Source organism: Actinokineospora globicatena (assembly GCF_024171945.1).
In the GTDB taxonomy this organism is placed as follows: Bacteria; Actinomycetota; Actinomycetes; order Mycobacteriales; family Pseudonocardiaceae; genus Actinokineospora; species Actinokineospora globicatena.
The window spans coordinates 115,343-173,013 of the sequence record NZ_JAMTCR010000007.1; the positions used below are offsets into that span (position 1 = coordinate 115,343).

The window sequence follows — 57,671 nt, forward strand, 5'->3', positions numbered from 1 at the left end:
CCGGTTGATCCACCGCGGCCGCCCGCCATGCTCCCAGAGGTGCAACGGGTCGACCTCGACGAACGCCCCAATCAGGTACGCGGCGAACGACGCCACGACGAGGAGCCCGCCCTTGCCAACATAGGCACCCAAGTCCCATAGAGCCGCTAGAACCGCCTGTGAGGGCTTCGACTTCGGCAAGTCCTTACCGACAACCAGCCATGCCACAAGCAACCAGACGAAACCCACTGTCAGTGGTGTGCGTACCTCGCGCACGCCGGGCAATGTCGACGCCAGCACACAACGATCATCGCGACTGGTGGCGAAGGCGCTACACCGCTCGTTGACAGGGCTGGTTGTCCGGATGAGCATGTGCGGTGTGGAGGAGCGATTGCTTGGGGGGAACAACGCGGAGGAGGTTGTTCGCGTTGGGGATGAGGTGCGGAGGTCGCGGGGGCCGGGGTTCGCGGGGGATGTGTTGCGGTATCTGGAGTCTGTGGGGTTCGGGTACGCGCCCCGGTATCTTGGGGTTGATGATCGGGGGCGGGATGTCCTGAGTTACATACCGGGGCGGACGACGGATCATCCTGCGCAGCGGGCGGCGGGGGCTTACGCGCGTGCGGGGAAGATGCTGCGGGAGCTCCACGACACCACGGCCGGGCATCCGCTCGCGGGCGGCCACGAGTGCGTAGTGCACGGTGACGCTGGCCCGTTCAACACCATCTTCCAGGAGGGTCTGCCGGTCGCGTTCATCGACTGGGCCGGATGTCATCCCGGTGCGGCATTGGACGATCTGGGCTACATGGCGTGGACCTGGTGCATCCAGACCCTAGGCAACGTCCCCATAGAGGACCAAGCGGCGCACCTACGGGAACTGCGCGACGCCTACGGAAACGTCTCGCCGAAGTCGCTCTTAGATGCGATGGTCGAGCAGCAGACTCGCATCGTGGAGCTGGAGACCGCGAACCTGACCAACCCCACGCTCAGCCCTACCCGCCTCGCCCACGCGCGTCGGGCCATCGCCTGGGCCGAGTCCGATCGGGCGCTGGTCCACGAGCACCGTGTGATGCTGCTGAAATAGCCTCGCGGTGTCGGTGGTGCCGGCTACGATCCCGCCCGTGACGTTTGATGCGCCCTTGCCTGGGGATCTTGCGAGTCTGTTCGTCGACGGGGCGGCCGCGGGCCGGTCGTTGGCGGTGGCCCTGCCGCCTGGGCGGGTTGTGGTGCCCGAGGGCGGCGGGAGGCCCGCGTTCTGGCTCAGCGATGGACCCGTTCCGGCAGGCCTATGGGCGAGGTTGCGTGCCGAGCACGGGCGGTCCGGGTTGTGGCCGCTGTTGCTCGACTCGCAGGATGACGACGACGCCGCGTACCCGCCGTGGGGGAACGGTGAGGTGGTGGTCGGGGAACTGCAGCCTGGGGAGCGGGACGCGGAAGCGTTCCTCGCGCGGTCGTGGGACGACTACACCGGCCACAGCGACGACGACCCTCTTACCCCAGCCGAGCGTCTTGCCGTCACCAGCCCGTATGGACGCCAGTGGCCTGGTCGCGCACCCGCGCCCGTTAGCACTACCGACCCAGATCGCACCGCCGACGGTCTTGCCGAGCAGTTGCTCGCGGGCCACCAGTCGATGCGACTTGGCCTGGTCGCGGCGGAGCGGGGAGCCGACTCGCTGACCGTCGCCGGGTGGACCGGGCCCACCAACTACATCCCGGACACCGCCGACCTCTCCGCTGTCCTCCGCGACTGGGAAGACCGCTTCGGCGCACGCGTGGTGGGCGTCGGCTTCGACACCCTCCTGCTCAGCGTCACCGCGCCGCCCGCGACCCACGCCGAGGCGTTAGCCGTCGCCGTCGAGCACTTCGCGCTGTGCCCGGACAACGTGTGGCAGTTCGACGGCGCCCACCCCCTGTTCACCTACGCCGAGCGACTCGTCGGCGACCACTCCTGGACGTTCTGGTGGGACTAGACCCGGTCGTTCGGCTGTGGGACGCCGGTGCCGTGCCCGGTCGGACCGGGCTCTACCGGGTCGACGGTCCCGCACGGGCGCTGTCGATCGGCGGCACGGCCCTGTCGCGGTTCGAGCTCGGCGAGGACTTGGCCGGGGTTGACGACGAGATCGGGGTCGACATCCACCCCGACGCTGACGTGCCGATCCCGGGCGGCTTCCTGGTGGGCGGCGAAGGGGGGCTCGGGCACGAGGGGTTCTTCGCGCGGCTCGACCAGGACCGTCGACCGGTGTGGGTGGTCGCGCTGGAGGACGGCAACCCGATCGTCGCGATCGAGGTCACCGACCGGCGCGCCCGGTTCACCAACAACCTCGGCAACGCGGTCACCGTCGACCTGGACAGCCCGGAGTTCGGCCCGTAGGCGTCCATTCGGGTGATCGCCGGTGTCGCGCACATGGGGTGTCGGGCCGACGGTGGACCATCGCGGGGTGCGCAAGTGGCTGAAGCTGATCACGGGCGGCGGCGCGGTGCGTCAACAAGCCGAGTCAAAGCCCACGAACACGACGAGGGCTGACCCAGGCGAGGTGGCGAACACCATCGAGGGTGGGATCTCGGGGTCAAACCTTGTGCAGGCCGGGACCATCGGCGGGGATGTGGTGCCCGGGCAGAAGGTGACCGGAGCGAACGCGCTGGTGGTCGGCCAGGTAGTGCTACCTGCTCCAGTAGTACCGGCGATGGAGTCGGTGTCGGCGCCACGGTCGGCTGGTTCGGTTCCCGCAGCCGGGTTGTTCGTGGGCCGGTCGACCGAGTTGGCGCGGCTGGACGCGGTCGTGGGGCAGTCGCGTCGGGCTGTGGTGGTCGCGGTGCACGGCTTGGGCGGGGTCGGGAAGTCGACCCTGGCAGCGCGGTTCGCTGAGGTTCGGGCGGATCAGTACTCGTTCGTGTGGTGGGTCGTGGCGGACTCCCCGACGGCGTTGGACGCGGGCTTGGCACAGGTGTCGGCGGCGGTAGCGCCGGAGACCTGGGCGTTGCCGGTCGAGGAGCGCGTCGAGCTGGGACTGCGGTGGTTGGCGTCGCACGAGGACTGGCTGCTGGTGCTCGACAACCTCACCGGACCCGCCGACGTGGCCAGCCTCTTAGAGCGGGTGCGGTCGGGGACCATCGTGATCACCTCGCGTCGTAGCGGTGGCTGGCAGGGCATCGCCGAGACAGTCGCCGTGGACGTGCTGCCCGAGGACGATGCCATCGAGCTACTGACGCGGATCGTCCAAGCGGAGTGGCCGGACGCCGACCTCACCAATGCCAAAGCGCTATGCGCCGAGCTGGGCTGGCTCCCCATAGCGGTCGAACAGGCCGCCGCCTACCTGGGCCAAACCAAGATCACCCCCACCGCGTACCTGGACCTCCTAGCCCGCTACCCCGCGCGCATGTTCGCCACCACCGCCGAGGGCGCAGACGCCACCCGCACCATGGCCCGCGTTTGGCACCTCACCCTGGACCGCCTGTCCGACACCCCTCTCGCCATCGCGATCCTGCAGGTACTCGCCTGGTGGGCCCCCGAATCAATCCCCCGCGACTTCCTCCCGACCACGGCCGACGCCCCCGACATCAACGACGCCCTGGGCAGGCTGTCCGCCTACAGCATGATCACCCTCACCGCCACCACCATCGACATCCACCGCCTGGTCCAAGCCGTCACCCGCACCCCCGACCCGACAGACCCCCACCGCGCTCCCGACGACATCGCCACCGCCCGCGACCTCGCCACCACCATCCTCGCGAACGCGGTGCGCGGGCTTGACCCTCGACTACCGCCAGACTGGCCCAGCTACCAGGCAGTGCTTCCCCATGCGCAGGCGCTCCTTGAGCACACCACCGCTGCGGATGACACCGTCCCCACGTGCCACCTTCTCGCGCACGTCGGCAATTACCTCGGCGGTCAAGGCGATACGACAAGCGCGATTGCCCACCACACCCGGGACGCCCACAGCAGCAATCGCATCCTCGGGCCCGACCACCCAGACACCCTCACCTCACGCAACAACCTCGCCAGCGCCTACCAAACCGCAGGCCAACTCAACCGCGCCATCCCCCTCTACGAACAGACCCTCACCGACCGCCAACGCATCCTCGGACCCGACCACCCAGACACCCTCACCTCACGCAACAACCTCGCCAGCGCCTACCGCGCCGCAGGCCAACTCAAGCGCGCCATCCCGCTCTACGAACAGACCCTCACCGACCGCCAACGCATCCTCGGACCCGACCACCCAGACACCCTCATCTCACGCAACAACCTCGCCTACGCCTACCACGCCGCAGGCCAACTCAAGCACGCCATTGCCCTCCTTGAGGAGGCCCTCGCCACCAGCGAACGCATCCTCGGAGTTGATCACCCCATCACCAGGCTGATCCGGGACAACCTGGCCACTGCGCATCAAGGCGACTAGAGCACCTGCGGCACACGTCCTGGCAAGAAGTCCCCGGCCGACGGGAGGCCAGCCGCGGATGGGGACGGACGGAGCGGGGAGTGGCGGGGTGTTGCGGCGGGTGGGATCGGTCAAGATAGGGGTTTTCCCCCATGTTCGGCGGGGGCCGGCTGCCTAGGGTCCAGCTGGGTCGGTCGCTGGGATGTGAGGGGTGTTGGCCATGGCGGTGCGTCAGTCGGTGGTGGCCACGCTGCCGGTGCGGTTCAGGGGGGCGCGGGGTGGGAGCGGGCCGGTGACGCTCGGGCAGCGCAACGTCCTGCGGTGGCTCGGGACCGATGGGGACCGGTCGGACGTGTTGCCGGTGTTCGTCGAGTTGGCGCCCGAGCACACCGTGGCGGAGGTGGTCGGGGCGCTGGGGGTGTTGGTCGCGCGGCACGAGGCGTTGCGGACGACGTTCGTGCTCGAGGACGAGCCGACGCAGCGGGTGTTGGTGGAGGGGGAGGTCGAGCTGCAGGTGCACGAGGCGGCGGGTGAGGACCTGGTGCCGTTCATCGGGGCGCTGGTCTACCAGCAGCTGGGTGTGCCGTTCGACGTGGTGAACGGGTTGCCGCTGCGGGTGCTGGTGATCACCCAGGGCGATGTGCCCGCCGTGGTCGTACTGCTGTTCTGCCACGTCGCGGTGGACGCGGCGGGGGCGGCGATCGTGGGTGAGCAGTTGCGGGCGCTGCTGGCCGGGCGCGACGACCTGGCCGAGGAGCGCGGGCACCAGCCGCTGGACCAGGCCGAGTGGGAGCAGTCGGAGGTGGGCAGGCGGCGCACCCGGTCGGCCCTGAAGTACTGGGACACCCGGTTGCGGCAGGTCCCGCAGGCGATGTGCGCGCTGCCCCCGCACCCGGCCGGGCACCCGGGCAACCTCGAGCGCCGGATGGTGTCGACGGCGGCCGCGTCGGCGCTGCGGACCATCGTGGGGCGCACGGGCGCCAGTCACTCCAGTGTGGTCCTGGCCGCGTCCGCCGCGCTGCTCGGTGTGCGGACCGCGACCCCGGACGGCGTGATCGTGTCCATCTGCGGCAACCGGTTCCGGTCGGCTTGGCGTGAGTACGTGGGTCCGCTCGCGCAGGACGCGTTGGTCCCGTTCACGCTCGACGAGAACGCCACCTTCGACGACGTGGTCCGCCAGGTGCAGACGACGACCATCAACGCTTACCGCTACGCACAGTTCGACTCGGTAGAGCTGTGGGAGGTCATCGACGCGGTCAGCCGTGAGCGTGGCACTTACTTCCACCGCGACGCGGTCTTCAACGACCTCGGTGCGACGACAGCGTCAGCGGCGGTCAACGCGCCAGAGGACCCGGTGGCGGCTCTTGCGGACACGACCATAGAGCCCATGCCGGACCGCACGCTCCCTACGGCGTTCCTGTTGACTCTAGGTGGTGTGAGCGACACCGCCGCCGACATCCGGCTGCATGTAGACACCTCCCGCTTCCCTGCCGACGAGGTCGACTCGGTGCTCTTGTCGCTAGAGCGGCTGTTGGTGACCGCGGCGACCGGTCAGGTGAGGGTGCGTGACATCGGCGCGGTGACCGGGGTGGCGCCGGTGGTGCGCGACGAGCCGTGGCAGCGCGTCGACTCGTCCTGGGTGGACCCGCGCGAGGTCATCGCCGCCGTGGCCGAGGCGGCCGGGGGTGCGCCGGTGGAGGTGGAGGTCGAGGACGACCGGATCACCGCGCGGGTGGCTGATCCGGACGCGTCGCCCGACGCGCTGCACGCCGCGGTGCTGGCCGGGTTGGCCAGTCGTCCGGGGGCGATGGCCCCGCACGACTATGTGATCCACGACATCCAGGGGCACGTTCTGCGGGTCGGTTCGGGCCGTCCGACCGGTGCGGACGATTAACCCGGTAACCTAAGATCGACAATCGACACGGCGATTCCGCCTTTCGATTAGCGATTCTGGGGGTGGCGGATGGGCGGACCCGCTCGCGAGCCCCTCGCCGGTCGCGAGCAGGAACTTTCCGCACTCCAGCGGTCACTCGACGCGCTGGTCACCGGGCAGTCACTGGTGGTGGCGGTGCACGGCGAGCCGGGAATCGGCAAAACCCGGCTGCTCGCCGAACTGGCCGCCGACGCCGATTCCGCCGGGATCGGGGTGCGATTCGCCGAGGTGTCTCGATCCCCGAGCGAACGGATCTCCGAGCATTGTCCGTCGGTGCTGGTGATTGACGACGCGCATGCCCTGAATGGGGCGGAATGGCTGGAGTCGCTGCTCCGGGTGCCGCCGTCCGGCCCGGTGCTGGTGGCCCTGGCCTACCGGGACGGCTGCCAGTGGCTGCCCGCCGCGCTGGCCCGGTCGCCGTGGCAGGTGACGCGGTTGTCCCCCGGACCGTTGGACACCTCCGCCGTCGCCGCGCTGATGCCCGGTACGCCTAGGCACGTGTGTAGCCAGCTAGTCGCGGCCAGCGGGGGTAACCCTCTCTACTTGTCGGCGCTGTCAGGCGTATCGCCGGAGGTAGTGCTGTCCGCGATAGACCCACGTGGACTCGGGGAGACTCCCCTGCCGGACGCGGTGCTCGCCGTCGCCGCGAGCGAGGTGCTCGCTCTGAACGAGATCCAGCGAGAGGTCGCGTACGCGGTCGCGGCGTCAGGGGCTCCTGCGGATCTCGACGTCGTGGTCCGAACGTCAGGCCTACCGGAGCCAGCTGTGCTGCGCGCTCTCGACGACCTTGTGGCTACCGGGCTTGTGCGCGCGCATGGCTCGCGTATCGCGTTCCGGCACCCACTGGTCCGGGCCGCCGCGTACCAGTCAGCGGGTGTCACGTGGCGGACCGCCGCGCACCGGCGGGCGGGTGAGTACCTCCGCGCCAAGGGTGGACCACTCCCCCTCCAGGCCTTCCACGCGGCCCGCGCCGCCACCTACGGTGACGTCGCCGCGGCATCGACCCTCGCTAGCGCGGCCGAGGTGGTACTCGACTCCGCGCCCGGCACCGCCGCGAAGTGGGTGGATCGCGCGATCCAGCTACTGCCGCACGGCGCCGGCAAGCGTCTCGTGCCACTGCTGGGTCGCGCGCTAGGACTCGGCGGCGATCTCACCCGCGCGCGGGACGTACTGCACCAAGCGTTAGCCGCAACGGACGAGCCGGAGGTAGTCCTAGCCTGCGCCCGCACGGAACGCCTGTTGGGCCGGTACACCGAGGCAGAGGCTCTACTGGCTAGGACCAGCGCGCCAGGGGCCGCCGCCGAACGTGCCGCGATCGCTGCGCTGCTCAGTGACACAACCTGCGTAGACCATGCGAAGCAGGCCATCGCCGAGGGCGACGAGGTGGCTGGGCACGTGCTGCTGGCGCTGGGGTCGGTGCGCGCGGGTCAGTCGAACGTGGACGGGGGCACGCACTGGCCCGCGGTCCGGTTGGTGGACGGTCTGCCGGACGCCGTGGTCGGCGATCACTTGGCGGCACTGGCCTGGGTGGAGCTGGCGCTGGACCGGTCCGCCGAGGCCGCCCGGCACGTGCGGCGGGGCTTGGACATCGCGCGCGGGACCGGACGACGGTCGAGCGTACCGGAGCTGTTGGCTGTGGACGCGGCGCTGGCGCTGCGATCCGGGCATCTGGACCGGGTCCGCACCAGCTGCGAGGAGGCGCGCGCGGTCGCGACGGCCATGGGCAGCGCGGAGTTGGCGGCGTTGGCCTCGGCGGTAGAGCTGTCAGCGGTGTTGTGGCAGAGCGGCCCGGAGGAGGCTCTAGCGTCGGTTCCCGCGCCCCGGTCACCGTGGTGGTCCGAGATCGCGGGTCTTGCGGTCGCAGAGGCCTACCTGGCGGCGGGTGACTTCGCGGCGTGCGCGCGGCACATCGCGGACACGGTTGGTGCGGACCTGAGTCGGGCGAGCGGCTGGGATCAGGGCACTTGGGCGGCCCACCTCGCGGTCGCGCTCGTCGGACTTGACCGGGTAGATGAAGCGGCCGGGTTCGCTGAGGAGGCAGTGGCGCGAGAGAGCGCTATCGGGCACTTCGCCCGGTCGCACGTGTTCGCCGCGATGGGCCGGTCTTCAGCGGCCCGCGACGAGGCTGCGCGCGCGATCACCGGTGGGCCGGTCCGACAGGCGCGGGCACGTGAGCTGCTGGCCGAGCATCTAGCCGCAGGAGGCGATCTGGCCACCGCGCGTATCGAGCTGGGCAGGGCCAAGGAGGGCTACCTCGCTTGTGGGGCGACATGGCTGTCGACGCGAGTCAGGCTTACCGAGACCAGGTTGGGCGCACGGGCGCCGCGCTCTCGGAGTCCACACGGGACCGTTGAGGCACTCTCCGGCCGCGAGTTGGAGATCGCCGAGTTGGTGGCGTCCGGTCTGACCAACCGTGAGGTGGCGACCCAGCTGTTCCTGAGCCGGAAGACCGTGGAGGGGCACCTCGCGCGCGTGTTCACCAAGCTGGGTGTGAAGTCGCGGATGGGTGTCGCGCAGCGTCTCGCCGCGCGCTCGTCCTGACTTCTTCAGAGGTCCCGTCGCTCTAAGAGACTGTGTCGCCCTAAGGGACTGTAAGGTTGCCGCGCGACGCCTTGTCGACCGATGACTACTCCCCGCACTGTGGTCCCGATCACTGATCCACGGGAGGGGACATGGCAGTCACGGAGCGGGCCGCGGACCGGCGGGTGGTGTCGAACATCGCCAAGGGGTCCATCGGCAATCTGATCGAGTGGTACGACTGGTACGCCTACACCGCGTTCTCGATCTACTTCGCGTCGACGTTCTTCCCCAAGGGCGACCAGACGGCGCAGTGGCTGAACACGGCGGCGGTGTTCGCGGTCGGGTTCCTGATGCGGCCGATCGGGGGATGGCTGCTGGGGCGGTTCGCGGATCGGTTCGGGCGGCGGTTGGCGCTAACGACGTCGGTGACGCTGATGGCGCTGGGGTCGCTGATGATCGCGCTGACCCCCGGGTACGCCACGATCGGGGTGGCCGCACCGATCCTCTTGGTGTTGGCGCGGCTGTTGCAGGGGTTGTCCGTGGGCGGCGAGTACGCCACCTCCGCGACCTACCTGTCGGAGATGGCCTCTAGCGGCCGTCGGGGGTTCTTCTCGAGCTTCCAGTACGTGACGCTCACGGCCGGTCAGCTCACCGCGCTCGGGTTGCAGATCGTGCTCCAGAACGTGTTGACGCCCGCGCAGATGGACTCCTGGGGCTGGCGCATCGCGTTCGCTGTGGGAGCGCTCGGGGCTCTAGTGGTCATGTGGCTGCGGCGGACGATGGACGAGTCACCGAGTTTCGAGGCCGAGCGCGGCAACGAGACCCGCGGAACCCTCAAGGCCCTCTTGCGCCATCCGAAGTCGTGTCTGCTGGTGGTGGGTCTTACCCTCGGCGGCACGGTCGCCTTCTATACGTACACGACATACCTGCAGAAGTTCATGGTGAACACCAGCCACATCAACAAGGGCACCGTGGCGTGGATCAACTTCCTGGCTCTAGTCGTGTTCGTAGTGCTGCAACCGTTCGCGGGGGCTCTCTCGGACCGGATCGGGCGCAGGCCGTTGCTCCTAGGGTTCGGCGTTCTCGGAACGCTCTGCACGGTGCCCTTGCTGACCGCGCTCGCTGGGACCAGTCAGCCGGTCTACGCGTTCCTGCTCATGCTGGGCGCGCTCGTCATCGTCACCGGGTACACCTCCATCAACGCGGTGGTGAAGGCGGAGTTGTTCCCTACGAACATCCGTGCGCTCGGTGTCGGGTTGCCCTATGCGCTCACGGTGGCCATCTTCGGCGGCACGGCCGAGTACGTCGCGCTGTGGCTCAAGCAGGCCGGGCACGAGTCGGTGTTCTTCTACTACGTGGCGGGCTGTGTGCTGGTCTCGCTCGTGGTCTACTCGGTGATGGGGGAAACCTCGGCCGATTCGCCGCTAGAGGACCGGGACTGACGATGCGCGTGCTGCTGGTCGAGGACGACGACGGGGTGGCCGCTGCGGTCTACGACGTGCTGACCGCGCACGGCCACCCGGTCGAGCGGGTCACCCGGGGCGCCGACGCCCTGATCCGGCACCGCGACGCCGACGTGGTGCTGCTCGACCTGGGGCTCCCCGACATCCACGGGCTGGAGGTGCTGCGCAAGCTCCGCAGGCTCGCCACGACCCCGGTGGTGGTGATGACCGCGCACGGCGACGAGCGGACCGTCGTGCGCGGCCTGCGCCTCGGCGCCGACGACTACCTGGTCAAGCCGGTCCGGCTGATCGAACTGCTGGCCAGGATCGAGGCGGTGACCAGGCGCGCGCTGGCGGCGGAGGGCACCCGCCCCGGTCTGGTGGAGGTCGATGACGTGGTGGTGGACCTGGACGCGCGGCGGGTGTCGGTGGCGGGCGAGGTGGTGGCGCTGACGAACCTGGAGTTCGAGGTCCTGGCCGTGCTGGTCCGCCACGCCGGGATCGCGGTGAGCAGGCAGCAGCTGCTCGACGAGGTGTGGGGCGACGCCTACCTGGCGGTGTCGCGGTCGCTGGACGTGCACCTGGCGGCGCTGCGGGCGAAGCTGGGGCGGCCCGACCTGGTGCGCACGATCCGCGGTTTCGGCTACCGACTGGGCACCTGAGGTGCGCAGGCGCCTGCTGCTGGCGTTGCTCGGGATGGCGCTCGCGGCGCTGGCCGGGTTCGCCGGTCCGCTGCTGCACAGCACCTCCGCCGAGCGCACCCAGCGGTTCGTGCTCGGTCGCACCGCGGACCTGGACAGGTTCGCGGAGCTGGCGGCGGCCGGGGGTGACCGGTTGATCGCCGAGGTCCGCGCGCACGTCGACCTCTATGGCGACGCGGTGGTGGTGATCGATGCGCGCCGCACGCCGGTACTGGACTCGGGCATGCGTGCCGACGAGCCCGCGGTGAAGGCAGCGCTAGATGCCGCGTTACGTAACCAGCCCGCGTCAGTGCCACCGGACGTGTTGCCTTGGTCGTCCGGGCCGGTGTTGTTCGCGCGACCGGTTGGCAGTGGCACACGTGTGACTGGAGCGGTCGCGTTGCGATCCACTGTGGATCGTGCGGCCGCCGATGTGGGGGCCTCGTGGGGCATTGTGTTGACGGGACTTGTAGGTGCGGCTCTTGCGTTTGTGGCGTTGGCGTTGCTCTTAGCCCGCTGGGTGTTGCGACCGGTGGCGGAGCTAGAGCGCGGTGTGCGGGCGGTCGGTGGGGGTTCGCCGGGGGCGCACGTGTCGCCCGCGTCGGGTCCGCCGGAGTTGCGCGGGTTGGCGGCGTCGTTCAACCGGATGTCGGACGCGGTGGCGGAGTCGGCGCACCGACAGCGCGCGCTGGTGGCGGACACGTCGCACCAGTTGCGCAACCCGCTGGCGGCGTTGCGGCTGCGGATGGACTCGCTGGCCGGGCGGATGTCGGCGGAGGCGGTGCCCGCGTACTCGTCGATGGTCGCAGAACTGGACCGGTTGGAGTCGCTGCTGGACTCGATGCTCTTGTTGGCATCGGCGGACACAGCGGCAACTGAGCTAGCGGCAGGTGTCGACGCTAGATGCGACGCGGGGACAGTAGCGAAAGACAGGGTCGACTCGTGGTTGCCTGCTGCTGAGCGTGCGGGGGTGACGGTGGTGGAGGAGATCTCGTGTGTCCCGGTGGCGTGCTCGGAGTCGGACCTGGCGCAGGTGCTGGATGTGTTGCTGGACAACGCCATCAAGTACGCGCCGGGTGGGACTGTTCGCGTGTCAGTGCTACCGGGGGTCGTTAGGGTTACCGACGATGGTCCTGGGGTCAGCTCAGAGGACTTGCCTAGGCTTACCGACCGCTTCTGGCGTGCGTCCGGTTCGGCTCCTGGGTCGGGTCTTGGGCTAGCGATCGCTCACCGATTGGTCACTGCTTACGGTGGTGAGTTGCGGATCAACCACGCGGAGCCTCGCGGGTTGGCGGTGACGGTAGAACTTCCGGGAGGGGCGTGATGCTGTCTCGACGCGGGTTCCTTCTTGGAGCGCTAGGGGCGGTCGGGTGCTCTTACACCGGACCTAGCGGGCGGGTCCGGATCGCCGCTGGGGAGGCGGGCGGGTTCTATGTCGAGTTCGCCCGGCTGCTGGCTGGGGAGATGAACGCGGTAGAGCCGGAGCTACGGGTCGAGGTGGTGGAGACGTTGGGGAGCGTCATGAACATCTCTCGGATCGCGGCCGGTGAGGCGGAGTTGGCCTTGGTGCTGGCGGACACCCTGGCCGCGGCGCGCTCCGGGACCGCGCCGTTCACGTCGCCTCTAGAGCTGACCGCGCTCGGGCGGGTCTACGAGAACTACATGCAACTCGTCGTCCGCGCCGATAGCCCTATCCGCACGCTGTCAGACCTATCTGGCCAGCACGTGTCTCTAGGCGCCTCTGGCTCCGGGGCCGCCCTCTTCGGCTCGCGCTTGGTCACGTCCGCCGCGGTACCGGTTGTCGCTGACCATCACCCCTTGGCCGAGGCAACCTCCGCCCTAGGCACCGGCCGCGTCCAAGCCCTCTTGTGGTCCGGCGGCCTACCCACTCCCGCCCTGACCGACCTCGATACCGATATCGGCATCCGCCTACTGGACCTGGCCTCTTACATCCCCATGCTGCGTACCCTCTATGGCCCCGTCTATGACCAAGTGACCATCCCCGGCGGCACCTACCGCGACCCCAACCCCGTCACCACCATCGGCGTCCCCAACCTCTTAGTCCCCGCTCCTTCCCTCCCCACCCCCACTATCCGCACAACCGTCCAAGTCCTAGTCGACCGAGCCACCCACCTAGTCCCCCAACAAGCCCTAGGCACCCAATACCTCGACGCCCGCTCCCTCATCGACACCGTCCCCGCCCCTCTACACCCCGCCGCGGCCGCCACCTACCGCACCCTCCACGGCTAACCGCTACCTGCGACGCCACCAAGGCCGTTTTGCCGGAGGGACAGGAGGAGTAGGGGGAGGTGGGGGGCGGGTGGCGTGCCAGGTGGTGACGGTCTCGTCCTCGTCCACCAGCGGGACGATGAAGTGGGTGTCTTGGCCGTTGCGCATCCAGGTTCGGATGCGGGTGTTGAGGTCGGCTACCGCTTCGCGGACTACGCGTTCGGTGGGGGCGGTGCGGAGGGTGTCGGGGAGGCGTTCTATTTCGCGGCGGAGGCGGAGGGGTTCGGGGAGGAGGGCTTCGGTTTCGAGGCCTTCGCGGCGGAGGTAGGCGGTGAGCCAGGCTTGGGGGTCGTGGAGGTTCGGGAGGGGTTTGCCCGCGCCGGGGAGGTTGTCGAAGTCGCCGCGGTTGGCGGCTTCGGTGATCTGGGCCTCGACCCACGACTCCGGGCTGACGCCTGGGGGTTTGCGCCTGGTCACGTGCGGGGGCGCGCTAGGGCCCTGTCGATGAGGGCGTCGGTGGCGCCGAGGTAGGCGGCCGGGTCCAGGAGGGCGTCGACGTCGACGGAGGCGAGTTCGGGGGCGGCGCGGAGGGCGGCGGAGAAGTCCGCGGAGCGGGAGAGGCGGGCCAGCAGCTTCTTGGCCTCGACCTTGCCCAGGACCGGCGCGAGGGCGACGTTCAACCGCTCGGACACGATGGTCCCGCCGGTCAGCGCCAGGTTCTCGCGCAGCCGGGCCGGGAAGACCTCCAGCCCCTCCGCCAGTTCCGCGGCGGTCGCGGCGGCCCCGCCCAGGCACCGGAGCAGCTCACGCAGCGGCTGCCACTCCGCGTGCCACGCGCCCGGAGCGCGCTCGTCCTCGGCGATCATCGACTGGGCCAGCACCGTCGCGTACAGCGGGACCTGCCGGGCGGCGGCCATCACCAGCGTCGCCAGCACCGGGTTGCGCTTCTGCGGCATCGCCGACGAGACGCCCCGGCCCTCGGCGGACGGTTCGACGACCTCGCCGACCTCCGTGCGGGACATGCCCTGCACGTCCAGCGCGAACTTCCCCAGCGCACCGGTGACCACTGTGGCCGCCGAGCCGATGTCCACGAACGGCGTGCGCAGCGCGTGCCACGGCACAACCGCCTCCGGTAGCCCTAGCACCGACGCGAACTCGGCGCTCAGTACCACCCCGTGCCCCGGATCCCCCGCGTACTCCACATAGGACGCGAGCGTCCCCGCCGCTCCACCAAGCTGAGCAGGTAGCACTACCGCGCGCACCCGGTCCAGCCCGTCTAGAACCGACGACAGCCACCCTGCCGCCTTGAGCCCGAACGTCACCGGCACCGCGTGCTGCGTCAGCGTCCTCCCGGCCATCACCGTGCCGCGGTGCTCGTCGGCGAGCCGGGCCAGTGCCTCCGCGACGCGCAACAGGTCGCGCTGCACCACGGCGAACACGCGCCGGGTGATCAGCATGGCCGCCGTGTCCAAGATGTCCTGGCTGGTGCTGCCGCGGTGGACGTACTCGCGGGCGTCCTCGGGCACGCACGCAGTGAACGCCGTGACAAAAGCCACGATCGGGTTAGCGCCGCCCCGGGAGCGCACGGCCAGGTCGACCACGTCGATGTCGGCGACGGCACCCGCGATGGCGTCGGCCGCTGCCTCCGGGATCACCCCGAACGTGGCCTGCGCGCGGGCCAGGGCCACCTCGACCTCGACCATCGCGGCGACCCACGCCTCGTCGGTCACCAGGTCGGCCGCCTCGGCCCCCGCCCACACCGGGGCGAGCAGGCCGCTGTCGGTACCGGTCACGCAGCTCCTCAGGCCGGACGCGCGACCCGGGGTCGCGCGGCGCTGGTCTCCGCCAACGCCGCCCGGGCGATGGCGTCCGCGTCGGCCAGGATCACCGAGTTCACCCCAGGGCGGATCCCCGCCGCGGTGACCCAGTGCACCGACTCGGTAGGGACACCGTATCCGAACCGGGCCGGGTGGGACGTGCCGTCCGCGCGCAACAGCCGGTACGGGCGGGGTGTCACGGCAAGCCCGCCGGTCTCGACTGCCCCGCACGGATCCGGTATGTGGTAGGGCACGCAGTCGCCGCGCTCGAGCATGGACGCGATAAGAGGGTCGGTCGTCAACCGGATGTCGACCTCCGGTAGCCGTGCCTCCACCAGCGTCGTGCACAGCACACCGGACCCGCCGACCCGAGGTGAGCTCACCAGGAACCCCCGGTCAGCTAGGTCTACCCGCATCCCCGGCCCCACGACGCGCACGACGTCGGCCTCGATCAACGCGACAAGCTCGGCCACGCGGTGAGCGGGCGGCCCGATGGACAGGTACGCGTTAAGCGGGGTGTACCAGCTGTCGAGGTCGTTGCGGTAAGAGGAGCCGGTGATGCCGCCGTGGTCGACCGCGAGTCGGATCTCGTTGCGCATGTCCCGCAACACGTCCAGCGCGGCCTTGACCGGGTCCGTCACGTTCCCGCCCGGCACGTCGGCCCGCAGCAGGTCCACCAACCACGCCGAGAACTCCGCTGGGGACGCGAACCGCCGACCACCGTCCGGGTTCGCGATCGCCGCCCAGTCCCACGGCTCGACCCCGGACTCCTCCACCAGCCCCGGCTCCCCCGCGAGGAACCGCGCGGCGAACTCCTCCCCCGCCTGGGTCCGGTAGTACACAAGCTCGACTTCGCGCGCGACCAACGGCCAGATGTCGTCCCGGAACGACACGGCGGGCCTCGAGCGCAACTCGGCGATCACGTCCACGGTCAGGAACACCGGCTCATGCCGTCCGAACGCGCCCTTCTCGTTCTCCCCGCGCGCGTGATACGGCACACCACGCCGGGACCCGGTGATGATGACCGGCTCTTGCCCCGACGGCACATAGGCCAACGATCCGTCCGCGCGCTCCTTGAACTGGCCGCCTCGGTCGCCGGTAAGCAGGGCCAGGTAGTCGAAGAACGCCAGCCCCATCCCGCGCACCCCGACGACCTCGCCAGGCATGATCGCGGATAGGTCTACCTCGGACGGGTTGGACGGTGGCACATACCCGAGCCCACGGGAGTCCGCGAAATCAGCCAACCGCGACTCGACCGCGCCAAGAGGCATGTCCACGTGCCCTTGCGCCAACACCACAGCCGACAGCCCCGTCACCACGCTGCCGTCGGACAGGGTCACGCACTGCCCATCGGGAAAGTCGTCGACGGCCACAGCGGTAAGGCGGTGCAACCGGACCTCGACGCACGGTGGCGCCGACTGCCGGACGTGGTCGAGGAACCAGTCCAGGTAGTGCCCATAGAACGCCCGCGTGGGGTAGGAGTTCGGAGTCAGCAGGGCGGCCTCGTCCGCGGGTGCCAACCCGCTGACCGCCCACTCATAGAGGCTCGGTCCAGGCCGGATAGGCCCAGCGCAGTCGACCGTGGCGTCGGTGAACATCGAGACCTGGCACGCGATGGTGTTCATCAGCAGCGACGCGGGCTGGCTCGTGGACCACACCCGGCCGCCCCGGCCGACGTGCGGATCAACGACGTGCACGACCAGCGGCCGCACGGCGTTGGCGCACAACCGCTCGACGACGCTGAGGCCGCGCGGGCCCGCGCCGATGACGCAGACCTGCCGAGCCGGGCCAAACCTGTGCATGCGAGCTTCCCGGGGTACGTGGGTGCGGGGGCGGGTCCACCAACGGCCCGCCCCCGCACCGGGGCGTTCAGCGAGCGCGGGTCAGTTCCCGCGCTAGCGCGCGATTCACTTGATCTCGATCATCCGGCACCTCCCTCGCCAGTGTCCGCCCCGACCGCGACGGCGGCCGGGAGCCTGTGCTCGCCCCGCACGCCGGTGGGCGTGTCCGGGGCGAGGGCGGTGCGCACCGCCACCGACTCGATGCCGCGCACGACGGCCTCGGTCTGGGTGGCGGTGAAGTAGCGGGTGTCCACCGACATGGTGAACTCGATCGCGGGCGGCTCGTCGGCGTCGTCGATGTGCAGGTACAGCTTCTGCCTCGGCATCCCCGGCTCGTCCTCCCAGTGCGCCGACGACCGCGACAGCGCCGAGGCCAGTGCCTCCGCCGTCGGGTCCGGCCCAGCCGTCGGCGCCCGGTCGGCGTCGCGGCGGTCGTTGAAGAAGCAGGAGAAGTCGATCGGCTCGCCCCGGTCGGCGACCACCCGGTCGACCACCTCGTCCTGGGCGTCCGGGTCGTAGTAGGCGTGCTTGTAGGCGTTCATCGTGCTGCGGGCCGCCCGGCCGACGGCGTCACCGAGGGTGATGTCGGCGACGTCGATCAGGTAGGGGCTGATCTGCACGATCGTGCTGACCGACTCGGCGAACCCCGGCCGGAACCGGTTGCTCACCATCAGCATCGCCAGCACCGGGTTGCTCGCCCCGGCCCTGGCCAGGGCGACCGCGAAGCAGGCCAGCAGCACCGGCGAGGTGCTGACCCCGGCCCGCCTGGCGATCGCGTCCACGGCCAGCCGGGTGGCGGGCGAGCGGTAGCGGATCATCCGGAAGGTCGGGTCGCGGTGCTCGGTGGGTTCACCGAAGCGCAGCGGCGACACCGTCCGCAGCACGTGTTCGAGGTAGCGCAACGACGCCGCGGACTGGCGCAACGCCGAAGGCCGCCGCTGGGACCGGGCCTGGTCCAGCGGCTGGACGGCGGTGACCGGCGGCAGTGACGCCGGGTCGGCGCTCAACTCCCGGATCAGCACCTCCAGCCCACCGGCGTCCATCGCCAGGTGCAGGTAGACGGCCACCATGTGGGTGATCGCCCCGTCGGCGCGGACGACGGCCATCCGGACCGGGAACTCGTGCTCGTAGTCGAACGGGACGCTCGCGTAGCGCTCCTGCACGGCGGCGGCCACGGCGCCCGGGTCGGACCCGGTCGCGTCGACGACCTCCAGCACGACCTCGCCGGAGTCGACCAGGCTCTGCCGGGGTCGCCCGTCGGTGAACACCAGCCGGGTGCGCAGCGCCTGGTGCCTGCCGACGACCGACGCCAGCGTGGCGGCGACCTGCTCGACGGTGACCCCGGGCGGCAGCGGCGTGAGCCCGCCCATGGTCCTGGACTCGCCGGAGCGGGCGATGGCCTGCCAGATACCGATCTGACCCCAGGTCAGCTCGGCCTCACCGCTGCCATCGCCGCGGAACGGAACGGGGACGCGTTCCACTCGCATGATCACCAACCCGTGCTCTTGAGCACCGTGCGCACGGCCTCGGCCAGCTGGGCCTTGGTGGGCTGCAGCACGACGTCCAGCTCGGGGACCGCGCCGACGATCGCGCCGTCGGGCCTGGTCACGCGCTTGGGCGGGGCCACCAGCCGCATCTCCTCGGCCGCCGTGGCCAGGATCTCGGCGCCCATGCCGCACGCGCGGTTGGAGTCGTCGAACACCACGAGCCTGCCGGTGCGCGCGACCGACTCGGCCAGCCCGGCCCAGTCGAACGGGTACACCGAACGCGGGTCCCACACCTCGATGGAGGCCTCGTCCGCCAGCTCCTCGGCCACCGCGAGCGCCTCGTGCACCAGGTGCCCCAGGGCGACCACGGTGACGTCGGTGCCGGACCGGTGGACGCGGCCGCTGCCGAGCGGGATCGGCGCCAGGTCGGCGTACTCGACGATCTCGCGCACCCCGAGCGAGGCGAGCGGCCCGAAGAACACGACCGGGTCGTCGTCGCGGATCGCGGTGGTGAGCAGGCCGTAGGCGTCGGTCGGGGTCGCGGGCAGGACGGTCTTGACGCCCATGTGCGCGAACATGCTGTAGGGCTGGTCGGAGTGCTGCGCGCCCCACCCGGCCCGCCACCCGGCGGCGGGCATCAGGTAGGTGACCGGCACGCTGCGCTGGCCGCCGCTCATCATCAGGAACTTGTTGGCCTGGTTGGTGATCTGCTCGAACACCAGCAGCAGCAGGAACGGGATCTGGAACTCGATCACCGGTCGGCGCCCGGCCATCGCGGCACCGGTGGCGAAGTTGGTGAACCCCTGCTCGGTGAGCGGGACCTCGACCACCCGGTCCGGGCCGTAGCGCTTGAGGAACCCCGCGGTGATGTTGGTGAGCGCGAAGTTCACGTCCTCGCCGAGGACGAAGACCGACTCGTCGCGGTCCATCTCGTCGCCGAGCGCGCGGTTGAGGGCCTTGAGGTAGGACAGCTTCGGCATGGCGTACCCCTTTCCCTACAGCGAGACGCCTGGTCTCGGTCGGAACCCGTCGGCGTGGTAGTGGTCGGTGGCGTCGACCGGGTCCGGCCGTGGACTGTCCACAGCGAACCGGACGACCTCGTCCAGGTCGAGCTCGACCTCCGCGTCGATGCGCGTGCGGTCGACCTCGGCGACCCTGGCGGCCTGGATGTCGAGCGGGTCGCGTTCCTTCCAGCTGTCGATCTCGGCCTGCTCGCGGTAGCGCAGGCGGACCAGCATCTCGAAGGTGTGGTGACCGTGGTAGCGGTAGGTCCGCATCTCCAGCAGGGACGGTCCGCCGCCGCGGCGGGCCCGCTCGACCGCCTCCGCGACCGCCGCGTGCACCACCTCGGCGTCCTGACCGTCCACAACGGAGGACGGGATGCCGAACGCCTCGCCGCGGCCGGTGATCGTCCCGGCCACCGCCGCCTCCACCGGAAGCGTTGTGGCGTAACGGTTGTTCTCACAAATGTACACCACCGGGAGCTGCCACAGGGCCGCGAGGTTGAATCCCTCCAACAACGCGCCCTGGGTGACAGCGCCATCGCCGAAGAAGCTCAGCACGACCTTCGGGTCGCCCGCTTTCACCGCGGCCCAGGCGATCCCGGCGGCGATGCCCGCGCCGTGCCCGACCGTCCCGGTCGAGTTGTACACGCCTGCGGTGAAGTCCGACGGGTGGAACGAACCGCCGCGCCCCTTGTCGATCCCGGTGACCTTGCCCGCCATCTCCGCCATCAGGCGGCTCGGGTCGGTCCCCTTCGCCAACAGGTGTCCGTGGCCGCGGTGGCTCGACAAGACGATGTCACCCGGGTCGAGCGCCGCGCAAGCACCGGCCGCGACAGCTTCCTGACCGATGCACGGGTGGATGCCGCTGAAGATCTCCCCGGCGCGCACCAGCTCGATGGCGCGCTCCTCGAACCGGCGGATGTAGCGCATGGTCCGGTACAGCTCGACGGAATCAGCGACCGCGACGGGAACCGAGACCGTGCTCGGCACCGCAGCTATCCCGGCGACCTCCAGACCGTCGGCGACCTTGGCGGGAGCGACGACACCCTCAGGCACGGCGACCACCGCCCAACGCGGCCAGCACGTCGGCGGGCCACCGCGTGGAGTCCTCGCCGTGCCGGGCGATCAACGCCATGGCCAGGCGCTCCAGTCCGAACGCGACACACGAGGTGTTGGCCGGTTCGCCGCCCGCGGTGATGCCGAAGGTCTCGCCGAAGTGCTCCTTGTGGTAGTTGGCCGAGGCGACCGCCTGCACGGTGCCGTCGGCGACCGGGACGCGCAGCTCCCACTTGAGCTCCTGCATCCGTTGCGCCGCTTGGTAGACCTTGCGGCCCGGGCCGAAGAACGGGTCGTCGGCGACCTCCACCGACACCGCCAGGCCCAGCTCGGTGAACCAGCCCTCGACCTGCTCCAGGCGCGCCGCCCGCCACTTCAGGCAGTGCTCGTCGGTGGCGACGGTGACCAGCTCCAGCATCCGGAACGACCGCATCCGCCCCGGTTCGCTGGTCGCCTCCTGCCGGAAGCAGGACGCCTCGACGGTCACCTTCGCGGGTTCGTCGAGCGTGCGGCCCTCCAGGGTCGCGTAGACCGGGTAGCACGCGGCGGGCAACAGGACAAGGTCGCCGATCTGCTGCTGGGCGTGCCACTCGCCGCCCGACTCCACCAGCGGTTTGAGCCTGGCCCACCCGCTTGGCGTGCCGCCGTAGCCGTGCACGGTGCCCAGCAGGTTCGGGAACGCCGCGACGTAACCAGCGCGTTCGATGGTGGCGCGGGAGATGACCGGTGGGATGACCAGCCGGTGGAACGGCTCGTCGGCGGCCAGCGCGGCGATCCCGTCGCGCAGCAGGCCGATGACCCGCTCGAACCCCGGCGGCGACAAGAACACACCGGGCACCCCGGTCTCCAGCGGTAGACCCGCTCCCAGTCCCGAACTCATGGCGCCACTCCCTGTCCTGCCCAGAGGTGCTCTCGCACCAGGTAGTCGTCCTCGCCCGCCAACGCGACCGCCGCCACGTACCCGCTCGGCGCGAGCAGGTCCCGCACCCGGTAGGGCCCATCCGCCTGGTGGACCACACCGCGCTCGTGCACCGGTAACCGCAACCCGGGGAACAGCCGCCCGCCTGCGGCCTTGACGCAGGCCTCCTTGCGGGCGAGGAGGCCGGTGAACCGCGCCGGTCGCCGCGGTGGTGGGCACTCGGCCACGAACCTGGCCTCGTGCACCGGGTAGTACCTGGCCGCCGCCCGCGCCACGTCGAGACCGTCGTCGACCCACTGCAGGTCGACCCCGACCGCGCGCCGCGGGGTGTGGGCGACCATCGCCATGCCCGCGGAGCGCGACAGGCTCACCCGCACACCGTCGACCTCCGGCTTGCCGTGCCGCCCGATCCGCCACCGCACCTGTCGCGGCGCGATCCCGAGCGCCTGGCCCGCCAGCAGCCTGGCCACCCCGTGCGCGGCGACGAACTCCCGCCGCTGCTCCGGGTGCGCCCGCCGCTCCCGGTCCAGCTCGCCGTCGTCGAGGTACCCGCGGAGTTCGTCGAGAACACCTTGCGGGAGAACGGAATCGACCAACCAGACGTCGACCGTGTCCATCATGCCACCGCGACAGCGGCCGAGTCCACAGCGGAGTGATCATTGCCCGAAAAGTCCACAGTGGAGGTGCAGAGCAGCCCGAGGGACGGCTCGTAGTCGGCCACCAGGACCACCCCCTCGTACCCGCCATCGGCCAGCTCGCACCAGATCCCGGTGTAGGGCTGCCCCGCGTCGGCCACCACGTCCGCCACCCCTGGCGCGGCCTCGGCGAGCCTGGCGGAGGCGACGACGGTCGCCTGCCGCCCGAGCCGGGCCACGTCGTGGCGCAGCAGCTGGGTGACGCGCTGGGCGTCGACACCGGTGTGCTGCCCGACCGCGACCGGACTGCCGGTGCGTTCCAGCCGCAGGACGACGCCGGTGTGCCGGTCCGGGATCGGCGCGGGCTCACCGGGTTCGTAGTGCAGCGCGGACTGCTCGACCACGACCACCAGCGCCCGCTCGCACGCCCCAGAACCCAGGTACGACTCGGTGAGCCGCAACGCGGTGAACGCCGCGCCGCTGCCCTGGTCGCACACCGCGAACGCCATCGGCGCGCCGGGGCACTGGTCGCTGAGGTAGCACGCGGTCGCCCGACCCAGCCGCAGGTCGTGCATGGCGAACGCGAGCACCAGCAGGTCCACCGGCTCGTCAGGACCCACGACGGTGGGCAACATCGCCTCGGCCATCTCGCCGAACGAGTGTCCGACGCCCTCGGTGAGCAGGTCTTCCCGCAAAGCGTTGCCGTACGGGCGAACCAGGTCGGCGAGGAACGGCCGCAGCGCCGGGTCCAACGCGGTCGGCGAGGTCTCCGCGAACACCCTGGCGTGCGCGGCGACCAGTCGAGCCGGTCGATCCGATGCGCTGGGTGGGCCTGCGGTGAACATCACTCGTCCGCGACGGTGTGGGCGGCGATGTACGCCGCGAGGGTGCCGACGGTCTCCAAGTCGGCCTGGTCGATCTCCTCGACGTCGATCTGGATCTCCAGCTCGTCCTCCAGCTCCAGCAGCAGCTCCAGGGTGCTGGCGGAGCTGAGCCCGAGCTCGGTGAACAGCTTGGTGTCGGCGCCCAGCCCGGTGACCTCCCGCTTGAGCACCCTGGGCAGCAGCTCGGCCATGCTGTCGGTGACCCGGCCGAGCAGCTCGGTGTCCTGAGTGGGGTGAACGACCTCAACAGAGCCCACGGGGCCCTCCCATCACACTAGTGCTCGAAGACCATCGCGGAGAACGTGGCGCCCAACCCGGCCGCGCCGACCAGGTACCGCTCCCCCGGCCGCAACCTGCCCCGGTCGAGGGCGGTGCGGTAGTTGAGGAACGGGTCGGCGGCGAAGCTGTGGCCGGTGACCGGCACGTTGTCGAGCAGCACCTGCTCGACGGGGTAGCCGATCCGCTTGGCGACCCGCCGCCACGACACGGAGTTCACGTTGTGCGGCAACACCACCGCGATGTCGTCCAGGGTGAGCCCGGCGCGGTCGACCGCGGCCAGTAGCACCTCGGACAGCAGTCGGGGGTACTCGTACTGGAACCGGGCCGCCAGCTCCGGGTCGATGATCAGCCTACCGTCGAAGTCGCCGCGCACGCTCGTGGCGATGGACAACACCCGGTCGTTCGGACCGTCGGCGGCGACCAGCGCGGCAGCGGCGCCCTCACCGAACACCGCCGTCTCCGGTACCAGCATCGCGTCCGGGGTGAAGGTCTTCTCCCCCGACACCACCAGTGCCAACGCTTCCGGGTCCGGATCCGAGGCCAGCAGCCTTCCAGCCACGTCCAGGGCCAGCAGCCCGGTCGCGCACGCCTGGTGGGTCACGGTGAACGACAACGCGTGGTCCAGGCCGAGCTTGGCGCACAGGTCGCGCAACGGGTTGTTCGGGTACGGCACGGCGACCGGCATCCCCCGCGCGTACAGCACGTACTTGACGCGGTGTTCGTTGCCGCGCAACGTCTCCAGGCCATCGGTGGCGGCCACCAGCAGGTCGAACAAGGTCCCGTCGTTGTCCAGGCAGACCTGGTCGAGCCCGTGGAACCGGCGGAACAGCCGCACCTGGCGCTCGGTCAACCCGAAGCGCGGCGCCAACTCCTCCAGCGACACCCGGTCCGGCGGCAGGTGCGCGGCGACCTCGACGAGCGCGGTCACGACCGCACCCCGGTACCCGCGCCCGGGTCGAGCGCGGCGTCGACCAGGACGGACTCGATCTCGGTCAGCAGCCACAGCATCGACTTGGGCGAGAGCCTGGTCGTGTCGCCGGTCAGCGTGAACACCAGGGTGTCGGGCTCGGCGTCGACGTCCAGGTACAGCAGCGGACTGTCCACATCGGTCCACGCGACCCACTCGTGGCTGGTGCGCTCGCGCGCGGCCAGGATGTCGGCGGCCGGTGGCGCGGTGATGTCGCGCTCGTCGCGCCCGGGTGGGCGGCGGTCGTTGAAGTAGGTGTCCATCTCGACCCGGCCGCCGAGCTCCTCGGCCACGCGGTCGACCATGGCGGCGCGCCGGTCCGGGTCGTAGTAGGCGTACTTGTAGGTGACCATGGTGGCCTGCCTGGCCCGGTGCACCGCCTCGTCGAAGGTGGCGTCGGCGAGGTCGACCATGAGCGGGCAGGTCTGGGCCATGGTGCTGACCGACCCGACCAGCGACTGGCGGAACCGGTTGTTCACCGCGATCTGCACCGCGACCGGGTTGTTGCCCACGGTCCTGGCCAGCGCGCTGGCGTACCCGGCGAGCAGGATCGGCGAGGTGTCGGTGCGCAACCGGGCCGCGATCGCCTTGGTCGCCAGCCACGACGCCTCCGACCGCAGCGCCAGGTCGCCCCAGCGCGGGCTGCGGTGGTCGTCGGACTCGCCCTCGACCCGCTTGGGCGAGACCGTGCGCAGCACCCGCTCCCAGTACTTCAGCGCGGCGTCGCTGTTGCGCAGCACGTTGGGCTTGCGCTGCTGCTCGGCCAGCCGCAGCGGCTGCGTCGCCTCGAGCGGCACCGTGGGCTCACCGGTCGTCCAGTCCATCGTGGACAGATCGGTGACCAGCGCGTCCAGCCCGTGCGCGTCGATGGCCAGGTGGCTGTACACCGCGACCGAGTGCGTCGGCACCCCGGCCTCGGTGATCACCGCCATCCGCACCGGCCACTCGCCGGCGTAGTCGAAGTCGGTGTCCTCGTACTCCGACCGGACCCGCTCGGCGACCACCGCCGGGTCCTCGCCGTCGGCGTCGATCACCGACAGCGCGACCTGGCCGGACTCGTGGACCTGTTGGCGCGGCCCGCCGTCGGGCCCGTCGAACACCAGCCGGGTGCGCAGCGACTCGTGCCGGGCCATGACGTAGCGCAGCACCAGCACCGACTGCTCCACCGTGGACCCCGGCGGCAGCGCCGTGACCCCGCCCATCGTCTCCGAGCGACCGGTCTTCACCACGGTCCGCCACACCGTGCGCTGGCCCCAGGTGAGGTCGCCGACCCCGGCGCCGGTCCCCTGGAAATCGACGAGGATCTTCTCCGTCATCCTGCTTTACTCCCCGCCGCGTCGTGCTTCTAGCGGCATTGTTGGGAGCCACTCGGAAAGTGTCAATACTCCACATGCCGAGCATTCACCCGGGCGCAGATAGTTCGTGACGAGTTCTGCGCGGTGCGGTACCTTGACGCCGCAAGCGGGCAGTGTTTGGAGGGCGCGGGTGGCGCTATTCGAAGAAGTCGCCGGAATACTCCGAGAGGTCGTCGGACCGTGCGGCGGATGCCCGCCACCCATTACGCCGAACGCCACGCTCGAAGGCGACCTGCGGTTCGACAGCATCGACCTGGTCCGGGTGGACGCGGCGCTGGCCGCCCACCTGGGCACCCGGGTCGGGCTGGCCGAGCACGTGCGCGGCCTGGAGCTGGACGCGATCAGCGGCTTCACCGTCAGCGATCTCGTTGACCACGTCCACCACGTCCACCACCCAGACCGGACCGGGAACGGAGCAGCGTGAGCCGCTTCCTGTTCGTCGTGCCCCCGCTCGCGGGCCACGTGAACCCCACCATCGGGCTCGGCGCGGCACTGGCGGCGCGGGGCCACGACGTCGCCTGGTGCGGCCCTGAGCTGCACATCCGCCCGTTGCTGGGCCCGGACGCGGTGGTCCACCCGACCGGCACCCGGCTGCACCGGCCGCAGGCTGGCCACGGGCTGGCCGCGATCCGCTCGGTGTGGGACCGGTTCATCGTGCCGTTCGCCCGCTTCAGCCTCCCGGCCGTGGAGAAGGCGGTGCTGGACGCGCGGCCCGACGTCGTGGTCGTCGACCAACATTCCCCCGCGGGGGCGATAGCGGCGCACCGCCTCGGCGTCCCGTGGGCGACCCTGGCCGCGTCGACGATGGAGCTCGGCGAGCCGCTGGCGGACATGCCCCGGGTGCTGGCCTGGCTGCACGGCCGGATGCGGCACCTGTGGGACAAGGCCGGGATGCCCGCCGACGAGTACTTCGACCTCCGCTCGTCCCCCTACCTGCGGCTGGCCTGCACGACCAAGGCGCTGACCGGCGCGCTGCCGGACGACTTCGTCGGCGTCGGCCCGATCCTCGCCGCGCGCCCCGGGCAGCCCGACTTCCCGTGGGACTGGCTGGACCAGGGCAAACAGCACGTCCTGGTGTCCGTCGGCACGCTCGCCGACGACGTCTCCGAGCGGTTCCTGCGGGAAGTAGCCGCAGCGCTGACGCCCCTGGGTGATCAGCTGCAGGCGGTGTTCGTCGCCCCGCCCGAGGTCCTGCCCGACCTGCCCGCGCACCTGGTCGCGCTGCCCAGGGTGCCGATGCTGGCGCTGCTGCCGCGCGTCGACCTGGTCGTCTCGCACGGCGGCCTCAACACCGTCTGCGAGTCGCTCGCCCACGGCGTCCCGCTGGTCGTCGCGCCCATCCGGCACGACCAGCCGATCAACGCCAACGGTGTGGTCGCCGCGGGTGCGGGCCTGCGGGTCGGCTTCGCCAGGGCGGACGCTGAGCAGCTGCGCGCCGCCGTCACCACAGTCCTCGGCGACCCGGCCCACCGGGTCGCCGCCGCCCAGGTCCGCCAGTCGTTCGCCTCGGCGGGCGGTGCCGACGCCGCCGCGGCGGCGCTGGTGGACCTGGCCACCCGGTCGCCGGCAGCAGCCGGCATGAGCAGGAGCACGTCATGATCGAGGTCAAGGGACTGCGCAAGTCCTTCACGCTGGGCAAACGGCGCAAGACCCGCACCGTCGAGGCCGTGCGCGGCGTCGACCTGTCGGTCGCGGAGGGCGAGATCTTCGGCTTCCTCGGCCCCAACGGCGCGGGCAAGACGACCACCGCCCGCATCCTGTGCACGCTGCTCGAGCCCGACGGCGGTGAAGCGGTCATCGCGGGCGCTGACCTGCGCAAGGACCCGGGCGCGGTGCGGACCAAGGTCGGCTACGTCCCGCAGGGCGGCACCACGACCGACGAGGTCACCGCCCGCGAGGAGCTGGTGCTGCAGGCCAGGATGTACGGGATCGGCAAGGCGGAGGCGATCGAGCGGGCCGAGAAGGCGCTGGCCGCCTTCGAGCTCACCGAGTTCGCCGACCGGGCCTGCCGCACATACTCCGGTGGTCAGCGCCGCCGGGTGGACATCGCGATGGGCATCATCCACGAGCCCAAGGTGCTGTTCCTCGACGAGCCGACCACCGGCCTGGACCCGCAGTCGCGGGCGCACCTGTGGGACGAGGTCCGCAGGCTGCGCGACACCGGCATGACGGTCTTCCTCACCACGCACTACCTGGAGGAGGCCGACGCGCTGTGCGACCGGATCGCGATCATCGACCACGGTGAGATCGTCGCGCTGGGCACCCCCACCGAGCTCAAGCACGGGGTGGCGGGCGATGTGGTCACCGTCGGCCTCAACGGCAGCGGACCGCGCGCGGCCGAGCTGCTCGACGGGCACGACTACGTGCGCAAGCTCGAACTCGGCGACGACGGCCTGCGGCTCTACGTCGACGACGGCACCACCGCGATGGCGCAGATCATGCGGGTGCTCGACGCGGGCGACATCCACTTCGACACCGTGGAGCTGCACCGGCCCAGCCTCGACGACGTGTTCCTGATCAAGACCGGCCGCTCGCTGCGGGACAAGTAGGAGTTGGACATGAAGTTCCTCCGTGACACCTGGCTGATCTTCACCCGCCAGATGCTGCTGGTGTGGCGCACCCCGGCCCGCCTGGTGATCGGGTTCGTGCAGCCCATCGCGTACCTGGTGCTGTTCGCCCCGCTGCTCAAGACCGCGCTGGCCCCGACCGGCGCGCAGACCTACGCCGACGCCTACCGGGTGTACGTGCCCGGCCTGCTGGTGGTGCTGGTGCTGCTCAGCGGCTTCTTCGCCGGGTTCCAGCTGCTCGGCGAGCTGCGCTCGGGGGTGATCGAGCGCTCCAGGGTGACCCCGGTCAGCCGCACCGCGCTCATCCTCGGCCGGGCGTTCTCCGAGGTGGTGACCCTGATGGGCCAGGCGGTGGTGATCACCGTGGTCGCGCTGCCGTTCGGCCTGACGGTGCACCTGGGCTGGCTGATGCTGGCCTACCTGATGCTGGCCCTCATGGCCCTGATGGCCTGCGCCCTGTCCTACGCGATGGCCATGCTCATCCCGTCCCCCGCGGCGCTCGGCCCGCTGATCAACAGCATCTCCCAGCCGCTGTCGCTGCTCTCCGGCGTCCTGCTGCCGCTGTCGCTGGCCCCGGGCTGGCTGGTCGCCATCGCCGAGTGGAACCCGATCTACTGGACCACCAACGGCACCCGCTCCCTGTTCACCGGCAACCCCGGCGACGTGTCGGTCTGGGCCGGGATGCTGATCGTCATCGCCCTGGCGGCCCTGACCGTCACCTGGGCCACCCGCATGTTCGCCCGCCAGGTCCGCTGACACCGACTGTCGGAGGAAAAGGCCCCGGGGTCACCCCCGGGGCCTTTTCCTTGGTCCGAGAACAGTCGATTTCCGGGCAGCGGAAATAGCCCGGAGGTGACCTTCCGGGCTATTTCCACCAGGGCCGAACCGCTATTCGCGCCAGAGGGTCGGGCAGTAGGTGGGGTCGGTGTAGTCGGGCATTCCCTCGGCGTTGCGGCGGACCAGGACGTCGTGGTTGTAGAACACGGGGGTGCCGTCGGGCTTGAGGTAGGGGCGGAACCGGTTGGCGCCGTCCTGCAGGTGCAGGGAGATGGCCCGGCGGGGCAGGTCGGCGAGGTTGGCGCCGCTGCCGTGGTAGGTGCGGCAGTGGTGGAAGCTGACGTGTCCCTTGGGGATGATCATCGGGATCTTGCGCACCTCGGCGCCGTTGTGCGCGGCGTTGGCGTGCAGCAGGTCCTCGAGCTCGGAGCGGTCGCGGTGGGCGAAGTGCCTGGTCGAGTCGTCGCCGGGGATCTCCGCCCAGGTGTTGCTGCCGTCGACCATGGTGATGGTGCCCATGCGCTCGTCGCAGTCGTGGAACGGGATGAACGCGGTGAGCATCCGCTCGGAGGTGCAGGTCTGCCAGTAGTGCCGGTCCATGTGCCACGGGACCTGGTTGGACTGCTCGTCGGGGCGCGGCGGCTTGAGGATCAGGGTGCTCTGCCAGACCCGGATCTCCTCGGCCTGCGCCAGCCGGGCCGCGACCGCGCCGAGCAGCGGCTTGCGCAGGATCGCGGCGACCTCGTCGCTCTCGTAGTGGACGTAGTCGTTGTGCCGCTGGACATCGCCCTTCTCCGGGGTCCAGTAGGCCAGGTTCGGCGGGCGCAGCGGGAGGCGGCGGTCGGTGTGCCCGGCGTAGAACCGCTCGGTTGCCTCGACCATGGTGTCCATCTCGGCGTCGCTGAACAGCTTGCGCGAGAGGTACCAGCCGCGTCTGCCGTACTCGGCGACCTCGTCGTCGGTGGGCAGCAGCGCCCGCTCGGCGTCGGTCAGCGCGAAGGCGTGGGTGAGTTCGGCGGTCACTGGGCTGCTCCTCGGTCGTGCTCCCCGGTGCGCTCGCGCTCGACGGCCTCGTAGAGCGCCTTGATGTTGGCGCTGCCGAAGGTGAGCGCGCCGAGGCGCTCGATGACCTCGAAGAACAGCGTGCGCCGGGGGTGGGTGGTCTGGGTGAAGATCTGGAACAGCTCGCCCTCGTTGTCCTGGTCGACCAGGATGTTGAGCTCGCGCAGCTGCTCCACCGGCACGGCGACGTGGTCGAAGCGCTCGGCCAGCGCGTCGTAGTAGCTGCCGGGGGTGGTCAGGAAGCCGACGCCGCGCTCGCGCAGGGTGCGCACGGCGGTCGCGATGTCGGCGGTGCGGAAGGCCAGGTGCTGCACGCCGGGGCCGTGGTGGGCGGCGAGGAAGTCGTCGATCTGGCCCGGGTTCGCGGTGGTGTCGGGTTCGAGCAGGGTCAGCGTGACCTCCTTGGACACGCTCTGCACGACCTTGGAGTTCATCGCCTGGCCGCCGACCTCGATGTGCTCCTCGAAGATCTGCTTGAAGCCGAGCACCCGCTCGTAGTACTCGACGGTCGGGTCCAGCTCGCCCGGCGCCACGCAGGCCGCGATGTGGTCGACGGCGTCGAGCAGCTCCAGCGCGTCCTCGTCCGACTCGGTCGAGGCCTCCACTGTGGACAGGAGTTCACCCGGTCGGACGAACACGTGGCCGACGTCGCCGAAGCCGGTGACGCGGGTGCCGGTCGCGGTGGCGCCCCTGGCCAACGCCTCGGCCAGCGCGGCGTCCGGGTCGTCGGTCGACAGCGCGACCGTGGCGAGGCCGTCGCCGTGCGCGGCGACGTAGGCCGACGCGGGGTGGTCGGCAGTGCGCGCGCTGGTGAGCAGCACCAGGATGCCGCCTTGGCGCAGCAGGACCGAGTGGTGGTCGGGCCGGTCGCGTACCCAGCCGTGCACCCGGAAGCCGTACTGGGCGCGCAACGCGGCGGCGACCTCGTCGGCGTCACCGACGTAGAACTCGACGTGGTCTATGTCTTGTACGTGCATGTTGGACCTCTTGGCCGGAGGGCTGGGGTTAGCGCGCGTGGTGGGTGGGGGTGCGGGTCAGTCGGGTGGCGGGCCGCCCGAGCAGCAGGCTGACGTTGTGCCCGCCGAAGGCGAACGAGTTCGACAGCGCGGCGTCGACCCGGCCGTGCCGAGCGGAGCCGCGCACGTGGTCGAGCGCGCACTCCGGGTCGGGGTCGTCGAGGTTGTGGGTCGGGGGGAGGGTGGAGTTCGACACCGCCAGCGCGGTGATCGCGGCCTCCACCGCGCCGGAACCGCCGAGCATGTGCCCGGTGAGCGCCTTGATGGAGCTGACCGCCGGGCTCTCGGTGCCGAACACCGCGTGGATGGCGGCTGCCTCTGCCGCGTCACCGAGCGGGGTCGATGTGCCGTGCGCGTTGATGTAGTCCACATCAGACGGTGTGAGGCCCGCGTCAGCGACGGCGCGCCGCATGACCGAAGCGGCCCCCGAGCCGTCCGGGCGCGGGGTGGTCGGGTGGTGGGCGTCGGTGCTGACGGCCCAGCCGAGCAGGCCCGCGTACGCGGACGCGCCCCGGGCGTCGGCGAAGTCGGCGCGTTCGACGACCAGGACACCGGCGCCCTCACCGAGGACGAACCCGTTGCGGCGCTTGTCGAACGGCCTGCTCGCGGCGGTCGGGTCCGCGCCCCAGCCGCGCGCGAGCGCCCAGGCGTTGGCGAACGCCGACGCGACCGTCGGGTGCAGCGCCGTGTCGCTCCCGCCGCACACCACGACATCGGCCTCACCGCCGCGGATGAGTCGCAGCGCCTCGGCGATGGACTGGGCGCCCGCCGCGCAGGCCGTCGCGATGCACGAGCTGTAGCCGCGGATGCCGTGCTTGATCGCGATCCGGGCGGCCGCCATGTTCGGCAGCATCCCGGGCAGCAGGTACGGGCTCACCTTGGCGCGGCCGCGTTCCCGCCGCTGCGCGGCGAAGTGCTCGTAGGTCTCCAGGCCCGCGCCGCCGGTCGACACGACGACGGCGACTCGTTCCGGGTCGACGTCCGTGCCGACGGTGATCCTGGCGTCGGCGAGCGCGTCGTCGGCGGCCGCCATCGCCTGGAGCACGAACCGGTCGACGGCCTTGGCGGACTTGGCGTCCATCACCTCGGTCGGGTCGATGTCGGGCGCGATGCCCGCGGCGTCGAGCAGTCCGGCGAGCGGGTGGCCCTCGGGTGGGGTCACGACGCCGGACCGGCCGACGCACAACGCGTCGAACACGTCAGCAGGCTTGCGCCCGAGCGGGGTGACCAGGCCGATCCCGGTGATGGCTGCGGCGGGTCTCATCGCGCGGCCAACGTCTTCAGGTACTGCTCGCGCAGCGCGACCTTGCGGACCTTCCCGGTCGGACCCAACGGGATCCGGTCCTCGTCGACCACCACGACCTCGCGGAGGGTGGCGGCGACATCGGGGCCGAGAGCCGCGCGGATCGCGTCGTCCCGGTTGGCGTTCGGGTCACCGGCGGCGTCGAGTTGGAGCAGGACGTCGGTGACGACACCGCTGTCGGTGCGGACCGCGACGACCGTGCAGTCGGCGACATCCGGGCAGGCGTTGAGGACCCGCTCCTCGGAAAGCGCTGTGTGCAAACGCTTTCCACCGCCCAGGTCGACGGAGTCGACGAGCCGGTCGACGTGGTAGAAGTAGCCCTCCTCGTCGCGGTAGACGAGGTCACCGGTGAGGAAGTAGCCACGCACGCGGGTGCGGTAGGTGGTCACCGAGTCGTTCCAGTACCCCAGCGACAGCGTGGGTGACTTGGTGCCCAGCTCCCCCACCTCCCCCGGTGCCTGTTCGTTGCCGTCGGGGTCGAGCACGACCGGCTCGGCGAAGGCGTGGGGCTTGCCGATGCAGCGGCCGTACCGGCTCGTCTCGGTGGTGTGGGTGATGTAGAAGTGCGAGTGGCCCATCTCGCTGGAGCCAAGGCCGTCGATGAACGCCGACCCCGGCTTGCGGACGCGGCCCTCGCGGGTGGAGACCTCCCGGTACCCCAGGGAGATCAGCCTGCGGATGTGCGCCTCGTGCGCGCAGTCGCCGGTGTTCCACCACAGCGCCACCGAGTCCAGGTCACGGCCGCGCAGGTCGGTCTTGGCCATCTCCGACCAGGTCGCGGCGAACCCGAGGACACCGCTGGGGCGCCACTGCTCGATCGCGTCGACCACCGCCGGTCCGGTCTGCGTGGACAGGGCCAGCAGTTGGCTCTCGCTGGCCAGGGCCAGGTTCAGCGCGATGAGGGTGGCGGCGTGCGGCGCGGGCAGGGCGGAGAGGATCCGGTCGGTGCCCTGCGCCTTCGGCATCCGCAGACGGTGCTTGTTGGCCGCGAACAGGCTGGAATGCGAGTGCAGCACGGCTTTCGGGACACCGGTGGTGCCGGACGAGTGGGTGATCGCGACCGGGTCGTCCTGGTGGAAGCGGTACGGATCGGGCGCCTGGTCGGGGTCGCCGAGCCCGAGGTCTTCGATCGGGGCGAGCAGCGCCACGCCGTGCGGGGCCAGTGCCTCGCGGCGAGCGGCGTCGGCGAGGACACCGACGGCGCCGAGCCTGCTGACGTAGAGCGCGGTGATCTCCGGTGCCAGCTTGGCGTTGATGAGCGCGGGGATGGCGCCGAGCCGGGCCAGCGCGAGGAACGTGAGGATGTTGTCCGCGGCGGCGGTCGCGGTGACCGCCACCGGGTCCCGCCTGCCGATGCCCAGCGCGTGCAGCGAGGCGGCCCGCGCCCGGACCCGCTCGTCGAGCACCCGCACGGTGAGCGCAGTCCACGCCGGGACGTCCTCCACCGCGGTGTCGAAGGTGAACGCGGGCCGGTCGAGGTCGCCGCCCAGTGCCACCAGGGTGGTCAACACGTTCCCGGCGCCCAACTCCGGCGCGCCCGCCAGCCTGGCCCTGTCGCTCGTGGCCCTCATGCCCGCTCCCTCGCCATGACCAGGACGGCTTCCGCCCGGTCGCTCCCACCCGCCACCTCGGCGGTGATGACCAACGCCGCGTCCGCCTCCCCGGCCGCGAACAGCAACTCGGCGCACACCACCGCGTCCGCCATCGGGTCTCCGGTGGGGCTGGTGCACACCACGGGACCCGCCAGACCCCACCGAGCCGCGATGTGCCCCAGCACCGCGTTCGGGTTGGACTGGAAGAACAGCAGCGGCGCGACCCGCGCACCGGTCGCCACCGCGTCGGCGACCGCGTCCGCGCTGGTCACGTCGCCGTTGACGCTGGCGAGCACGATCGCGGTCCGCTCGGGGACGATCTCGCCGTCGTAGCCGCTCATGCACCGGTTGGCGACTTCAGCGACCAGCGGGTTGAACGTGGAGACGACGAACCCGGTCACCGGTGTGATGGTGTCCACATCGGACTCCGGCCAGCTCGCGCCCGCGACCACGACACTCGCTTCGACGGTGGCGCTCATGCCGCACCCACCAGGAGCGCGGTGTTGGCGCCACCGAAGGCCGCGTTCACCGTGAGCGCGTATTCGATGTGTGCCCGTCGGGGGACGTCGACCACCAGGTCCAGGTCGCACGCCGGGTCGGCGCCGAGGTAGCCGGAGTTCACCGGCAACGCACCCGAGTTCAGCGCCTGCACGGTGGCCACCAACTCGACCAGCCCCGATGCCTCCAGGGCGTGGCCGTGAACCGACTTCGTCGAACTGACCGGGACCCGGTCGAGACCGGCCAAGCGCAAGGCGGCCACCTCGGCGGCGTCGTTGAACTCCGTGCCGGTGCCGTTCGCGTTCACGTAGCCGATGTCCGATGTGGACAAATCGGCCCGGTCGAGCGCGCCCGCGATGGCCCTGGCCAGGCCTTTCCCGTCCGGCCTCGGCTTGCAGACGTGGTAGGCGTCGCCCGCGCGGGACCAGCCGACCAGCCTGGCCACGGGGTTCGAGCCGCTGGATTCCAGCAACACGGCCGCCACCCCGTCGCCGAGCAGCATCCCCTGCCGCCCAGCGCTGAACGGGCGCACCCGACCATCGCGCGCCAACGCCCGCCCGGCGTCGAACAGCGCGAAGGTCGACGGTTCCACCAGGTACCCGGCGGCGACCAGGACCCGCTCGGCGCGGCCCGTGGCGATCATCGTCGCCGCGTCCGCCACCGCCGAGGTCGCCGCCACGCACGCCCCGGTGTACACCCGGGACACACCGAGCACACCGGTTCTCGCCGCCACCTCCGCGGCGAGAGCCTGGTTGCCCGCGTCCGCGTGCACCGCCAGCAGGAGTGGAACCGTTGAGCCGGGACCGGTGTACACCTCATTGATGACACCGACCAGCTCGTCCACCAGCGCCGGAGCGCCCGGCAGCGTCGCCGCGTGCCGCGTGCGGCGGCCCTCGGTGTCGAACCGGGTGACCGGGCCGAACGCAGGCACACCCGCGAAACCCTCGGCGCGCAAGCGGGTCCCGTCGCGGCCGAACGCGGTGCGCGCGGCGACGGCGGTGATCAGGACCGGTCGGTCAGCCATGGCCGCTGGCCCCGGGCAGCACCCTCGCCAGCGTGTCGACCGCGCCGGTGACCGTGCCCATGTGCGCGAACACCTCGTCGGACAGGTCGAGTTCGACGCCGTAGCGCTGCTCGACCTGGGTGATCAACCAGGTCAGCTCCAGCGAGTCCAGGGTCTCGCCGACCTCGCCGGTGCCGCGGTCGCCGAACCCCGCGAGCATGCCGATCACCTCGGCGCGCCCGGGTGGGTGGGTCTGGGTGAGTGGCTCCGGTCGGCTGGGTGGGACGGGTGATCCCATGTCAGGACGCGGTGTCCGAACCGGACGCCACCGACAGCCGCTCGGCGAGCGCGTCGACGAACTCGTCGAGCGTCATCAGCGCGAGCGCCTCCATGTCGTCGTCCCCGAACTTGATCTGGTATTTGTCCTCGATCTGCACGGCGAGGTCGGCCAGCGCCAACGACTCCAGGTCCAGGCCCGCCGGTCCGAGGTCGGTGTCGCCCTCGACGTCGCTGACGTCGTAGTTCATCTCCCGCAGCGTGTCGAGCACGAACTCCCGCAACTGGTCCTTCATCGCTGGTTCTCCCTTTCTGTCGTGGCCGCGCGGGCGTTCTCGGCGGCGACGAGCGCCGCGGCCGAGCGCACGACCTTGCCGGTTGCTGTCCTGGGCAGGGCTGGGAGCACCACCAGCCTGCGGGGGCGTTTGAACGGCGCGAGCGTCGCGGTGAGCGCGGCGGTGACCTGCTCCACCTCGGCGCCGTCGGTGAGGCTCACGTAGGCCTGGATGCCCGCGTCGTGCAGGACAACGGCTTCCCGCACGGAGTCCAGGCCGGAGATGGTCTGCTCGACCTCGGTCAGGTCGACCTTGAGGCCGCCGATGGAGACCTGCGAGTCGAGCCTGCCGAGGATGGTGAGCAGGTCGTCGAGTTCGGCGGCGTCCTTGGTGCACAGCCACCCGTCGACGAAGCGGGACGGGTCCTGCGCGCCGAGGTAGGGCGAGTCGGCCATGGCGATCCACAGCTCGCCCGCGCTGACCCGCAACCGCATGCCGTGCGCCGGTTCGACCGAGGGCCACCGGGAGCCGTCGAGGTCGGTGGCGATCATCCCGACCTCGGTCATCCCGTACATCGTTCCCAGTGGGACACCGAAGCGTTCGCGGAACCGGGTCGGCACCGAGGGGCGCACCAGCTCACCTGCGACGATCATCCGGCGCAGCTGCGGGTGCGGCGCCGGGTCGGGCAGCGCGGTGAGCAGCTCGGCGTGGAACGGAACACCGATGATCGTGGTGGGCAGGTCGGACTCGGCGACGGCGGCGAGGATGCCCTCGGCGGTGAGCCTGCGGGGGAACACGAGTTCCGCGCCGGTGTGCATCGCGTTGAGCAACCCGCCGACCAGGCCGAGCACGTGCACAATCGACGACAGCAGCACGACCCGCTCCCCCGCCTTGGGGAACTCGGGCAGCCGGTCGTACCTGGCGAGTTCGGCGACGAGGTCCTCGGCGGTCCTGGCGATCACCTTCGACGCGCCGGTCGAGCCGGAGCTGAACTGCACCAAGGCGTGCGGCGTACCGGCCGGGCGGCCACCCTCCCGCGCGGACACCCGGGCGACGACTTCCGCGTAACCGCAGAGCCGGTGGCCCGTGGTCTCGGCCGCCTCCACCACGACCTGCGCGGCGACCCGGTCCAGCGCCCCGTCGACCTCGTGCTGGGTGAGCCGGTGGTCGAGCAGGCTGACCTGCGCGCCGATCCGCCAGGCGGCGAACAGGAAACCGATGTAGGCCAGGGACGGCGGCAGTCGCAATGCGACAGTGCCGCCCGCGACCAGGCCTGCCGCCCGCAGCTGCGCCGCGCGCTCGGCGACCTCGCCGCGCAGACCGTCCCGGTCGACCGGTCGGTCCAGCCGCACGCAGACCGCGTCGCCCGGCCCGCCGAGCAGCACGTCGTCGACCCATTCCGGGTTCACCGCAGGCTGATTCACCAGCGGAAGATCCACGCCCGCCATTGGTTCCTTCACATTTTTTTGCTAGGCCGATCGCCGTAGCGAGAGTCCATTAGCCGCCCTGGCTGGCTGAACAATCGCATACCGGCTCAACGGGAGTCAAGGTCGCCCAAAAGGACTAATACCGGTCTGCGCGACAGGCCCACTACCAGGCGTTCTCACTGTGTGCACAGGCGAATCCGACTACTCGGTGCGCACGCCGCAAGGCAATGAAACGCGGTCGGTGACCTGTGCTGGAAATTGCGGTCAGCGGATGACAGGATATGCCTCGCGCAATACCCCGAATGGCGCAAAGCGGTCTAGGAGGACCCCGGTGAATCCACTACACGTCGCGGACTACGCGGCGGCGGCGAAAGCCACCCTCGCGGGCGATGTGCTCGGCTACCTCGACGGCGGGTCCGGCGCGGAGTGGACACTGCGCGAGAACACCGCCGCCTACCAGCGGATCCGGCTGCGCCCCAGGGTGCTGGTGGACGTCGAGGCCGTGGACACCGCGGTGGACCTGCTTGGTTCGTCGTTGACCGCACCGCTGGGCGTCGCCCCGATGGCCTACCACCGCTTGGTGCACCCCGACGGGGAACTGGCCACGGTCGCGGCGGCGGGCGCGGCCGGGGCGCTGTTCGTGGCCAGCATGTTCGCGAGCACCGACCTGGTCCGGATGGCGGACGCGGCGACGGGTCCACTGTGGATGCAGCTGTACTGGCTGCGGGACCGGGGCGCGCTGCTCGACCTGGTCGGGCGGGCGGAGCGGGCCGGGTACCGGGCGCTGGTGCTCACCGTGGACGCGCCCAAGGTGGCCAGGCGGCTGCGGGACCTGCGCAGCGGCTTCACCCTGCCCGCGCACGTGAGCGCGGTGAACCTGACCAGCGAGCTGATGGCGCCCAGCCACGTCGCCCAGGCCGGGGTGTCGGCGATCGAGCGGCACTCGCGTGAGCGCTTCGACCCGACGATCACCTGGGCGGACCTGGCCTGGCTTCGCGAACGCACCCGACTCCCCCTGGTGCTCAAGGGAATCCTGACCAGCGCCGATGCCTGGCTCGCGGTCGAGCACGGCGTCGACGCAGTGGTGGTGTCCAACCACGGCGGCAGGCAGCTCGACGGGGTGCCCGCTACCGTCGACGTGCTGGCCGAGGTCGTCGACGCGGTCGCGGGTGCGCTGCCCGTGCTCGTCGACGGCGGCGTGCGGCGTGGGACGGACGTGCTGAAGGCGCTCGCGCTCGGCGCGGCAACGGTGCTGGTAGGGCGGCCGGTGTTGTGGGGACTGGCCCACTCCGGTGCCGCCGGTGCCGAACACGTGCTCACGTTGCTGCGCGAGGAACTGGAGGAGGCGATGGCGCTGTGCGGTCGCCCGACGACGGCCGATGTGGACCGGTCGGTGCTGGGTTGAGCTGATCACCCGGTGCGGCCGTCCCGGTCGGCATCGGTGAACGCGGCCCGCAACCTCGCCGCCGCGATCGCAACAGCCCTGGTCGCGGCGGGTAAGACGCCGAACATGGTGAAGAAGCCGTGCGCCATGCCGGGGAAGCGGGTGAGTTCGGTCGGCACGCCCGCCTCCGCGAGCGCGCGGGCGTAGGCCTCACCCTCGTCGCGCAGCGGGTCGTACTCGGCGGTGATGATCGTCGCCGCTGGCAGGCCGCCGTGATCGGTGGCGCGCAGCGGCGAGGCCAGCGGGTCCGCCCCGTCGGCCGGGTCGGCGAGGTAGTTGTCCCAGTACCAGGCCACGGAGTGCCGGTTGAACAGGTACCGGTCGGTGTTGTCGCGCAGGGACGCGGTGTCGGCGCGGTGGTCGGTGTTGGGGTAGACCAGCAGCTGGTGGACGAGGCGCGGGCCGTTGTCCCTGGCCAGCAGCGCGACGCTCGCCGCGAGGTTGCCCCCCGCGCTGTCACCGCCGACGGCGACGTGACCGGCCCAGTCCTGTTCGGCCACCCACCGGGTCGCGGCGTGGCAGTCGTGCACGGCGGCCGGGAACTTCCACTCGGGAGCCAGGCGGTACCCGACCGCCACGGTGACGCACCCGGTCGCGTTCGTCAGCCGACGACAGATGGCGTCGGCGGTGTCTATCGTGCCCAGGGTCCAGCCGCCACCGAAGAAATAGACCAGCACGTCGGTGGTCGCGGTCGCGGGGCGGTATACGCGCACGGGTACGCCACTGGCGTCCGCGTCGTACACCTCGGCCACGGGTTCCGGATCGCCCGCCGCGTCCTGGATGGACCGCAGGTCCTCGGCGCGGGCCTGGGCGAGGGTCAGCTCGTAGAGCGGGGTGACCCGCTGCCGCTCCCGCTCGGCCCGGTACTGCTCCACCTGGGGGTCCAGGGTCATGCTGGTTCGTCTCCCACCCGAGGGAGCGCGGCCGTCCAGGCTCGACGGCCGCGCCCGCTCACACCGGCCCGGGCCGCGTTGGCCCCGCACCGGCTCCCGCTCGATCAGTCGTCCCGCTCCATCACAGCTCGCGCACGTTGCGCATACCGACCCACCTCCCCCGAAATCCATCCCGCTCGAATTCCGCGTGAGCATATGGCGCCCCAGCTCACAGAGTCGATACGCCAAAAGGCGCCATCCCCCCACTAGGCCGAATGGACACTCTTTTTGTCCTTTAAGGATGATCAACCCGAATGCAGCAACCCCACTGCCCCATCCGGCCCATTCTCCGCCACCCCGCCCAACCCGCACCCCCAATCAGCCCAACCCGCCCTCCATGACCAGCCCCAATCCCCCCGCGCCCTTCTACGTGCCACCCCACCGTTCACCCCACGGCCACCCGCCCCCCACTCGTCGTATGTCCTAACACGACGATGACGTCCACTGTGTCCTTATTTACCTCCACATCGGACTCACCCCGCGCCCGGCTCACGGCTCACGGCTCACGGCTCACGGCTCACGGCTCACGGCTCACGGCTCACGGCTCACGGCTCACGGCTCACGGCTCACGGCTCACGGGAGCCACCCAATCGCACACCCCGCACCACCACCAGCGCGACCGTCGCCGACCGCGTCCGGCCGGACCCCAGCCCCCACCCTCTCCGGGGGGCGGCCCCGATGCCAGTCTACCGGGTGGGTCCGACAGAACCGGGGTTGTAGATCTTCGGAAAGGCCTGCTGTGGATAACTTTTGTCGCCCAGCGGAGTGACTTTGGCGGCGATCCACTGTGGAGCGAGCGAGAAGATCGGCAGGTCGGGGTGGTGGTCGGATGATCGGGTCGGCCACGAGTGGGGGACGGGTCGGGAAATCCGTTCCTGGGCGGGGTTGCCGAGGTCGTAGGGCGGTCGAAAGTCTTGGTGAGCAAGAGATGCGCGGACCCGGGGCGCCGGATTGAGCAGGCCCCCGAATCCAGCCTAGTGGCGTGGGGCAAGGCGAAGCGAGGGGCGCGGTGGGGGCTGTGGACAGTTCGAGGGGTTGGGGATAACCGGCCGCGGAACGGTGGCGGAAGCGGAGGGTGACGGAGGGCGGAAGCGGGGCTGACCGGCGGGAAGGCGGGGGCATACCGGGTGCGCGAGGGGGGTGTGGAGGTCTGGACAACCTTGGCGCATTGGTCTAGACAATAGGCAGCGGTGTACCCCTGCGCACCGCGGTTGAGGGAGGTCTTGATGGGTGTCGGTTCTCGACGTCGGCGCGGGCGGGTGGTGGTGGCCGCGGTGGCCGCCGTCGCCTCGGTCGTGGCCGGGGTGCTCGCCGCCGGTCCCGCGGCGGCGGCCAACCTGCTCACCAACCCCGGTCTGGAGACCGGGACCACCGCGGGCTGGACCTGCGACTCGGGTGCCGCGGTGAGCACCCCGGTGCACTCCGGCTCCTACGCGCTCGCGTCCACGGCCAGCGGCGCGAAGAACGGTCGGTGCGCGCAGACGGTCTCCGTGCTGCCCAACACCAAGTACACGGTGTCCGCGTGGGTGCGCGGCAACCCGGTGTACCTCGGCATCACCGGCGGCGGCTCCACCTGGACCGCCGCGGCGAACTACACGCAGTTGTCCCTGTCGTTCACCAGCACCGCCACCCAGACCTCCGCCGAGCTCTACGTGCACGGGTGGTACGGCGCGGGCACGTTCAACGTCGACGACCTCGTCCTCGACGGCCCCGGCGGTGGCGGCGACAACCCCGGCGGCGGAGCCCCCAGCGCGCCGGGCAACCCGACCGTCGGCGCGGTCACCGGGAACTCGATCGCGCTGTCGTGGGGCGCGGCCACCGGGACCGTCACCGGCTACAAGGTCTACGAGGGGTCGGCGCTCAAGGCGACGGTCACCGGGACCTCGGCGACGGTCAGCGGTCTGCAGGCGTGCACCACGCACGGTTTCGCGGTGACGGCCTACAACGACAAGGGCGAGTCGGCGCGCAGCCAGGAGGCGTCGGGCACCACCACCGGCTGCCCGGACACCGGCCTGCCCAAGCACGCGCTGATCGGCTACCTGCACGCCAGCTTCGCCAACGGGTCCGGTTACATCAAGATGGCCGACGTCCCGGACAGCTGGGACATCATCAACCTGTCCTTCGGCGAGCCGACCTCGGTGACCTCCGGCGACATCCGGTTCACCCAGTGCCCGGTCGCCGAGTGCCCGTCGGTGGAGAGCGAGGCGGACTTCATCGCCGCGATCCGCGCGAAGCAGGCCAAGGGCAAGAAGGTGCTGATCTCCATCGGCGGCCAGAACGGCCAGGTGCAGCTGACCTCGACGGCGGCGCGGGACAAGTTCGTCTCGTCGGTCTCGGCGATCATCGACAAGTACGGCCTCGACGGGCTCGACGTCGACTTCGAGGGCCATTCGCTGTACCTGAACGCCGGTGACAAGGACTTCCGGAACCCGACCACGCCGGTCGTGGTGAACCTGATCGCGGCGCTCAAGACGCTGAAGGCCAAGTACGGCGCCAAGTTCGTGCTGACGATGGCCCCGGAGACCTTCTTCGTCCAGGTCGGCTACCAGTTCTACGGCGGCACCAGCGCGGGCGACAACCGCACCGGGTCGTACCTGCCGGTCATCCACGCGCTACGCGACGCGCTGACCGTGCTGCACGTGCAGGACTACAACTCCGGCTCGGTCACCGGCCTGGACAACCAGTGGCACTCGATGGGCAACGCGGACTTCCACATCGCGATGACCGACATGCTCAAGGCCGGGTTCCCGGTGGCCAACACCGGGTTCACCTTCCCCGGCCTGCGCGACGACCAGCTCGGCTTCGGTGTTCCCGCCGCGGTCAGCGCCGGGGGTGGGCACACCGCGCCCGCCGCCGTCCAGCAGGCGTTGACGTGCCTGGTCAAGGGGCAGAGTTGTGGGAGCTACACGCTGCGCGGCGGCACGTCGCCGAACCTGCGTGGGCTGATGACCTGGTCGATCAACTGGGACCGGTACTACAACTGGGAGTTCCAGAACGCGCACCGGCCGTTCCTCAACTCCCTGCCGTAGCGGGTGAACCGGCAGTGGCCCGCCCCTCGTGCCCGGGGTGGGCCACTGCCTTGTCCGCGCCCAGGACGCAGCCGCCCTGTCGGTGTTCCGTGGTACCCATGGAGCCATGACACCCCGACGGCGGCGGCGAGCGGCCCAGGCGGTGGTCGCGGTGGTGGTCGCCGCGCTCGCCGTCGGGCTGGTGCTGCTGTTCGGTCCACGGGCGTTGGTGCTGTCGGGCTACACCGGGGAACCGGGCACGGTCGCGGTGTCCGAGTGCGGCCCTCGGGTCTGCCAGGGCGAGTTCACCCCGGATGACGCGCTCGAGCCCGCGACCAGGGTGACGGTGGGCGACGTGTACGGCATCGCCCCGGGGCAGCGGATCACCGTCTACCGGGACGGCGCGACGGTCAACCAGCGCGCGGGGTGGCGGCTGGTGCTGATGCTCAGCGCGTTGCTCATCGGCGTCGCCGCGTTGGGGGTGATCGCGGTGTCGTTGTGGGTGCGGGCGGTGCGGCGGGAACCGTGGGGCACGTGGGAGGTGCTCGGTCGCGGGTTCACGACCGCGTTGGGGGTAGGTATCCCGCTGTTGGTGCTTGCCCTGGTGCTGTACCTGCTCCGGTGAGGCCGCATACTCCGCCTACTAAGAGCGGGGGGTGAGCGGTGCTCAGGGTGGTTCAGGGTGTGGCCGCTGTCGGGTTCGCGGTGGGCGCGGTTCTGTTGTTCCTCGTGGGCTGGCAGAGCGCGTTGACCACGGCGGGCTATCGCGGGGAGACCGGCACGTACCAGGTCACCTCGTGTTCGACCAGGTCGACGCCGGACGGTGACGTGTACCGGTGCACGGGCGTGTTCCAGCCCGAGGGCTCAGCACAGCCCGCGGCCACTCTGGCCTTGGACCCGGCGCGCGACCCGCATCCGGCGGGGACCGTGTTGCCCGTTCACCGCGCTGCTGGTCAGGTGTTCCTGACGTCGTGGGGCATCGCCGCGGTCAGCTTCGTGTTGCTGCTGGCGGTGGCCGCGTTCGTGCTCGGCTTCGGCCTGTACCTGGGGTCCCTCGCCATCGCTGACGGCGACTGGCGCTTCGGCGGCGCGATGGTGTGGTCCCTGGCGACGTCCGCGATCGGGAGCGCGGTGGGTGTCCTGGGCGTGCTCGTCGCACTCGTGGTGACCTGAGTCAGCTCATGTCGCGCCCCCTGGTGGGAGCCAACTGAGTCGGACGCCCGCGCGGGCGAACTCCTTGGCGTGCACGGCGGCGGTCAGCCACGCGGTGGGGAACGCGTCGGTGGTGTCGGGGATGACGCGGCCGAAGGGGTCTCTGGCACGGTCGCGGGCCGTGGTGGTGAGGGTGTCGAGCAGGGCGGCGGTGGCGGTAAGGCCCGCTCTGGCGAGGGTCGCGGCGTCGCGGGTGGTGGACGGGAGCGCGGCGACGGGGCGACCACCGAGGACCACGCGCTCGACGACGGTCGCGAGCAGGCCGGATGGTGGTGGATCGGCATGGGGCGCGGGCAGCGCGGAACTGGGTTGTCCCGGCGGTAGGTGGGAGCGTTGCAGGCGGTCGAGGGTGAGGTCGACGTGACCGTTGACAGCCAGTTCCCCGGCGGTGGCCAAGGCGATGGCGGTGGTGGGGCGGTCTGGCACCAGGCGGGCGACGACGCGCAGCGGCATCCCCGGGCGTTCGCCGAGGAGCCGGAGGTTGTCCCTGGCCGCGTCGGTGGCGCCGAGCAGGTCGATGTCTCCGGTCTCCAGGGTCAGGCGGAGTGCCGTCTGGGTCGCGCCGCTCACGGCACCGGTGAGGAACAGCAGGTCCTGCTCGGTGTGGAAGGCGCGGGTGAGTTGGTCGGCCAGCGGTTCGTCCCACAGGGCCGAGAGCGGGTCATCGGCCCACCCGGCACCGGCCGCCGCGACGGCGCGCACCGCTTTGCCCGCGCCGAGTCGGCGATCCGCGGCGGCGGTCGCCCCGGAGAGCACCAAGCCCGCACGGCCCAGCTTGCGGTGGGTGAGCCCGGTCTCCCCCATGGCCACTGGCCCGTCCGCTGCGATGGGGATCCGTTCAGCGCCACCGGGGTAGATCGACGGAACAGTCCACAGTGTCCGGTCGGCGTCGACCAGGTGGGTGACCACGCCCGCGTACCCGGAGGAGGTGATCACAGCCTCCGTGCACAGCCCGTACAACCGCAACGCGCCGATCGGCTGGTACTCCCGCCGCGCGACCCCCCGCAGGGCCGCCGGGTCGCCGAACCCGGATCGCAGGTCGTGGCAGACGAGCATGACCTCGGCGAGGTCGTCGGCGAGGGTCTCCCGGTCGAACGACGACGCACCGGCCTTGGCCGCCGCGAGCCCGGTCGCGATCCGCACCCCACCGGCGGCCGCCCGGTGCAGGCCGACCAACTTCGCCCCGTGCACGGCCCGCAGCAGCTCGCTGCGCACCACGGCCCCGCTCCCGGTGACGCCGACCCGCAGGATCTCCGCGCACGCGGACCACAACGCGTCCACGGCCTCCCGCTCGCCGCGCCGCTCCCCCACCTCTGTCGCGACCACCTGGGCTGGGGCCACCTGGGCTGGGACCGCCTCAGGCGCGACAACCTCCGCCTGTGTCTCGATCTCCTGGTCTGACACGGAGGCCGCGGCAACGGCGATCCCCCGGTGCAGGCACTTCGGCGCCAGGAGGCACGAGCACACGAGGTCGTCAGCACTGACCAAGACTCCACTGTGGAGCGTCCAGGTCAGGACGGTGTCGGCGTCGATATCAACGCGCGCCGCGTCTCCCGCGACGTCGACCCGCCACTCCCCCACGCGCTCCACCGCGGCGTCGATCCGCTTGCGCAACCGCGGCGGCAACGCGTCGAGCACCGCGGGCACCACACCCGGCATCACCGGTGGAACAGTCACTGCCCCTCTTCCCCCAGTCATGCGCGGACCTTGTCGCCGACCCAGGTGGCCAGTTCGAGCGGGCTGAGCGCGGCGATCGGCATCCCGGCGGCCACCAGGCCCGCCGCGACGGCGGTGGAGTACCGGGCAGCGCCAGTGTCGTCGAGACTCGCGCAGCCCAGGACCGAGACGCCGGTGGCGACGAGGTCCTTGACCTGGGCGAGCAGCGGGCCGATCGGGCCGCCCTCCTCGAAGTCGCTGACCACGACGACCAAGGTGCGTTCGGGCACGGTCACCAGCGTCTTGGCGTGCCGCAGGGCGCCCGCGATGTCCGTGCCGCCGCCGACGCTGACCTCCAGGAGCAGCGCGAGCGGGTCGTCGACGTGGTCGGTCAGGTCGATGACCTCGGTGGAGAAGGCGAGGAAGTGGGTGCTCAGCGCCGGGACACCCGCGAAGACGGCGGCGGTGAGCGCCGACCACACGGTGGAGGCCTCCATGGAGCCGGACACGTCGACCACGAGGACCAGCCGCCAGTCGCTGGTGCGGCGGGCCTTGCCGCGGAAGACGGGCCGGTCGGGCAGGACGATCAGCCGACCGTCGTCGCCGCGGCGGGCGGTGGCGAGGTTCGCGCGGACCGTGCGCCGCAGGTCGAGCCCGCCGCCGGGGCGCCTGCTGGGGACGGGCAACGAGATCCCGGTCAGCGCGGGCCGCAGCCGGACGGCGAGTTGGGCGGTCAACTCCCGCACGAGCCGCGCCACGAGCGGGCGCAGCCGGGCAACCGTGGCCTCCGGGAGACCGCCGGACAGGGCCAGCACCGTGCGCAGCAGGTCGACCGAGGGGCGGACCGCGTCCGGATCGATCTGCAACGCCGCGTCGACCCGGCCACCCTCGACGGCGGCGGCCAGCACCTCCTCCCGGACCCGGGCGCCGAACAGCTCGCCCAATTCCTCGGCCCACTGCCTGGTGTTCGGGAACGGTGTGCCGCGCCCGCCGCCGACGCCGTGCCGGTCCGCGCCCTCACCTCTGTCCATTCCGTACAGTTCGTCCAGTGCGGCCGCGTACCGCCTGGTCTCGCCGCCGACGTCGTCGCGCGAGCCGAGGACCAGGCGCCATCTCGTCACCGGGGTGATCCCCTGGTGTGCGGCGGGTTCGCGGTCATCTTCCTGTGGTGGCGCGGAGAACTGGCCGTGGCGCAGGCCGTGGGCCGCGAGGACCGCCAGCGCGGCTTGCTCGGCCGCCACCCACCGGGCCATGACCTCCGGGTCGTGCCCGGTGTCGATCCGGGCGCCGGTGTGCTGCTCGACGACCGCCGTGATCCGCTGGCGCGGTGTGGGGCCGACGGTGGCGAACGCGGCGCGCAGGGTCGGCAGGCGGTCCAGGAAGTCCTGGTCGGCCAACGCCGCGACGCGGTCGAGCAACGGGGTCAGCGCCTCCGGGGATTCCAGCAGCGGCTCGGCTGCGGCCAGGCACCCGGTGAGGAACCCACGCAGCGTGTCACGGCCGGAGGTCGTGGTCGCGTTGTCGACCAGGGACGCGGCGCGGTCGCCCAGGTCGGTGGGCGGGAGCAACCCGAGCAGGACCCGACTGGCCGTCGCGGCACCGGCGATCAGCGGCGCCCCGTCCTCGGTGAGCCTGCGCAACGCGGCGGCCAAGCGCAGACCGGTGCCGTGCGCGTCGTGGCGTTGACCGAGTTCGACCAGGGAGCGGGCGTCGGCCGGGGACTCGGATCCGGCGAGGCCGTCGAGCTGGGCGACGGCGGCGGTCTCGAGGACGCGGGGCAGGTCGTCGTCGAGGTGGTTGCCGCCGGGCAGGTGGCCAGCGCGAAGTCGGTCGAGCAGGTCGAGCGCGGCCAGCAGGTCGGTCAGCGAGGCGGAGGCGGGCAGCACGGTCGCGGCGTCGGCCAGGATGTCGCTGACGAGGTCGTCGAGACCACAGCGGGCGGCGTCGGCCAGGTCGGCGACCACCTCACCGGCGGTGTGGCCGTCGCGATCGGCTCGGCGGGCACGCAAGCGGCCCGCGGCGGCGAGTGGGAGCGTCGCACCCCAGAGCCCGGCGACAGGCAGGGTGGCGGCGGTTGCGGGTGTCCACGTCGCGGTCCAGCGGGTCGTGATCGCGTCCGTCCCGCCGACACCGGCCGTGCTGGTGGACTCGGCGTAGGGGACACCGAGTAGCGCCAACCGGTTGAGGGTGATCTCGCGGCGGGCGTCACGGTCAGAGCGCGCTGGGTCGAGCCGCAGTTCGACCGTGTCGCGGCTGTCTGGTCCTGGCAGCCGGAGTTCGGCGAGCAGCGCTTCGACGGACGGCGCCAGACCGGACCTGGGTGTTCCTGGGGCGAGGCCACCCGTGCGCTTGCCGACCAGGACGTCACCGGCGGCCTTGGCCACGACCCGCCCGCGACCGAGGGGGTCGGCGTGGGTGAGCACGGTCTGGATCGCCTCGACCACCTCGCTGCGGCCGGGGGCGGGCAGGCCACGCAACCGGGCGAGGTCGACCGACAGGCGCAGCGCCTCGCGGGCCTCGCCCGGACCCGCCGGGTGGCCGAGTTCGCGGACCCGGACGCAGACCCGCACGATCACCGCCGCCGCGGCGGCCTCAACCCCACCTGGATCACCGGCGGCGGCGAGGACCGCTTGCTGCCACTCGGGATCGCGGATCCCGGCCGGGTAGCCGGATCGTTCGTCGAGCATCGCGAAGGTGTAGGGCACCAGCGAGGTGATGACCTCACGCTGGCTGGCGGGCTCCTGCTCGACCGGATCACCGCCGAGCAGGGCGGCCGCGTGGTACGAGCCGATGACAGCCGCGCACGCCCGTCCACCGGTCTCGGCGATGACCTGCCGCATCCACGCTTCCCGACGCAGGTCGAACGGGTCGACGGAACCGTCGGTGCGCAACGCCCACCCGACGTAGAGCGCGGCCCGGCGGATCGCCTCCGGCGTCTGCCCCGGGGCGGCGGCTTCCACCAGCCGGTCCCACAGGTCGTCGTGGTCGCGGCCGGTCACCTTCCGCCGCAACGCATCGGCCAACGGCGTCGCCTCGGCCTGTCGCGCCCGATAGCCCTCGCCGTGACGGGACAACGGGAGATCGCAGGTCCGCACCTCCACCCCCGCCTCGGCCGCCCACCGAATCGCCGCCAACTCCGGCGAGAAGTCGGCGAACGGGTAGAACGCCAACCCACCGCCATCCCGCCCGGCCCCGGACAACGCCACCGGCGCACTCAACCCCGGCTCAGCCAGGTGCGGCAGCCACTCCCCCATCTCCTCAGGCAACTCAACCAACACCACCTCCGGCGCGGCCACCTCAAGCAACGCGGGAACCACAGCCGCCAACGCAGGCGAATGATGCCGAACCCCAATCAGATAAGGCGCCCGGTGCCCCACCAACGCGTCCAGAGCCCCACCAGCCGAGCCCCCAGCCCCGTCCGACTCGCTCAGCACCATGCCCCCGCGACCTGACACAGTGCCCACACCACCAAGTGCCTCGTCCACAGGATCTAGCACTGTGCCGACACCTCCCACCACCGCGCTCGCAGGCTCCACGCCGCAAGACCGGGCAAACGGTGCAGCACAGCCATCACCCGGCGTTCCACTCGTGAGGCAAGCAACTTCAGTCCCGACCCAACACCCTCCAGCGACCCGCCCACGAGGCCAGGCATCGCGGGTGCGACGGCGGGTTGTGTGTCCACAGTGGCCGGTTTCGAGGCCGCTGTGGAGGGGTGGGGATCACTGGTCCAGGACATCGCGGAGGTCCCAGAGGCGGCGCCAGGTGTGGGTGCCGGATTCGGCGCGGCGGCGGACGGCGCCGTCCCAGTAGGCGAGGAGGCGGGCGGCGTCGGTGGGGTCGTCCTTGCGGACGACGCCGAGGAGGTGGCCGGGGAGCAGGGACAGGGGGTCGCGGTCGCTGGTGAAGTAGGCGTTGGCGAGGCCGAGGGAGGTGGCGACGGAGACCGCCTCGGCGGTGCTCATCACGGTGGTGGGGCGTTCGACGGCCCACCCCTCGACGGAGGTCCCGGTGCGCAGGTCGCGGAACGCGGTGACCAGGGCCTCCAGGACGATGTCGTCGATGGCGAACGGGGCGGCGACGCGGTCGAGCGCGGCAGTGGCCTGCCTGCGCACCAGCGCGGTCTCGGCGGCGAGGTCGCCGATCGGGCCGACGGCCTCGAAGTTGAACCGGCGCTTGAGTGCCGCGGACATCTCCGACACGCCGCGGTCGCGCAGGTTCGCGGTCGCGATCACGGTGAACCCCGGTGCGGCGTGCACGGTGGCGTCGTCGGTCCCGGACAGTTCCGGCACGGCGATGCGCCGGTCGGACAGGATCGACACCAGCGCGTCCTGGACCTCGGGCAGGCATCGCGTGACCTCCTCGACCCGCACCACACCACCGGTGCGCATGGCCGTGAGGACCGGCGAAGGCACCAACGCGCGGGCACTCGGACCCTCGGCGAGCAGCAGCGCGTAGTTCCAGCCATAGCGCAGCTGGTCCTCCGTGGTGCCCGCTGTTCCCTGGACCACGAGCTGGCTGGTGCCCGACACGGCGGCGGCGAGCAGTTCGGAGAGCATGGACTTGGCCGTGCCCGGCTCGCCGACCAGCAGCAGCCCCCGTTCCCCGGCCAGGGTGATCACGGCGCGTTCCACCAGGGCGCGTTCACCCACGAACTTCGGGCTGATCGTCATCCGCGCGGGCAGCCCGGCGACCTTGTCGGGCAAGGTCAACGCGTCGCTGCCCATCACGAAGGTGACGGCGGCCCTGGGGGTGAGCAGCCAGCCCGGCGGCTTGCGCCCGCTGTCGTAGGCGGCGAGGAACGCCAGCTCGTCGCGGAAGGCGTCCTCGGCGGGCTCGACCTGCCGCCCGCTCGTGGTCTGCTGGTCGGTCATCGCCGCCGCCCGGTGCGGAGTTCCTCGTAGCCGGGGGCGTCGCCGGTGGTGACCCGGTTCCACGCCCTGGCGAACAGGTCGGCGAGGGGTTCCCGGGCGGCGACCACGCTCGCCGGGGTGTCGGTGAAGCCGAACATCGGGGTTTTCCACGTCTCCAGGGGTAGGTGGGGCGCGGCGAGCACGAGCCAGCCGCCGGGGAGGAACAGGGATCGGCCCGCCCTGGCGCGTTTCGCGGTCACGACGAGGTCGGTCTCGGCGAGCGCGGCACGCGCCTTGCGCAACCGGGCGGGTTTCCACCCGGTCCAGCGGGCCACGTTGGTGTCCGTCGGGTCCGGTAGAGCCAAGAGTTGGAGGTAGAGCACTGCGACGTCCTCATCCAAGCCGAGTCGCTCGCCGACCTCTTTCACCAGGTGCGGCACGGAGAACGCCGGGTCCTGGTAGTAGGAGTCGGCGTCGCCCGCGGGTGGCACGGCGCACGCGGCGGCGATGCCGTCGCTCGTGATCAGGTCCAGGGCGTCGACGACGGTTCCCGAGTAGGTCGTCTCCGCGACGGCGACCAGGAGTTCCCGGTCGTGCGGGCCGAGTCGACCAGGCCGCACCGCCAGGTACGACCGGTGCGCGCCACTGGTGATGCTGAGCCAGTCCCGCACCCAGACGGTCTCCGACGGCGCGGGCAACTCCACGCCCAGCAGGGAGCGCAGCGCGTCCGGGTCGACCACAGAGCCAAGTGAGACCGCGAAATCCGGGTGCGCGATCCGCTGTCGGATGAGGGCGAGTGTCTCGGGCAGGGTCGCGCGGTGCGGGGAGGCCGCGGGCAGTCGCTGCGCGAGCCACAGCAGCACGGGCGGGAACTCTTGCAGGATCGAGCCGTGGAACTCGTGCGGTGCGCGGCCGACCGGCTCGTCCCCGTCGGACGGCGTCGCGGCGTCGGTGGCGAGCACCGCTGGGTTGAGCGCGGCGACCACCCGGTCGACGGGACCCTGGATCGGGATCCTCGCCGCGTCGACGAGCAAGTCGTCGGGGATGGGCCGGGACCGGCCGACCGCCTGGACCCAGATCCGCGCCACGGCGTCCACATCGGGCCCGCTCGCCCACAGGTCGGCCGGGTCGGCGGGGGTGGTCGCGGCCAGCAGGCGACGGCGCAGGCCGATGTCGAGCCGCTTCATCCGCTGCCTGGCCGCCTTGGCCTCGGGGATCGACAGCCCCAGCAGCGCGCGGTCCTGGGCGCTGATGAACGTCGCCTGCCACTGGTCGACCCCGGGCAAGCCGCCGAGCAGGTACGCGGCTTCCGCTGTGCCCATCCCGGTGGCCTCGACGAGCGCGGGGACCGCCTCGGGACGCCAAGGCGCCGCGCCTTCCTGGTCCAGCAGGCGGAGGAACTCACCGATCCACTCGCGACCGATCGTCGACGGGATCTCCTGCCCGTCCCGCAGCGTCCAGCCGGCGGGCAGGTCGAACCGGCCGGGGTCCCTGGTGTGCTGGAGGGCGGTGGCGACACCGCCCCACCCGCCGTCGACCACGACGATGAATCCGTCGCGCACCGGGATGACCTGGTGGGGTTCCACCCGGGTCCGGTCCGGGGTGGCGACCCTGGCCCGCCGCCAGTGGCCGGGCTGGTCCAGGAGACCGCTGTCGGCGGTCCACCGCAGCACGTGCCCGAGCGTCACCCGGTCCGCCGCCGGGATCAACGGGGAGGTCGCGCGCTGGACGAGCAGGCCGAGGTGGGGCAACGCGTCGACCCAGTCGACATTCACCTGTCCCGGCAGCGGTCCGGCCACCGGCGCGACCGTCGCAGCCTGGAGCGCGTCGAGCACCGCGGGCATCGCCGTCGCGGCACCGGTCGGTCGACCGCCCCCGTACCGGCCGGAGTGGTTGAGCGCCACGGTGACCTCGTCTTCGGTCACTGCTGGGCCGTTGGCCGCGAGCCAGTCGCCCAGGTCGCGCGCCGCCCGCGCGGTGGTCGTGAACGCACGCAGGGCGATGACGTAGTCGGCCGCGAGTGTGACCACGCCGGAGACACCGGCCATCAGCGCCGGATGCGTCAAGCCGGGCAGCGCCGCGAGGACCGCCTCATCGACCCGGCCCCGCCAACCCGACATGGCGTCGACGAACACGCCGTTCGGCCCGGACTCGGGCTTGTCCCGCTCGCGCTCGGCGACCGCCACCTCGAGCATCCGCTCGACCGCGTCCCTGGTGACCGACCGCAGCGCCGCCGACCCGGCCTCATCCCGAGGCCGCAACAGGTGCCACCAGTGCGACGGCAGCACCAGTGGGGTCCCGCAGGCGTGGTCGGGGTTCTGCGCGCCGCTGGACATCGTGCCCAGGACCTCGCCGTCGGCGTCGATCAGGCGCACGCTGTGGTGCGCCTCGGCCACGGCGATCCGGCTGCCCGGCACGTCGACCAGCGCGGTCACCGCGTGGGCGGACCGGAACCGGCGCCCGTCGATCCCCTCACCGGTCCAGGTCCCGTCGGCCTCCCGCCGCAGCCGCCACCCGTGCAGCCCCGCGGCCACACCGAGCGGGCTCGACTCCGTGCCGGGGGCGGTGGGGCGGAGGTCGCACTTGACGAGGTCGACGCTGGCGCCCTCGGCGGCGAAGTCATCGATGAACGCGGGCGACCCGCGCCGACCGGACGCGCCGGTGGCCGGGTTGACCTCGAACCACTCCCACTTGGCGCCGTAGCGGGCGGACCAGAACGTCGTGCCGTCCCCGCAGGCTTCGCGCGGTTCGGGGACGCGTGTGTCGCCGGGGTGCACCGCGCGCTTGCCGGTGAACCTGCCGCCGCCGGGCACCGCGATCGAGGCGTACCGACCGGACGGGTTCCAGCCGGTGATCTCACCCGGCGTGAAGTGCCTGTCCGCGTCGTCGCTCCAGTAGGACATGACCTTGTCCGGACCGCGCCACGTCACCAGCAACGCGCCGTCGAACCAGTTCGCGATGGGGTCGTGGCCCCACCGGGACCGGAGCTCGGCCGGGATCCGCGCGGTGTGCTCGGCCAGCACGCCATCGGGTCCGATCACGACGAAGTGTCCTTGGCTGCCCAGGACCAGTGCGGGCCAGCCCTCGCCCACGATGCCGAGCGGGTGCGTGGCCCGGGTCTGGTGCGAGACCGCGACCTCGTCGAGCGCGGGCCAGCCCAACTCGTCGAGCAGCCCGGACCGCAGGTTGTGCTGGAGCGCGGCCACGACGTCGGTCCCGGCCAGGGCCTCGGCGGCCTCGGGTGCGTCGGTGAACGCCTCCGGTGACTCCAGCACGGCGAACTCGCGCAGCGTCGTTTCCAGGCTGTACAGAGTGGTCTTCGGTGCGGTGGCCCGCGCGGTGATCCGGGCGCGCAGTGCCGCGCGCAGACCGGGCACGAGCATCACGGCCCGCAACTGCTCGGCGTCAGCGACCTTGCCCCGCCCGGAGTGGCGGAGGTGTCGGACCACCTGCTCCCCCAGCGTCGCACCGTGCTCCCCGGCCGCGACCGAGGTCAGGTCGCGGCGCCCGGGGCTGTCATCGGCCAGCCACTGCGACAGGTTGAGGTCCAGCCCGTCCGACCCGAGCCGCAGCGGCACCCCCTTGTCGAGCAGGAGGTCGAGCAGGTCGAGTTCGACGTCGTCGCGGCGAGCGACCAGGGCGATCGGCTCACCGTCGGCGATCAGCCGCTCGGCCATGGCCGCCACCAGGGAGAGCAGAGCCTCGCTCCGCGAGGGCGGCCGCCAGTCGCTCCACCGCGCGGAGACGACCTCGGCCAGCCACCCCGCAGGCGTGGTCGACACGGTCGGGTCCGGTGGGCCGGTCAACGCCTCGGTGGCACCGGCGGCGGTCAGGATGTCCAGCCAGGGATCGAGGATGTCGCGCTGCCGGGGCACGAAGTCCAGCAGGCGGGCGCGGACCGCGGGCTCCTCGGCGGCCAGAGCGACGAGGGAGTCCCGATAGGACTTCCAGAAGCCGAGAGCGGCGCGCGACATCGACGCCGTACCGAGGATCTCCCGCAGCACCGCCTTGTCCTCGGCGCGCGGATCGGCTTTCGCTGCCTTGGCGAGGCGGCGCAGGTCCTCCGGCATACCCGCGTGCGGGGGCAGACCGCCCTTGACCCGCTCGACGCACAGCGTGCGGAACTGCTCGTAGGCCTCGGCGGGCGGGAAACGACGGGCGAGGTCCTTCGCGTACGCGGTCAACGCCTTGGCGGGCAGGACACCGGCGAACGCGAACTCCAGGAAGACCGCGCGCACCCGCTCCGCGTCGACGGCGAGGTCGTGGACCTGCTCGGCCTCGCGCGCCTTGCCGAACATCGTCGCCGCGTAGTTGACGTTGCCGTGGCGGAGGAAGATCCGGGCCGCCTCCTCGTAGAAGGTCGGCAGGAAGTGCGGCGCCGAGCGCCCCAGCATGGTCGCCAGCTCGGCGAACCCGTCCTTCGCCGTGCCCGCCTTCGACTTCGCCACCCGGTCCAGGCGCTCGATGTCCTTGACCAGCGCCAGCGCGTGCCGCGCGTTGCCCGGGTCGTGGATCAGCGCCCACGCCGGGAAACCCAACGCCGAGCGGCGCGCGACCCCCACGACCGCGGTGCTGGTCGGTGCCGTGAAACCGAGGTAGTCCGCTGTCAGGTCTTCGGCGACGCCCAGCACCTCGGGCACCAGCCGCACCACGACGCGGTCCTCCAGCGCCGGGTGCTCGTAGTGCCGGGCCACCAGGGTGTCCCGATCGCCGCCCGCGCTCCCGCCCGGCAGCACCGCCCCCGCGGCCACCAACGTGGCTTCGGTGCCCATCCGCCTGTCCCCCACCTCTGTCGTCCGAAGTGGAGGGAACGGTTCCGACCACTGACGCAGAGCGTAGCGACGGGCACCGACAGTCGCGTCGAGTTGTCCACATGCCCTGGTCAGCGGGCTGGAAGCTCCAGCGCCCAGCGGTATGCCTGCACGAGTCCGGTGTGGAAACACGAGGCGGAGCCCCACAGGAACAGCCGGAAGTGCCGGTACAGCGGCTCGCCCCAGGTGCTGATGACGCGCTCGCGGTTGCGGTCGAGCTTCTCGGCCCAGAGCTTGCAGGTCAGGTAGTAGTTGTGGCGCTCGTCGTCCACTGACACCAGGTCGAACGGCGACTTGGCCACGTGCCGCAGGTAGTCGTGCAGCAGCAGCGGACTCGACACACCCGGGTAGACGTACCGGCTCATGAACGTCGACATGCGGTGCTTGGCGCGCATGGCCAACGCGTCGAGGTAGACCCGCCCGCCCGGCTTCAGGAGCTCTTCGTACTTGGCCAACGACGTGGCGTAGTCCGGGAGGTGCTCGGTGACGCCCATGTTCACCACGGCGTCGTACTTGACGTCCGGCGAGTACTCGAAGATGTGCTGCCGCAACACCTCGCAGGGCAGGCCCTCGCGCGCGATGAGGTCCTTGAGGTAGAGCTCCGAGGGCTCGGACAGGGTCAGCGTGGTGACCTCGATGCCGTTGCGGCCAGCGTGTTCGACGAACGCGCCCCAGCCCCCGCCGACCTCGAGGACCTTGTCGCCGGGGTTGAGGCCCAGCTGTTCGATCGCCATGTCCATCTTGCGGGTCATGGCGTCTTCGATGGACTCGTCGTCGGACTTGAACGACCCCTGGGTGTAGCAGCGGTGCCGCTCGTCCAGGAAGGAGAGGAAGAACTCGGGATCCCGGTCGTAGTGCGCGGTGATGGACCGCCTGTCGTGCTCGGTCTTACCGCGCACCACGGCGGGCAGGAACCTGTTGACGTAAGAGATCGGGTGGAAGTCCCCGAAGAACCGCCGCGTCGACAACGCCGTGAGGATGTCGCCCTCGATGTCGACGTTACCGTCGAGGTAGGCGAGACCGACCTGGACCTGGTCGAGGGAGTTCAACGCGGCCATGCCCGCACTGTTGTTGGCCACCAGGGTGAACACGGGGTCCCCCGCGCCCAGGGTGCGACCGTCGCCGGTCGGGGGCTCGATGCGGAAGGGCACCTCGGCCCGCTTGCGGAAGTATGTCCGGTAACGCCGTCCGAAGGCGCCCCAATCGGCTTTCTGCCCGCTCACGCGGCCAGACTAGCAGCGGCCCCCGACCGCCCACCACGATTTCCGGCCGGGCCCTCAGCCCGCGATGGCGTCCAGTTCGGCCAGGTCGGCGGGGGTGAGCGCGAGGTCACCGACGGCCACGTTCTGCTCGAGGTGGGCGGGGGTCTTGGTGCCCGGGATCAGCAGGATGTTCGGCGACCTGGCCAGCAGCCAGGCGAGCGCGACCTGCCGGTCGGTGGCGCCGTGGCGGGCGGCGACGGTGTGCAGGGCCTCGGCCTGGATCGGCTGGAACCCGCCGAGCGGGAAGAACGGCACGTAGGCGATCCCGAGCCGGTTGGTCTCGTCCACCACCGGGTCGTCACCGCGCTCGGTGATGTTGTAGTGGTTCTGCACGCACGCGACGGGTGCGATCTCGCGCGCCGTGGCGAGTTGGTCGAGCGTCACGTTGCTGATTCCCAGTTCGGCGATCAGCCCCTCTTCGCGTAGCGCGGCAAGAGCGGTGAACGACTCCTCTAGCGGCGAGTCGTCCATCACGCGCAGGTTGACCACGTCGAGCCTGTCCACACCGAGGCGGTTCAGGTTGTCGTGGACGGCGGAACGCAGTTCGTCGGCCGAGAGGGCGGGGAGCCAGTTGCCCGTGTCATCGCGACGGGCCCCGACCTTGGTGACGATGACCAGGTCCTCGGGGTACGGCCGCAGCGCGCGGGCGATGAGTTCGTTGACCACGTACGGGCCGTAGTAGTCGGAGGTGTCGATGTGGTCCACGCCGAGCTCGACCGCGCGGCGCAGGACGGCGACGGCACCGTCGGGGTCGGCGGGCGGCCCGAAGACGCCCGGTCCGGCCAGCTGCATGGCCCCGTACCCGACTCGCTTGACTCGCCCCAGTGCGCTCATGGCTCTCACTATGCCTGTTCGCAGCGGAGCGTGTGCGGTCAACCTCGGTGCGGGAAGTGCGCGACGAGAGTGCTCCGGCCATCGGCGTGGCGCAGTTGGACCTCGTCGGCCAGGACGCGTAAGAGGGGAAGGTTGAACCCGCCGTCGACGGGCTTGTTGCCTTGGGCCGGTAGCTGCCACGAGCCGTCTTCGGCGACAGTGACGACGATGGTCTTGGCTCGGGCGTGGACGGTCAGCGTGACCGCGCCGTCTTCGGACTCAGGCCGGAACCGGTGCTCGATGGCGTTTGTCACAGCCTCGTCGGTGGCCATGACGATGTTGCGGGCGGTCTCGATGGCCACGCCGAGGTCGGCCAACCAGACCCGGACGTGGTTGCGAACCGTGACGACGTGCTGCACGCGGGCGGGCATCCGCACCGTGAGCCCGTCGGGGGTGGACTCGGCCGACACCGTGGTCGGTGGCA

48 protein-coding genes (2 of these 48 running past the window's edge) are annotated in these 57,671 nt (G+C 71.2%); 18 read left to right on the forward strand and 30 right to left on the reverse strand.

Annotated features, from left to right (window positions below):
- A protein-coding gene (locus LV79_RS31690; RefSeq protein ID WP_253841991.1) for a hypothetical protein crosses the window boundary here: on the reverse strand, nucleotides 1–132 show its start. Its footprint begins 510 nt before the window's first position; the window shows 132 of its 642 coding nt (coding positions 1–132); it begins with the start codon at nucleotides 130–132; its stop codon lies beyond the left edge, outside the window.
- Nucleotides 133–607: 475 nt separating this feature from the next.
- On the opposite strand from LV79_RS31690, the gene LV79_RS34870 reads away from it, so the two are divergent.
- From LV79_RS34870 to LV79_RS31740, 10 genes are all read left to right on the forward strand, one after another.
- Complete coding sequence (locus LV79_RS34870) at nucleotides 608–1,060, forward strand: phosphotransferase (protein WP_344761057.1); 453 nt, start codon at nucleotides 608–610, stop codon at nucleotides 1,058–1,060.
- A 37-nt stretch (nucleotides 1,061–1,097) separates the two neighbouring features.
- Nucleotides 1,098–1,946 (forward strand): DUF4253 domain-containing protein, encoded by an 849-nt coding sequence (locus tag LV79_RS31700; RefSeq protein WP_253841992.1) that lies wholly within the window; start codon nucleotides 1,098–1,100, stop codon nucleotides 1,944–1,946.
- The gene (locus LV79_RS31705; RefSeq protein ID WP_253841993.1) at nucleotides 1,937–2,347 is read left to right on the forward strand and encodes a hypothetical protein; all 411 of its coding nucleotides are present in this window, start codon (nucleotides 1,937–1,939) and stop codon (nucleotides 2,345–2,347) included. Before LV79_RS31700 ends, LV79_RS31705 begins: the two co-directional genes overlap by 10 nt.
- Nucleotides 2,348–2,414: 67 nt before the next feature.
- On the forward strand, nucleotides 2,415–4,376 hold the full coding sequence (locus tag LV79_RS31710) for a tetratricopeptide repeat protein (protein ID WP_253841994.1): 1,962 nt from the start codon (nucleotides 2,415–2,417) through the stop codon (nucleotides 4,374–4,376).
- 199 nt (nucleotides 4,377–4,575) lie between these two features.
- Nucleotides 4,576–6,249 carry a condensation domain-containing protein gene (locus LV79_RS31715; RefSeq protein WP_253841995.1) on the forward strand — a complete coding sequence of 558 codons (1,674 nt, stop codon included), beginning with the start codon at nucleotides 4,576–4,578 and terminating at the stop codon, nucleotides 6,247–6,249.
- Nucleotides 6,250–6,318: 69 nt separating this feature from the next.
- Entirely contained in the window at nucleotides 6,319–8,829 is a 2,511-nt protein-coding gene (locus tag LV79_RS31720) for a LuxR C-terminal-related transcriptional regulator (RefSeq protein ID WP_253841996.1), read from the forward strand.
- Between the two features lie 131 nt (nucleotides 8,830–8,960).
- Nucleotides 8,961–10,250 (forward strand): MFS transporter, encoded by a 1,290-nt coding sequence (locus tag LV79_RS31725; protein WP_253841997.1) that lies wholly within the window; start codon nucleotides 8,961–8,963, stop codon nucleotides 10,248–10,250.
- Nucleotides 10,251–10,252: 2 nt separating this feature from the next.
- Nucleotides 10,253–10,912, forward strand: coding sequence for a response regulator transcription factor (locus tag LV79_RS31730; RefSeq protein ID WP_253841998.1), 660 nt, complete (start codon nucleotides 10,253–10,255; stop codon nucleotides 10,910–10,912).
- Between the two features lies 1 nt (nucleotide 10,913).
- Nucleotides 10,914–12,254, forward strand: coding sequence for a sensor histidine kinase (locus LV79_RS31735; RefSeq protein ID WP_253841999.1), 1,341 nt, complete (start codon nucleotides 10,914–10,916; stop codon nucleotides 12,252–12,254).
- Entirely contained in the window at nucleotides 12,254–13,180 is a 927-nt protein-coding gene (locus LV79_RS31740; protein WP_301322084.1) for a TAXI family TRAP transporter solute-binding subunit, read from the forward strand. The genes LV79_RS31735 and LV79_RS31740 overlap by 1 nt, the downstream gene beginning before the upstream one ends.
- A 3-nt stretch (nucleotides 13,181–13,183) precedes the next feature.
- Here the strand turns inward: LV79_RS31740 and LV79_RS31745 are convergent, their stop codons facing one another.
- The 12 genes from LV79_RS31745 to LV79_RS31800 form a co-directional block, all read right to left on the reverse strand.
- Nucleotides 13,184–13,636 carry a DnaJ family domain-containing protein gene (locus tag LV79_RS31745; protein ID WP_253842001.1) on the reverse strand — a complete coding sequence of 151 codons (453 nt, stop codon included), beginning with the start codon at nucleotides 13,634–13,636 and terminating at the stop codon, nucleotides 13,184–13,186.
- Nucleotides 13,633–14,952: a class-II fumarase/aspartase family protein gene (locus tag LV79_RS31750; RefSeq protein ID WP_253842002.1), complete on the reverse strand. Its 1,320-nt coding sequence runs from the start codon at nucleotides 14,950–14,952 to the stop codon at nucleotides 13,633–13,635. The genes LV79_RS31745 and LV79_RS31750 overlap by 4 nt, the downstream gene beginning before the upstream one ends.
- A gap of 8 nt (nucleotides 14,953–14,960) precedes the next feature.
- Nucleotides 14,961–16,778: an FAD/NAD(P)-binding protein gene (locus LV79_RS31755; protein WP_253842003.1), complete on the reverse strand. Its 1,818-nt coding sequence runs from the start codon at nucleotides 16,776–16,778 to the stop codon at nucleotides 14,961–14,963.
- Between the two features lie 119 nt (nucleotides 16,779–16,897).
- Entirely contained in the window at nucleotides 16,898–18,304 is a 1,407-nt protein-coding gene (locus tag LV79_RS31760; protein WP_253842091.1) for a condensation domain-containing protein, read from the reverse strand.
- Nucleotides 18,305–18,306: 2 nt separating this feature from the next.
- Nucleotides 18,307–19,284, reverse strand: a complete 978-nt coding sequence (locus LV79_RS31765) for an alpha-ketoacid dehydrogenase subunit beta (protein WP_253842004.1) — start codon at nucleotides 19,282–19,284, stop codon at nucleotides 18,307–18,309.
- Between the two features lie 15 nt (nucleotides 19,285–19,299).
- Nucleotides 19,300–20,364, reverse strand: coding sequence for a thiamine pyrophosphate-dependent dehydrogenase E1 component subunit alpha (locus tag LV79_RS31770; protein ID WP_253842005.1), 1,065 nt, complete (start codon nucleotides 20,362–20,364; stop codon nucleotides 19,300–19,302).
- A complete protein-coding gene (locus tag LV79_RS31775; protein ID WP_253842006.1) occupies nucleotides 20,357–21,244 on the reverse strand; it encodes a class-II aminoacyl-tRNA synthetase family protein in 888 nt (295 codons plus the stop codon). The genes LV79_RS31770 and LV79_RS31775 overlap by 8 nt, the downstream gene beginning before the upstream one ends.
- The gene (locus LV79_RS31780) at nucleotides 21,241–21,900 is read right to left on the reverse strand and encodes a 4'-phosphopantetheinyl transferase family protein (protein ID WP_253842007.1); all 660 of its coding nucleotides are present in this window, start codon (nucleotides 21,898–21,900) and stop codon (nucleotides 21,241–21,243) included. Before LV79_RS31780 ends, LV79_RS31775 begins: the two co-directional genes overlap by 4 nt.
- The gene (locus LV79_RS31785; RefSeq protein ID WP_253842008.1) at nucleotides 21,900–22,763 is read right to left on the reverse strand and encodes a hypothetical protein; all 864 of its coding nucleotides are present in this window, start codon (nucleotides 22,761–22,763) and stop codon (nucleotides 21,900–21,902) included. Before LV79_RS31785 ends, LV79_RS31780 begins: the two co-directional genes overlap by 1 nt.
- Nucleotides 22,763–23,059, reverse strand: a complete 297-nt coding sequence (locus tag LV79_RS31790) for a phosphopantetheine-binding protein (protein ID WP_253842009.1) — start codon at nucleotides 23,057–23,059, stop codon at nucleotides 22,763–22,765. Before LV79_RS31790 ends, LV79_RS31785 begins: the two co-directional genes overlap by 1 nt.
- A gap of 17 nt (nucleotides 23,060–23,076) precedes the next feature.
- A complete protein-coding gene (locus LV79_RS31795; protein WP_253842010.1) occupies nucleotides 23,077–24,009 on the reverse strand; it encodes a 3-oxoacyl-[acyl-carrier-protein] synthase III C-terminal domain-containing protein in 933 nt (310 codons plus the stop codon).
- A complete protein-coding gene (locus tag LV79_RS31800; protein WP_253842011.1) occupies nucleotides 24,006–25,364 on the reverse strand; it encodes a condensation domain-containing protein in 1,359 nt (452 codons plus the stop codon). Before LV79_RS31800 ends, LV79_RS31795 begins: the two co-directional genes overlap by 4 nt.
- A gap of 169 nt (nucleotides 25,365–25,533) precedes the next feature.
- Between LV79_RS31800 and LV79_RS31805 the strand changes: the two genes are divergently transcribed.
- From LV79_RS31805 to LV79_RS31820, 4 genes are read left to right on the forward strand one after another with little or no spacing between them, the layout of a single operon-like run.
- Nucleotides 25,534–25,827: an acyl carrier protein gene (locus LV79_RS31805; RefSeq protein ID WP_253842012.1), complete on the forward strand. Its 294-nt coding sequence runs from the start codon at nucleotides 25,534–25,536 to the stop codon at nucleotides 25,825–25,827.
- Nucleotides 25,824–27,002, forward strand: a complete 1,179-nt coding sequence (locus LV79_RS31810; protein WP_253842013.1) for a glycosyltransferase — start codon at nucleotides 25,824–25,826, stop codon at nucleotides 27,000–27,002. The genes LV79_RS31805 and LV79_RS31810 overlap by 4 nt, the downstream gene beginning before the upstream one ends.
- Nucleotides 26,999–27,952: an ATP-binding cassette domain-containing protein gene (locus LV79_RS31815; protein ID WP_253842014.1), complete on the forward strand. Its 954-nt coding sequence runs from the start codon at nucleotides 26,999–27,001 to the stop codon at nucleotides 27,950–27,952. The genes LV79_RS31810 and LV79_RS31815 overlap by 4 nt, the downstream gene beginning before the upstream one ends.
- 9 nt (nucleotides 27,953–27,961) lie before the next feature.
- A complete protein-coding gene (locus LV79_RS31820) occupies nucleotides 27,962–28,726 on the forward strand; it encodes an ABC transporter permease (RefSeq protein ID WP_253842015.1) in 765 nt (254 codons plus the stop codon).
- A gap of 132 nt (nucleotides 28,727–28,858) precedes the next feature.
- Here the strand turns inward: LV79_RS31820 and LV79_RS31825 are convergent, their stop codons facing one another.
- From LV79_RS31825 to LV79_RS31865, 9 genes are all read right to left on the reverse strand, one after another.
- Nucleotides 28,859–29,770: a phytanoyl-CoA dioxygenase family protein gene (locus LV79_RS31825; protein ID WP_253842016.1), complete on the reverse strand. Its 912-nt coding sequence runs from the start codon at nucleotides 29,768–29,770 to the stop codon at nucleotides 28,859–28,861.
- The gene (gene hppD, locus LV79_RS31830; protein WP_253842017.1) at nucleotides 29,767–30,786 is read right to left on the reverse strand and encodes a 4-hydroxyphenylpyruvate dioxygenase; all 1,020 of its coding nucleotides are present in this window, start codon (nucleotides 30,784–30,786) and stop codon (nucleotides 29,767–29,769) included. Before hppD ends, LV79_RS31825 begins: the two co-directional genes overlap by 4 nt.
- A gap of 28 nt (nucleotides 30,787–30,814) precedes the next feature.
- On the reverse strand, nucleotides 30,815–32,089 hold the full coding sequence (locus tag LV79_RS31835; protein ID WP_253842018.1) for a beta-ketoacyl-[acyl-carrier-protein] synthase family protein: 1,275 nt from the start codon (nucleotides 32,087–32,089) through the stop codon (nucleotides 30,815–30,817).
- Nucleotides 32,086–33,699: a class I adenylate-forming enzyme family protein gene (locus LV79_RS31840; protein ID WP_253842019.1), complete on the reverse strand. Its 1,614-nt coding sequence runs from the start codon at nucleotides 33,697–33,699 to the stop codon at nucleotides 32,086–32,088. Before LV79_RS31840 ends, LV79_RS31835 begins: the two co-directional genes overlap by 4 nt.
- Nucleotides 33,696–34,199, reverse strand: a complete 504-nt coding sequence (locus LV79_RS31845; protein WP_253842020.1) for a beta-ketoacyl-[acyl-carrier-protein] synthase family protein — start codon at nucleotides 34,197–34,199, stop codon at nucleotides 33,696–33,698. Before LV79_RS31845 ends, LV79_RS31840 begins: the two co-directional genes overlap by 4 nt.
- Nucleotides 34,196–35,242, reverse strand: a complete 1,047-nt coding sequence (locus tag LV79_RS31850) for a beta-ketoacyl synthase N-terminal-like domain-containing protein (protein WP_253842021.1) — start codon at nucleotides 35,240–35,242, stop codon at nucleotides 34,196–34,198. The genes LV79_RS31845 and LV79_RS31850 overlap by 4 nt, the downstream gene beginning before the upstream one ends.
- Nucleotides 35,235–35,441: an ArgP/LysG family DNA-binding transcriptional regulator gene (locus LV79_RS31855; RefSeq protein WP_253842022.1), complete on the reverse strand. Its 207-nt coding sequence runs from the start codon at nucleotides 35,439–35,441 to the stop codon at nucleotides 35,235–35,237. The genes LV79_RS31850 and LV79_RS31855 overlap by 8 nt, the downstream gene beginning before the upstream one ends.
- A 79-nt stretch (nucleotides 35,442–35,520) precedes the next feature.
- Nucleotides 35,521–35,793 carry an acyl carrier protein gene (locus tag LV79_RS31860; RefSeq protein ID WP_253842023.1) on the reverse strand — a complete coding sequence of 91 codons (273 nt, stop codon included), beginning with the start codon at nucleotides 35,791–35,793 and terminating at the stop codon, nucleotides 35,521–35,523.
- Nucleotides 35,790–37,196 (reverse strand): class I adenylate-forming enzyme family protein, encoded by a 1,407-nt coding sequence (locus tag LV79_RS31865; protein WP_253842024.1) that lies wholly within the window; start codon nucleotides 37,194–37,196, stop codon nucleotides 35,790–35,792. Before LV79_RS31865 ends, LV79_RS31860 begins: the two co-directional genes overlap by 4 nt.
- Nucleotides 37,197–37,530: 334 nt before the next feature.
- Here LV79_RS31865 and LV79_RS31870 point away from each other — a divergent pair, with 334 nt between their 5' ends.
- Complete coding sequence (locus tag LV79_RS31870) at nucleotides 37,531–38,604, forward strand: alpha-hydroxy acid oxidase (protein ID WP_253842025.1); 1,074 nt, start codon at nucleotides 37,531–37,533, stop codon at nucleotides 38,602–38,604.
- A 5-nt stretch (nucleotides 38,605–38,609) separates the two neighbouring features.
- On the opposite strand, the gene LV79_RS31875 is transcribed toward LV79_RS31870, so the two are convergent.
- A complete protein-coding gene (locus LV79_RS31875) occupies nucleotides 38,610–39,536 on the reverse strand; it encodes an alpha/beta hydrolase (RefSeq protein WP_253842026.1) in 927 nt (308 codons plus the stop codon).
- Nucleotides 39,537–40,801: 1,265 nt separating this feature from the next.
- Here LV79_RS31875 and LV79_RS31880 point away from each other — a divergent pair.
- From LV79_RS31880 to LV79_RS31890, 3 genes are all read left to right on the forward strand, one after another.
- Complete coding sequence (locus tag LV79_RS31880) at nucleotides 40,802–42,604, forward strand: chitinase (protein ID WP_253842027.1); 1,803 nt, start codon at nucleotides 40,802–40,804, stop codon at nucleotides 42,602–42,604.
- Between the two features lie 106 nt (nucleotides 42,605–42,710).
- The gene (locus LV79_RS31885) at nucleotides 42,711–43,208 is read left to right on the forward strand and encodes a hypothetical protein (protein WP_253842028.1); all 498 of its coding nucleotides are present in this window, start codon (nucleotides 42,711–42,713) and stop codon (nucleotides 43,206–43,208) included.
- Between the two features lie 38 nt (nucleotides 43,209–43,246).
- Nucleotides 43,247–43,756, forward strand: a complete 510-nt coding sequence (locus LV79_RS31890; protein WP_253842029.1) for a hypothetical protein — start codon at nucleotides 43,247–43,249, stop codon at nucleotides 43,754–43,756.
- 6 nt (nucleotides 43,757–43,762) lie between these two features.
- Here LV79_RS31890 and LV79_RS31895 read toward each other — a convergent pair whose 3' ends face one another.
- The 7 genes from LV79_RS31895 to LV79_RS31925 all read right to left on the reverse strand — a co-directional run.
- The gene (locus tag LV79_RS31895; RefSeq protein WP_253842030.1) at nucleotides 43,763–45,472 is read right to left on the reverse strand and encodes a hypothetical protein; all 1,710 of its coding nucleotides are present in this window, start codon (nucleotides 45,470–45,472) and stop codon (nucleotides 43,763–43,765) included.
- A 17-nt stretch (nucleotides 45,473–45,489) separates the two neighbouring features.
- Entirely contained in the window at nucleotides 45,490–48,768 is a 3,279-nt protein-coding gene (locus tag LV79_RS31900) for a DUF5682 family protein (RefSeq protein ID WP_253842092.1), read from the reverse strand.
- 402 nt (nucleotides 48,769–49,170) lie between these two features.
- Nucleotides 49,171–50,322: an ATP-binding protein gene (locus LV79_RS31905; protein WP_253842031.1), complete on the reverse strand. Its 1,152-nt coding sequence runs from the start codon at nucleotides 50,320–50,322 to the stop codon at nucleotides 49,171–49,173.
- Entirely contained in the window at nucleotides 50,319–55,073 is a 4,755-nt protein-coding gene (locus LV79_RS31910; protein WP_253842032.1) for a hypothetical protein, read from the reverse strand. The genes LV79_RS31905 and LV79_RS31910 overlap by 4 nt, the downstream gene beginning before the upstream one ends.
- Nucleotides 55,074–55,183: 110 nt before the next feature.
- Nucleotides 55,184–56,335 carry a class I SAM-dependent methyltransferase gene (locus LV79_RS31915; RefSeq protein WP_253842033.1) on the reverse strand — a complete coding sequence of 384 codons (1,152 nt, stop codon included), beginning with the start codon at nucleotides 56,333–56,335 and terminating at the stop codon, nucleotides 55,184–55,186.
- A 54-nt stretch (nucleotides 56,336–56,389) separates the two neighbouring features.
- The gene (locus LV79_RS31920; protein WP_253842034.1) at nucleotides 56,390–57,208 is read right to left on the reverse strand and encodes an oxidoreductase; all 819 of its coding nucleotides are present in this window, start codon (nucleotides 57,206–57,208) and stop codon (nucleotides 56,390–56,392) included.
- Between the two features lie 38 nt (nucleotides 57,209–57,246).
- Nucleotides 57,247–57,671, reverse strand: partial view of an ATP-binding protein gene (locus tag LV79_RS31925; protein ID WP_253842035.1) — the 3' portion only. The gene runs 73 nt beyond the window's last position; the window shows 425 of its 498 coding nt (coding positions 74–498); the start codon falls outside the window, past its right edge; the stop codon is at nucleotides 57,247–57,249.

Coding starts and splice junctions, on each gene's coding strand:
- LV79_RS31780 (WP_253842007.1), bottom strand. CDS start 21,900: ATGGACACGGTCGACGTCTGGTTGGTCGATTCCGTTCTCCCGCAAGGT.
- LV79_RS31905 (WP_253842031.1), bottom strand. CDS start 50,322: ATGACCGACCAGCAGACCACGAGCGGGCGGCAGGTCGAGCCCGCCGAG.
- LV79_RS31785 (WP_253842008.1), bottom strand. CDS start 22,763: ATGTTCACCGCAGGCCCACCCAGCGCATCGGATCGACCGGCTCGACTG.
- LV79_RS31860 (WP_253842023.1), bottom strand. CDS start 35,793: ATGAAGGACCAGTTGCGGGAGTTCGTGCTCGACACGCTGCGGGAGATG.
- LV79_RS31775 (WP_253842006.1), bottom strand. CDS start 21,244: ATGAGTTCGGGACTGGGAGCGGGTCTACCGCTGGAGACCGGGGTGCCC.
- LV79_RS31910 (WP_253842032.1), bottom strand. CDS start 55,073: ATGGGCACCGAAGCCACGTTGGTGGCCGCGGGGGCGGTGCTGCCGGGC.
- LV79_RS31730 (WP_253841998.1), top strand. CDS start 10,253: ATGCGCGTGCTGCTGGTCGAGGACGACGACGGGGTGGCCGCTGCGGTC.
- LV79_RS31855 (WP_253842022.1), bottom strand. CDS start 35,441: ATGCTCGCGGGGTTCGGCGACCGCGGCACCGGCGAGGTCGGCGAGACC.
- LV79_RS31800 (WP_253842011.1), bottom strand. CDS start 25,364: ATGACGGAGAAGATCCTCGTCGATTTCCAGGGGACCGGCGCCGGGGTC.
- LV79_RS31715 (WP_253841995.1), top strand. CDS start 4,576: ATGGCGGTGCGTCAGTCGGTGGTGGCCACGCTGCCGGTGCGGTTCAGG.
- LV79_RS31740 (WP_301322084.1), top strand. CDS start 12,254: ATGCTGTCTCGACGCGGGTTCCTTCTTGGAGCGCTAGGGGCGGTCGGG.
- LV79_RS31760 (WP_253842091.1), bottom strand. CDS start 18,304: ATGCGAGTGGAACGCGTCCCCGTTCCGTTCCGCGGCGATGGCAGCGGT.
- LV79_RS31820 (WP_253842015.1), top strand. CDS start 27,962: ATGAAGTTCCTCCGTGACACCTGGCTGATCTTCACCCGCCAGATGCTG.
- hppD (WP_253842017.1), bottom strand. CDS start 30,786: ATGCACGTACAAGACATAGACCACGTCGAGTTCTACGTCGGTGACGCC.
- LV79_RS31920 (WP_253842034.1), bottom strand. CDS start 57,208: ATGAGCGCACTGGGGCGAGTCAAGCGAGTCGGGTACGGGGCCATGCAG.
- LV79_RS31725 (WP_253841997.1), top strand. CDS start 8,961: ATGGCAGTCACGGAGCGGGCCGCGGACCGGCGGGTGGTGTCGAACATC.
- LV79_RS31835 (WP_253842018.1), bottom strand. CDS start 32,089: ATGAGACCCGCCGCAGCCATCACCGGGATCGGCCTGGTCACCCCGCTC.
- LV79_RS31720 (WP_253841996.1), top strand. CDS start 6,319: ATGGGCGGACCCGCTCGCGAGCCCCTCGCCGGTCGCGAGCAGGAACTT.
- LV79_RS31840 (WP_253842019.1), bottom strand. CDS start 33,699: ATGAGGGCCACGAGCGACAGGGCCAGGCTGGCGGGCGCGCCGGAGTTG.
- LV79_RS31815 (WP_253842014.1), top strand. CDS start 26,999: ATGATCGAGGTCAAGGGACTGCGCAAGTCCTTCACGCTGGGCAAACGG.
- LV79_RS31845 (WP_253842020.1), bottom strand. CDS start 34,199: ATGAGCGCCACCGTCGAAGCGAGTGTCGTGGTCGCGGGCGCGAGCTGG.
- LV79_RS31850 (WP_253842021.1), bottom strand. CDS start 35,242: ATGGCTGACCGACCGGTCCTGATCACCGCCGTCGCCGCGCGCACCGCG.
- LV79_RS31755 (WP_253842003.1), bottom strand. CDS start 16,778: ATGCACAGGTTTGGCCCGGCTCGGCAGGTCTGCGTCATCGGCGCGGGC.
- LV79_RS34870 (WP_344761057.1), top strand. CDS start 608: ATGCTGCGGGAGCTCCACGACACCACGGCCGGGCATCCGCTCGCGGGC.
- LV79_RS31885 (WP_253842028.1), top strand. CDS start 42,711: ATGACACCCCGACGGCGGCGGCGAGCGGCCCAGGCGGTGGTCGCGGTG.
- LV79_RS31765 (WP_253842004.1), bottom strand. CDS start 19,284: ATGCCGAAGCTGTCCTACCTCAAGGCCCTCAACCGCGCGCTCGGCGAC.
- LV79_RS31880 (WP_253842027.1), top strand. CDS start 40,802: ATGGGTGTCGGTTCTCGACGTCGGCGCGGGCGGGTGGTGGTGGCCGCG.
- LV79_RS31875 (WP_253842026.1), bottom strand. CDS start 39,536: ATGACCCTGGACCCCCAGGTGGAGCAGTACCGGGCCGAGCGGGAGCGG.